Genomic DNA, 57,671 nt, shown 5'->3' with positions numbered 1-57,671 from the left:
TGTTGCGTATGACGGTCGATGAACGACCCCGGCGAGCGGTGAGCTGGCAACAGGATGCACCTGTGTCCGTGTCTACCGCCGCCGCTGCTGTTGCTGTTGCTGCATCCGATGATGGAGCGGCGCAGGTTTATGGCTGAGCCTTCAGGACGCGGGGTGGTGGCTGAACATGAAGCAACGACGTAGTGAAGCAGTGAATTACCGCTGCAGTATCGATGGCCTGCTCATCGACGGCCTGCTAACGGGACGTGCTTCGAATGACCCGCGCCTCGTCCTCGCTTGGCCGCTTTTATCTCGCGCCTCCCTCGTCTTTTTTTAGCCTCTCTTTGATAAGGCCAGAGGGTTTATCGCTGGTCTGCTGTCTCTCGACGTCGTGTCCGACCTCCTCGGAACACACGACGTTTTTTGCCGGGCGGCTTTCACAGCGCCCGCTTTTTCACGTTTCCCCCGAATCATCTGGTTCGTCCGTTTTGCTTTGAATCGGGAGCACCTTTTGCGGAATAGGAGATTGGTGTGTTGGTGTCTTGGTGTTTTGATGTTTAACTGTGTGCATGAGAACGCTATGAGCCGCTTGACCATAACCCTGACAGACGCCCGCTACCTCGCGCTTAAAGAAGCCGCCGCGCAGCGCGACAAGACCATTGGCCAATTGATTGAAGAAAGCCTGGAGTTTTATGGCATCAAGTCGCGCGAAAGCGCCGCCGATCTGGTACAGCGCGCGCGCCAGAACGCGGACATGACTCCCGAAGCGGCGATGGCCGCTGGGCTGGATGCGGTTCGCGCGGTACGCAAGAAAAAGGCATGAGCCGGGTGCAGTTCCCCATCATTGATACCAACGTGGTGGTGGCTGGCCTGCTGACCAGCCATACGTCGTCGCCAGTCGCCCGCATTCTGGAGGGCATGCTGGCCGCGACGTTTCCGTTTGTGCTTTCTGAGGCGTTACTGGGCGAGTACCACGAAGTGCTGATGCGCCCGAAGCTGAAAAAGCTGCACCGGCTGTCCGTATCCGAGGTCGAAGCCATCCTGACTGACTTGGCGCAACTGGCTATTCTGCTCGCGCCGGTTCCCGCTCCGCGCGCACCTGATCCGGGTGACCAACTGCGGTGGGATCTGCTGGCGGCACGCCCAGATGTGATTCTCGTGACCGGCGACAAGCTGCTACTGCAACATGGCGTTCATCATGAACACCGCAGCATGGCAGGCCGGATCGTGACGCCGCAAGCCTTTAGCGATGAGCGGCTCGACTGAAGCCTGGCGGCCACGTTAAACGTGGCTTTCTGCGTGGGTAGTGCCCGAGAGTGGTTGTGCTTGAGCGTGTCTGGCAAGGCGGCTATCGCTCGCCGGATACCGCCTCTGCGCAGGGCCCGTTGCGGAGCCTTCACGGGCCATCAAAAAATCGTATGCCAGCCGTTTTTGATTGATATTTTTTGCATTTAACTGCGCTGTCATAGCCATACCCCGGGACTCATTGCGGTACCGGGTCCATACGAGACACGCTAGCTCAACCCGGCAAGCGTAGCTTGTGGCTGATGTGGCTGATGTGACCAATACGGCCAATACGGCCAATACGGCCAATACGGCCAAACTCCCGGCGAGTTCTCCGCATCACCCGTACCGGTGTTTTATCCCTCCAGTAGCGCCACCACTTCATCCAGCGAAGGGGCATGCGCTCCCGCCTTGCGGCATGCTGCCGCGCCCGCTGCCAGTGCAAATGCCAGGTGCTCCTGCCACTGCCGTTGTGGCGCACTCATCAGGCTGAACAGCAAGCCGCCAATTGACGCGTCTCCCGCCCCTACCGTATCGACTACCTCCACGCGTGGTGGAGTGGCTTCAATGATCCGGTCGCCGTCAAACAACGTAGCGGACCCCGCTCCCCGGGTGACTAGCACCGTTGCCTGTGGGTTCAGTGCGCGCAGTTGAGCCAGCGCGGCGGCTTCGTCAGCGGTACCGAAGAGATGGCGTAAATCTTCATCCGAGACCTTGATGAGATCAGCGAGCTTTGCCATGCGTTGCAAAACTGGCGCATAACCGTGTTCCATCAGGTTGCGATAGTTCGGGTCAAAGCTGATCTTTACCCCGCGTGCGCGTAGCGTTTCAGCCAGCGTGGCGAGCGTCGTGCCGAGCGGCTGACGCACGAGGCTGATGCAGCCGAAATGCGCCCATTGCACCTGCTCGATCCAGCCTGCGGGAAGCAGCGCGGGATCGAACGCGAGATCGGCACTGTTTTCGCCCATGAAAAAGTACGCAGGCGGATGCGTTTGATGCACCACTGCCAGCAACGGTGGGCGCGCCACGCGTTGCATGAAGCGCAGGTCTAGCTTCGCGGCGAGACTGGCTTGCCATAGTTCATCGGAAAAACAGTCGAGCCCCAGCGAGCCCGCGCAAGCGCTTGGCACACCGAGCCGGGCCACGGCGCGAGCGACGTTCCAGCCCGCGCCGCCTGGCCGGGATAGCCATTGCGCGGTGCCGTCACGCACCAGGTCAGTCAGGATGTCGCCCGCCGAAACGAACGAGGGCAATGCAGTGTGTGCAGTCATAGGCTCAGATCAGAAGGCGGTTCAGGAAGCTGAATGGGATGGCGTGGCGGGCGGCAGCGCGTGGGCGAGCACTTCATAACACGCGCCCATCGTGTGGTAATCGGTTTTGCCCGCTGGGCTTTTTTCATCGCTGTACTTGCGGTTGTCGCAGGTCAGGATGCGATACCACGCGCCATAACGGTGATCGACAAAATGCGCCCAGCTATAACGCCAGAGGTCGTCGTACCAGAGCCAAAAGCGCTCGTCGCCAGTGCGCTGGCCGAGTAGCGCCGCAGTAGCGAAAGTTTCGGCCTGTACCCAGAAATATTTGTCGTGATCGCACACCGTGCCGTCTGGGCCGAAGCCGTAATACAGGCCGCCGTGGTGGGCGTCCCAGGCGTGTTCCAGTGCGGCATCGAACAGCTCAATGGCACGGGGTAGCAGCCATGGCTGCGGACGGTGCCGCTCCAGAATAAGCAGCAGCTTGGCCCATTCGGTTTGATGCCCAGGTTGAAAACCCCACGGGCGAAAGATGTTCGAACTGTCGTTCTCGTTGTAATGCCAGTCCACCGACCAGTCGGGATGAAAGTGCTCCCACACCAGGTTCTGGGAGAGCCTGGCCTGACGCTGCGTGATGTTCGTGGCCACGCGTTCCGCTCGGTCCAGATACACCAGATGGCCGGTGGCCTCGTAAGCGGCGAGCAGCGCTTCGGTGGTGTGCATGTTCGCGTTTTGTCCGCGATATGAGCTGATGCGCCAGTCGGGCGTGGCTTCGTCGGCGTAAAGACCCGCTGCGGCATCCCAGAAGCGGTGTTCCATGAGTTCGAAGGTGGCCGCGATCATCGGCGTGGCTTCTTCGATACCGGCCATGGCCGCGTGAGCGTAGGCCAGCAGTACGAACGCCAGGCCGTAACAATGGCGCGTGCCGTCGAGCGTGCGTTTGCGGCCGTCGCGCCATTCCAGTTCCCAGTCGTAGCCGCTGTGCTGCGCATCCCAGTGCGCGTCTTGCAGAAAGCGCAAACCGTGGCGAGCGTAGTCGAGATGCTGCGGCTCGCCGAACTGACGATATGCCATCGCATAGTTAAAGACATAACGGCAACTGCTGACGAGGTGGCGCGTGGTGGCGTCATAAACCGAGCCGTCGTCGCGCAGAAAGTGATGAAAGCCACCGCTTGGATCGAACACATTGGGTGCGTAGAACCCAAGCGTGTGCTGCACGTGCTCCAGCAAAAAGTTGCGCTCGCGGAAGCTGGCAACCGGCGGCACGGGCAAGGCGGCAGCGGGCTCAGAAGGAGTTGTGGCAGAGGCGGTCATAGCTGTTTCACCGGAATGTGGGCACGGGAGCATGGGTTGAATGGGTTTCGCCCGGGGGCTTCGACGGGGCGCGGCGGTGATGATGCGTGCCGGATGAATGCCTGGCCGGGCGCGGGCAATTTGCTGGCGCTTATCTGACCGGACCCGCCACGGCAGAAGATTCATCGAGGCCGATGATGGCGATATCCGGTGCCGCACGCAAGCCATGGGCCTGCGCGTCGAGGTTCGTCAGCGTGCAGCGTTGATCGAGTTCTAGGGCCGTCTGGCAAGGCTTCGACGGATGTGATGCATGGCTTTGGCGTAGCAAAAAGACAGACGTCTTAGGCCATCAGGCCAGGGCGACAACGGCGGCATTTGAGCGTGAAATAGAAAAAAGCCGCACGAGGCGGCTTGATTCTTCTTTTTTCGTTCAGGCCTAAGGAGCGTGCCAATGACCTTTTCTTTTCATGCCAGTGGGCATCTAGCGTTGCGCGCCCGTGGCTGGGGGCGACGCCAGCGTGCCGGGTGCATCTTCGTTGAGATCGCGGGCACCCCAGCGCTGGGCGAGTGCCGCGCACACCATCAACTGGATCTGATGAAACAGCATCAGCGGCAGCACCACTGCACCAACCGAAGACGCGGCAAAAATCACCTTGGCCATTGGCACGCCCGCCGCGAGGCTTTTTTTCGAACCGCAAAAGATGATCGTGATCTGGTCGGCGCGGCTAAAGCCCAACTTTCGGCTGACCAGAATGGTCAAGCCCAGCGCGATGGCCAGCAGCACCGAGCACACCACCACCAGTCCCATCAGCGCCGAGAGCGGAATGGTGTGCCACAGGCCTTCGTTGACCGCCTCGCTGAATGCGCCATACACCACCAGCAGGATCGAGCCTTGATCGACGAACTTCAGCACACCGCGATTGCGCTCGATCCATGCGCCGATAACCGGCCGCAGCAGCTGCCCGGCAATAAACGGCACCAGCAGTTGCAACACGATGCTGCCCACCGTGTGCCAGCCCGAACCGCTGCTACCCGCCTGGCTGGTTACGACCAGGCTGACCAGCGCCGGAGTAATGAAGATCCCCAGCAGGCTGGATGCCGAAGCACTGCACACCGCGGCAGGCACATTGCCTTTCGCAATCGAGGTGAACGCGATGGACGACTGGACCGTCGAGGGCAGCGTGCAGAGAAAGAGGATGCCAGCGTAGAGCGCGGGCGTGACCAGCGGCGACAGCAACGGCTTGAGCGCGAGGCCGAGAAGCGGAAACAGCGCGAACGTGCTGAGGAGCACGACGAGATGGAGCCGCCAGTGAGTCGCGCCCGCAATCACGGCTTCGCGCGATAGCTTGGCGCCATGCATGAAAAACAGCAGCCCGACCGCGAGATTCGTCAGCCAGTTAAAGGCCACCGCTGGTTGGCCGTGAACCGGCAGCAAGCTGGCCAAGGCCACTGTGCCGATCAGGCACAGCGTGAAATTATCGGGAAGCAGTTTCGGGCGGGTCATGCGGGAGTCTCTGAAGGGATGCGGGCGGAGCCTGGTAGCCATGACACCGTGCCAGGCTGCAAAGCCGGGGGTGGCTTCGCGGAAAGCGCCTATTGTCGAAGTGCATCAATAAAAAGACAAATTCATTTAACTGTGAGTTGAATGAGTTTTTCTCATGACGCTTTGTCTTTTCGATTTTCCGTCTTTTCATCCGCATGCCCTGTTCGCCTAAATGAAGTCTGGAGGCAGCTCTTATTCATCCAGCACTTCATGGACGCCTTCCGCGCCGCGCCGCCAGTAAGCTGCGGCCCGGATGCGGGATTTGTCGATGCCACGTTCGTCGCGCAGATATTGCCGCACCGCGCGCATCGCAGCCGCTTCGCCAGCGGCCCAGACGTAGCCCTCGCCAGAAGGCTGGGGCAGTTGCCGTAGCGCTGCGACCAGCGGGCTGGCGGCGTCAGCCGCGTTGCGCGGCAGCCAGGTGGCATGCAATCGCGCCTGAGTAGTAAAGCTGACCTGGCAAGACGGATCGGCGATTTCGATGACGGTGTAAACCTGCGCGCTGGCGGGCAGCTCTTCCAGGCGGCGGGCGATGGCAGGCAAGGCGGTTTCGTCACCAATCAGCCAGTGCCAGTCGAATTCCGTCGGAATAATCATCGAGCCGCGCGGGCCGCCGATGCCCAGATATTGCCCAACCGTGGCTTGCGCGGCCCAGCGGGTGGCGGGCCCCGCATCGTGCAACGCGAACTCGAGGTCGAGCTCGCACGCGGCCTGGTCATATCGGCGTGGCGTGAAATCGCGCATCGCTGGCCGCGGCTGGCTGTCGTCAAACACCAGCCCGTCCGGGCCGGCGTGAGGCAGCGCGAAGGGGGCTGCACCCTCAGGCGGAAAGAACACTTTGAGGTGATCGTCGAATGAAGCGGATTCGAAGTCGTGCAGTGCTTCGCCGCCGAAGGTGACACGCACGAGCTTCGGTGTGACGTGCGATACGCGTTTGACTTGCAGCAAACGCGTCTTGAGCGTGTGCCTGACACGCGTAACCGCTAGATGGCTCAATTCAGTCATGTTTTGTACCTCACCAGTTAGTTTCAACGTGCTGCGGGGTCTGGACGCTGCGCAATTTCCATCGCAGCCCGTTCGAGAATGCTGGCAATGCGGCGCTGTTCGGCCTCAGGCGCGCCATCGGCGGCGTGCAGTGCGCGTTTCAGATTGCGCCGGGCTTCGATCAGCTCCGGTAGCCAGACAGGTTCAACCATGTTTTCGGCGCTAGCGGGGTCGCCTGCAAATGCCTGGCGGACGCGATCCATGCGTTCGGCAATGGCCGTGAGTTTGGCCAGCATGAAATCGACGCGGGCCCGGTTTTGCTCGAGATACTGCTGGCCCAGGCTGGCCAGCGCGTACTGCTTGCGGTTGCCATCCAGCGTGACGGTCACAAAATCACGTTCTTCCAGATAGGTCAGTGCCGGGTACACCATGCCGGGGCTTGGCACGTAAAAACCGTTGGAGCGTTGTTCCAGTTGCCGGATCAGTTCGTAGCCGTGGCCAGGGCGGGCTTCCAGTAGCGCTAGCAGCAGTAGCTGCAAATCGTCGGAGCTGAATTTGCGTCCGCGTGGCAGGCCGTCTTCACGATCGCCGAAGCCTTCGGGGCCGCCAAAGCCACGGCCACCACCACGGTGGCCGAAGCCATGGCCATGGCGGCCAATGGTCCAGCGCAGCATGGCAAATGGAGTATGGGCGGCCCATTCTGGCCGGTGATGGGAGGAGAAATCTCTGGATCTCATGGTTATCTGCCTTTAAGTAACAAACGCGATACATCTTAAGATATATATCTTAAGATGTATCGTCAAGCAGATTATTGGGATGAAGCCAGAGGAAAAGCGCCGTTTTGCCAGAGCGGCATGCTCTCCATAGTGCGAGAGCGTGCCGTCGGTAGAGGGGCAGCGTGGTGGTTTAAGCGAGCATTCAGCTAGCTCGATGTCAGCCACGCGCGCTGGCTAATAGTTAATGGGGTTAATTGCCTGTTCTGCGCGCGGGTTCAGACAGTGTGTTGAGTGCTGGCAGCGAGAGCGTCCGGGTGAAGATCAGGTCGCTAGCGGCTTCGGTGATGGCGGGATAGCCAGTCCGGGCGTGATAGAGCTGAACCTGGGTTGGCTGGCGGTTGAACTCGAGATTGAGCGAGAAGCGGTCGAGCTGGGTCAGGTCAGTGATCTCTTTTTCGGGGATCAGGGCGTAATCGACACTGCCATCGGCATACATCACCCGGATGAAATACCGGGCGTCGGTATAGATCGGGGGCAAATCTTTACTGAAGGGGTTAGGCAGGTTGAAAACGTTGCCGCTCTTCGCGTAAATGGGCGGATAGATTTGCGAGGTGCCGTCTGTCGTGCTGGCGGTCAGCGTGCCGAGCAGCGTCACGACGGGCACGTCCAGTTTGGCTGGCGTCAATGCACCGACCACAGTTGGGATAGCAAGCTCTTCGTAGGCGTGTGTCGTTTTATTCCACGCGTAGAGGCCAGGCGTGCCGTTCTGCGTCATTAGCGTGGGCGTGGCGTCCAGCCAGTTCTGCATGTTCTTCGCTTGATAGGCGACGAATTGCGGGTAGCAGGTAATCGCATTGGATTGTTCTACGCCGTTCATCGGATCACTTTTGCCGACAGGTAATGTTTGATCCGCTGGTGGAGCGGGATAGACAGGGCCTTTGGCATCGACCCGATACCAGGTTCTGAACAGGTTCCGGGTGGTGTCGAAGCCCCAGGGGTTGTTAGGCCCATTCACGCCATCGTTGGGGTATTCGCTGGTAATTCCCAGCGTGGCGGAGCTTCCGGGATAGGAGTGAGCCAGGCTCAGTGAATGTCCGATTTCGTGCGCAAAAATGTAACCGCACTGGCTGCTAGGGCCGTTCCATGTGGCAGCCCAGCCGCTCCAGCCGCCTGAGACACCCTTGACGTTGGCATCGGCATAGGCACCTTTCGCGGCATCGTAATACCAGCCAATGCCGACGTAGGTGCCAAAGCTGTACGGCGAGCTATCGCCATAAATAGGCTTGCCGCCCCTATCCCTGACGAGCAGGCCCAAGCCTGTATTGGCCATGCTGACGCGGATCGCCGCGGGCTTGAGCGCCGCGTTATATAAATCCTCGGCGCCATCGGCCGTCGCATCGGCAAACTGGAGATATTTTTTCGGTGGGTTCGTCCCAGCCTGAGCCACGAGGTAATCGAGCTTGAGCGGGGTGTAGTCGAAGTAATTCAGATTGGCGACGGTAATCGAGCCGTAATAGTCTTGCGCCAGCTTGGCTACTGGCACATTGCCAGTGGTCGGATCAACTGAGGTTGGCCACAGCAGCACCGATACCCGGCCGATCGTGAAACTGGCGGGGCTGGCCCAGCTCAGTGGCGTGACGTCTTGCGCTTTGCCGGTGCCGTAGCGGATCGCCAGTGTGTGCGCGGGCGTCATGTATTGCGCGGGAACGACCACGCTCCATGCTGCCGTGCTGTAGGGCTGGAGTTTGACGCTGGTCAGTTTGTCTTCGAGATTCGCCGGCAACGAGGCGGGGGGATTGAGCGCAGTGCTGCTGACGACCTTGCCGCTGAGCTTGATATCAAGCGTCGGCTGCATGCCTGCTGGCATTGAGGTGCCGGGGGTAAACAGAAGCAGTGTCTGGCGGCCGATGGTCTGTACGGGTGCGAGTTTTGTGCCGCCGCTTCGTGCCACGACATGGGTTTGGGCAAATTCGACTTTCCATGAATCGTTGACGAAGTCGGCACCGGTAATGGTTGTCGTGCCGCCGTCGTCTGGGGTGGGTTTGCTGCCACCATCGTCCGGGGTGGGTTTGCTGCCGCCGTCGTCTGGGGTGGGTTTGCTGCCACCATCGTCCGGGACGGGTTTGCTGCCGCCGTCGTCTGGAGCCGGTTTGTTACCACCGCCGCCCGGAGCGGGTTTGTTACCGCTATCGGTCGTAGGTTTGCCATCGGGCTGAACGGACGGCGAGACAGGTTTGCCTTTCCATGCCCCGTCATCTTGCTCTGGGCCACCGCCGCCGCATGCAGAAAGTGCAACGCAGGCGGCGAGCGCAGTCAGGGAAAATGATTGACAGAGGCTTTTCATGAATAACCGTATTGAGATAAGAACGACGGGTGGAGGCTGGCAGGAAATAAGCGAATAAGCGAAAAATACAAATGGCTTATCAAACAGGCTTTATTTTTGTCCGGCGCGGATTTATTGATACAGGGGCATTGGTCAAATTTGCGCGACTCAAGGATTTCTCATTAAAAAAATAAATGCATTTTTTAATGCCTTATCGCTTTATAAAGCCATGCTAAATGACAGAAAAATAACGATACGCATGGTGCCAGAGGTATTTACTCGGGAAAAATAAGAATTGTCCTAAATGACCGTAAGGATCTTGTAGGTGAGTGCATTTAGGCTCACGCGTTTAGCTTGGGGCGGCAGCCTAGGTGATCCAGATGATTTAGCGGGTTTTGATATTGGTGCCGGCATGAACCTGCTAGCAGCGCTGCTGGTGTGCCCGGGTTATGCCAGCTCAGGCTGGGGCGCATTGTTGCCCGTATGACAATCCGTCTAGCAACCCGTTTTCACTATCGCGGAGGCTTTCGGGAGTCCCTGGATCGCCAAAGCCACGGCCACCTCCCACGGTGGCTGAAGTCATAAAAAGCGCCGTTTTGCCAGAGCGGCATGCTCTCCATAGTACGAGAGCGTGCCGTCGGTAGAGGGGCAGCGTGGTGGTTTAAGCGAGCATTCAGCTAGCTCAATGTCAGCCACGCGCGCTGGCTAATAGTTAATGGGGTTAATTGCCTGTTCTGCGCGCGGGTTCAGGCAGTGTGTTGAGTGCTGGCAGCGAGAGCGTCCGGGTGAAGATCAGGTCGCTAGCGGCTTCGGTGATGGCGGGATAGCCAGTCCGGGCGTGATAGAGCTGAACCTGGGTTGGCTGGCGGTTGAACTCGAGATTGAGCGAGAAGCGGTCGAGCTGGGTCAGGTCAGTGATCTCTTTTTCGGGGATCAGGGCGTAATCGACACTGCCATCGGCATACATCACCCGGATGAAATACCGGGCGTCGGTATAGATCGGGGGCAAATCTTTACTGAAGGGGTTAGGCAGGTTGAAAACGTTGCCGCTCTTCGCGTAAATGGGCGGATAGATTTGCGAGGTGCCGTCTGTCGTGCTGGCGGTCAGTGTGCCGAGCAGCGTCACGACGGGCACGTCCAGTTTGACCGGTGCCAAGGCATCGGTGTCTGGCTTGGCTGCATCATAGGCGAGTGTTGCGCTATTCCACTTATAGATGCCAGGCGTGCCGTTTTGCGTCATTAGCGTGGGCGTGGCGTCCAGCCAGTTCTGCATTTTCATCGCTTGATAAGCGGTGAACTGCGGGTAGCACGTAATCTCGTTGCCATATTCGCCGCCATTCATCGGGTCACCCTTGCCGATAGGCAACTTCTGATCCGTTGGTGGAGCGGGATAGGCTGGCCCCTTGGCATCGACCCGATACCAGGTTCTAAACAGGTTCCGGGTGGTGTCGAAGCCCCACGGGTTGTTTGGCCCATTCACGCCATCGTTAGGATATTCGCTGCTAATTCCCCATGCTTTGGCGGTTCCGCTAGTGAAGTGAGCCAGGCTCAGCGAGTGCCCGAGCTCGTGCGCAAAGAGGTTGCCGCACTGGCCATCTTTGCCGTTCCATGTTGCGGCCCAGCCGGTCCAGCCGCCTGAGGCACCTATGTCGTTAGCATCGGCATAGGCACCTTTCGCGGCATCGTAATACCAGCCAATGCCGATGTAGGTACCAAAGCTGTATGGCGAGTTATCGCCATAGATGACTTTGCCCGCTTTATCCCTGACGAGCAGACCCCGGCCCGTATTGGCCATGCTGACGCGGATCGCCGAGGTTTTGAGCGCTGCGTTATATAAATCGGCGACGCCATCGGCTTTCATATCAGCCAACTGGAGATATTTTTTCGGTGGATGCGTCCCAGCCTGAGCCACGAGGTAATCGAGCTTGAGCGGGGTGTAGTCGAAGTAATTCAGATTGGCGACGGTAATCGAGCCGTAATAGTCTTGAGCCAGTTTGGCCACGGGCAATTCGCTGGTGGTCGGATCAACCGAGGAGGGCCACAGCACTAGCGATACCCGTCCGATCGTGAAGTTGGCAGGGCGAGCCCAGCTTAGTGGCGTGACGTCTTGCGCTTTGCCGGTGCCGTAGCGGATCGCTAGTGTGTGTTCGGGCGACATGTATTGCGCGGGAACGACCACGCTCCATGCTGCCGTGCTGTAGGGCTGGAGCTTGACGCTGGTCAGTTTGTCTTCGAGATTTGCCGGCAACGAGGCAGGTGGATTGAGCGCGGTGCTGCTGACGACTTTGCCGCTGAGCTTGATATCTAGTGTCGGCTGCATGCCTGCTGGCATTGAGGTGCCGGGGGTAAACAGAAGCAGTGTCTGGCGGCCGATGATCTGTACTGGCGCGAGTTTTGTGCCGCCGCTTCGTGACAGGACATGGGTTTGGGCAAATTCGACTTTCCATGAATCGTTGACGAAGTCGGCACCGGTGATGGTTGCCGTGCCGCCGTCGTCTGGAGCCGGTTTGTTACCACCGCCGCCCGGAGCGGGTTTGTTACCGCTATCGGTTGTGGGTTTGTTGCCGGGCTGAACGGAAGGCGAGACAGGTTTGCCTTTCCATGCCCCGTCATCTTGCTCTGGGCCACCGCCGCCGCACGCAGAAAGCGCAACGCAGGTGGCGAGCGCAGTCAGGGAAAATGATTTACAGAGGATTTTCATGAATAACCGTATTGAGATAATAAGATATCCATTTCATCTTGGAGTCGAGATGATGGGGATGGGTGGGCGTTAGTCGCAAATAAATGCAGGATATAAATGAGTTTTTAAATGTCTTTGATTTTTTGTCTTAAGGGTTGTTGAATAATTTATGCCAGTTTAAAGAACGCGATTGCAAAATTTATAAGTTAAAAGAGGCGTAATTTTTAATGTCCGGTCTTTTATAAAGTCATGCTAATCAAATTAAAAAAGATGCTGCGCATGGTGCCAGAGGTATTTGGTCAGTAAAAATAAGAATTTTCTTAAATTGGCGTAAGAACCTCTGAATCTGGTCGCACATAGATCCCATGTGCCCAGCTCAAACAAGCGATCCCGGTGATCCGGCGTAACCAGCGGCATCCCTTGCACGGGCTACCTCTTTACGCGTGAGTGCCCCGAGATGCGGTACTCTGCGCCCGCTGTCTCGCAATCTGCTCCATCGGAACCCTGAATCTCATGAATCTCCCTGCCACGATTACCTGGCCCGAAGCCGATGGCCCACGCGTTGCCCGTTGGCGTTCGGAGTCGTTCGTGCCGCCGCCCAGAAAAGTCGTTCTGGCTGATGACCAGATCACGGCCGACGTCGCCTACCGCCTCGCCTGCGAAGGAACCGCACTGCTGTGGCGCGGCGACTTCCAGAACGCGCGCCAACTGCTTCTGGCGGTTACCCGGCGGCTCGAACGCAAGCCACGCAAGCCGGGCGTGACGCCGCTCGATGCATTCAATTTGCATCGTCAGACGCAGTCGCAACGTGCCCGCACGCTGGGCATGCTGCTGATTCCGCTGGATGGCGATTACACGATTCCGCTGCGTCGCGCGCCCGAGGTCGGGCAGGCTTGCATCGAAACCTATGGTCCATCTGATGGCGAGCCATCGGTGACGACTTTGCGTGAAGTCCTGGGTTTGATCGGCGCGCACGAATGGCGCAAAAAGGGCGTTGAAATTCCGCTGCTGGCGGCGCGGATACATCCGCATTACGGGGTGTTTTCGCCGGTGCGCGGTGAATATGTCGATCTGGTCGCGCGCACGGCGCTGCCTTTGGCGTCACTCGATCTGGCTTTTGATATAGGCACTGGCACGGGCGTGCTGGCAGCGCTGCTGGCGCAACGGGGCGTGAAGAAAATCATCGCCACCGATCAGGACCCGCGTGCATTGGCCTGTGCACGGGAGAATCTGACGCGCCTGGGCTATGCCGCTCAGGTTGAGGTGCTGCAAGCCAATTTGTTTCCACCGGGCCGCGCGCCGCTGGTGGTATGCAATCCGCCTTGGGTGCCAGCGCGGCCAGCCTCGGCGCTGGAGCACGCGGTGTATGACCCCGATAGCCGCATGCTGCTGGGATTTTTAAATGGGCTAGCGGCGCATTTGACGCCGGGCGGAGAAGGCTGGTTGATCCTGTCTGATTTTGCTGAGCATCTGGGTTTGCGCACCCGCTCGATGCTGCTCGCGGCCATCGAGCAGGCGGGCCTCGTGGTGGCGGGCCGGGAAGATATCCGGCCACGGCATCCGAAGGCGGCCGACGCCTCTGATCCGTTGTATCTCGCGCGGGCGGCGGAAGTGACTTCGTTGTGGCGTTTGAGGGTGCGCTAGGGCGTGAACGTGAGGCCCGGTGGCCGGGGGCGCGATGGCGAGGTGACAAACGCCAGGGCCCCGTTACCCGCCACCCGTCCGCTGGCGAAGCAGGCGCTTAGCAGATAGCCACCGGTCGGCGCTTCCCAGTCCAGCATTTCTCCAGCGCAAAACGCGCCTGGAACAGATTCCAGCATTAACTGTTCATTCAGCGCTTCGAACGGCACGCCCCCCGCGCTGCTGATCGCTTCGGCAATCGGCCTCGGGCGCAACAGCCGCAGCGGCAGCGCTTTGAGCGCATGCGCGAGCTGAACCGGATCAGCCATGGTCTCTGGCGGCAGACACTCGCGCAGCAACGCCAGCTTCACGCCTGCGATGCCCACACGGCTTTGCAGATGGCTTGACAGCGAGCGCGAGCCGCGTGGTCTCGTGACTTCCTCAAGCACGCGCTCCAGCGTGCGTCCAGGGACGAGATCAAGCTGGATCAGCGCCTCGCCATTGGCGCTAATCCGTTCCCGGATCAACGATGAAAGGGCATACACCAGGCTGCCTTCAATCCCGTTTTCGCTCACGACAAACTCGCCGGGACGGGCATGCGAGACGCCGTCGATACCGCCCAGCGCAATGGCCACCGATTTGACTGGCTGCCCCGCGAAGCGCTCGCGGAAGTAGTCGCTCCACCGTGCATCAAAGCCGCAATTCGCCGGAAGCAGTGGCGCTATGGCAATGCCGCGCGCCTGCAGCAGCGGCACCCAGGCCGCGTCCGATCCCAGGCGTGGCCAGCTAGCGCCGCCAAGCGCGAATACCACGGCATCGACGGCGATCTCGCGTTCGCCATCCGGGCTGGCAAAGCGCAAAACGTGCTGCGCTGCTTGCGCCTCAGGTCCTTCATGCGCCTCATGTGTTTGAAGCGGCTGCCATCCCAGCCACCGATGCCGCATATGAAACGCCACCCCGGCCGTCTTTAACCGGTGCAGCCACGCGCGCAACATGGGCGCGGCTTTCATGTCGGTGGGAAAAACCCGTCCTGAGCTGCCGACGAAGGTTTCCACGCCCAGCGTGTGCAGCCAGCCGCGCAGCGTATCCGGGCTGAACGCCTCAAGCATTGGCGCGAGCTGCGCCTGACGCGTGCCATAACGCCCCAGAAACTGCGCGAACGGCTCCGAATGCGTGATGTTCATCCCGCCCTTGCCCGCCATCAGGAATTTGCGTCCCACCGAAGGCATCGCGTCATACACCTCAACGCGCACGCCTGGCCGGGCGGCGAGTACCTCAGCGGCCATCAGGCCAGCCGGGCCGCCACCGATGACAGCGACACGGGCAAATTCATTCGGGGCAGGCATGCGTGGAAGGGGTATCCAAAGGTTGGAGCAGGCCAGCGCCGTGAAGGATGCGCTGGTGCAATGGCTGGTGAGATGGGTTGAGCTTGGGATGAAGCTGGCGCGAGATGAATCTGCAATCTGGCTCAGGCAACGCTAAAAAGCCCGTCATTCTCACATACGGAGGCGGACAGCTTTCGCTAAACTGGCGGCCACTTTGTTCTTTGCTGCGGCCCGCCGCATGGCGCTGCGCCATGTGACCAGGCGTTGCTCTCTTCCGATGTCCACCCAGCCCCACGAAATCCGCCCTGGCCAGTCGCTCGAACTGCTCAAGGAGCTGCATATCCTCACGCGCGACGGCAAACTCAATCAGGACAGCCGCCGCAAGCTCAAGCAGGTGTATCACCTGTTCCAGTTCATCGAGCCGCTGCTGCAGACGCTCAAGGCAGAGCAAGGCGAGCTGACACTCGTCGATCATGGCGCGGGCAAATCGTATCTTGGCTTCATCCTGTATGACCTGTTTTTCAAGGCGCAGCACGATCAGTCGCATATCTACGGCATCGAAACACGTGCAGAACTCGTAGAGAAATCTGAAGTGCTGGCGGCGCGGCTGGGGTTCACCGGGATGTCGTTTTTAAATTTGTCCGTGGCGGATTCGATCACGTCGGCGGCCCTGCCTGCCACGATCGACATCGTGACCGCACTGCACGCGTGCAATACCGCCACCGATGACGCGATCCGCTTTGCTTTGCATAAGCAGGCGCGCTATATCGTCGTCGTGCCGTGCTGCCAGGCGGAAGTGGCGGGCGTGCTGCGCCGCACGAAAAGCCAGTCGCTGGGCCACGCGCTGACTGAGATCTGGCGTCACCCGCTGCATACGCGTGAATTCGGCAGCCAGATCACGAATGTGCTGCGCTGCCTGCAACTGGAGGCGCATGGTTATCAGGTCAGCGTGACGGAACTGGTGGGCTGGGAGCATTCGATGAAAAACGAACTCATCATCGCCCAGTACAAGGATTTGCCGCGCCGCCGCCCGGCGGAAAGGCTCAGCGAGATCATGGAGACGCTCGGTTTGAACGACTTGCGCGAGCGTTTTTTTGTTGCGGCTTGAAGGTTGGGGTTTGTGGTTTGTGGCTTGTGATTTGAGTTGTCCAAACGCTCATTCAGCCGTTGACGGCTTCATCCACGCTTGCCAGCCGTGCAAGCCGAGCTTGCGCAAGGTTTCCTGATTGCGCTCGTAAATTTCAGCGGCATCGGGGAAGGCAGCCACGGCGCGTTCGATGCTCGCCTCACGCAACAGATGCAGGATTGGATAGGGCGCACGGTTGGTGTAGTTCTCGATATCGTCGGGTGCGCTGCCCTCGAACTGATACTGCGGATGGAAGCTCGCAATCTGTAACTCACCCTCGATACGCATCTGCCGTAGCAGCCGCTGCGCGAAAAACAGGCAGTCGTTGTATTCCGTGAAATCAGCCAGTGCGTGAGGCGCGATTAGCAGCGTGGTGTCTATGGTGGCCGGGTCGGCGTTGAGCAGGCTTTGGAGTTCCGCTTCGAGATCAAGCAGCACGCCTTCCATGGTGCTGGCTTCCGTAATGGCATAGCGAATCTGCTGCTTCACCTGCACGGCTTTGGCGAACGGACACAGGTTGAGCCCGATGACCGCACGCGTTAGCCAGTGCTGAGTGGCGGCGAGAATGGCGGCGTGAGAAGCAGAGGGCAACGGCATAGCGGCTTGATCGGGATGGCCTGAAGAGCGGTGAGGCGGCATTCTACTGGCTACTGATGTGGCTGATGCGTGTGATGGCACGGATGCGTTAATCCGTGCGTGTTGTGCTTGCGGTGATGGCACTGGCGGTGCTCAACGCGGTTGCTGCCGCGATCAATTGGGCCGCCACACGCGGTGCTGCACGGATCGGCCCGCAACCGGGGCCATACGTCTGGCTCGCCGCGTAGATTCCCTCAATCAACAAGGCCAGCGCTTCAGCCAGCGCGAGCGGGTCATCCGCACCTGCATCAGTGGTCAATCTGGTTAGACGCTCCATCAACCGCGTTTTGTTGTGCGTCACGCAGACTCGTGCCGGATGCGACGCCTCTGGAAATTCCGCTGCGACATTCACAAAGGGACAGCCCCGGTAATCTGCCGCCGAAGCCCGCTGCGCGAGATCGGCGAAATACTGTTCGAGCTGTTTGGCGGGCTCGCCCGGATGCTGCGCCAAACTGGCATCGAAACGCGCGAAAAAACGCGCATCCGCGCGTTGCAAATAAGCGATCACCAGATCATCTTTTGAGGCGAAACGCCGGTACAGGCTCATCTTGTTGACCCCCGCGCGCCCAACCACCGCATCGACACCCACGGCCCTCACCCCTTCCCGGTAAAACAGCTCGTCGGCGGCGCGCAGCAGATGTTCCTGCGCTTGCGCCCCACGCATCTGAGTGCGCGGCGACACTTCGGCCGCGGGTTTGATGCTTTTGTTTTCCGGCTTTTCTGACATGACGGCTCCGTCAACAGTGATTCATTCGATTTCGGCGCAACAGCGCCTTGACATGTTACCGAGCGGTAACTAGTATCGCAACACGATTTGTGACAGAGCGGTCACAATTTGTTGGTATCGAGCGGATGGCGTGGATGGTGCGTTAGAGCGGCATTGTCACGCGGCATCCGGACGCGATTCGCAGCGGCGCAAGTTAACTGGATAAATGGACAGAAGAAGGGAGAGCCCATGAACTGGGTGGCGAGAAGAATTGGCGGGCGCTTTCACTATGGCTGGGTCACGGTGGCGGTGGTGTTTCTGGTGCTGTTGGCGGCGGCGGGCACGAGGGCCACGCCCAGCGTGATGATGCTGCCGCTGGAGCAGCAGTTTGGCTGGGGGCGCGCGACGATCTCGCTCGCTATCTCGGTGAATATCGCGCTGTATGGCCTGATGGGGCCGTTTGCGGCGGCGGCGATGCAACGCTTTGGCGTGCGCCCGACGGTGCTGGCCGCGTTGGGCACGATGGCCGTTGGTGTCGCGCTTTCGTCGTTGATGACTCAGCCATGGCAGATGGTGCTGATCTGGGGCGTGATGGTGGGCGGTGCCACGGGCGTAGCGGCGCTGTCGCTATCGGCGACGATCGTGAACCGCTGGTTCACGACGCATCGCGGGCTGGTGATGGGCATTCTCACCGCCAGTTCCGCGACTGGGCAGTTGGTGTTTTTGCCGCTGCTGGCGGCGATCGCGCAGCATCATGGCTGGCGTCCGGTGGTGTGGGTCGTGGCTGCTGCTGCCGCTGTGGTGTTGCCACTCGTGGCGTTCTTGCTGCCGGAACGGCCTGCTAGCGTAGCTCAGCGCCCCTATGGCGAACCAGTTGATGCACCGGCGCCACCCCAAGTGAAAAAGCAGAATCCACTGGCGCTGGCTTTTGGCACGCTGGCCATGGCAAGCCGCACCCGCGACTTCTGGCTGCTGTTTTTCAGTTTTTTCATATGCGGCGCGAGCACTAACGGCTATGTCGGCACGCACCTGATTGCGATGTGCGGCGATTACGGCATGACCGAGGTGCAAGGCGCATCGCTGCTGGCGGCGATGGGGATTTTCGATCTCTTTGGCACCACGCTTTCTGGCTGGCTCTCGGACCGGTTTAACAGTCGCGTGCTGCTGTTTTGGTACTACGGTTTGCGCGGGTTGTCGCTGATGTATCTGCCACATGCATTTGGCATTGATTTCTTTGGACTGCCGCTGTTCGCGGTGTTCTACGGCCTCGACTGGATTGCAACGGTGCCACCAACCGTACGGCTGGCGACTGATGTTTACGGCAAGGAAGCGGCACCGGTGGTGTTTGGCTGGATTGTTGCCGGGCACCAGCTTGGCGCGGCGTTTGCGGCACTAGGGGCGGGTTTGTTGCGCGCCAGCCTTGGAACTTACACGATGGCCTCGATGATCTCGGGCGGTTTGTGCCTGGTAGCGGCGGTGATTGTGCTGCGCATCAACAAGGGTGAGCGAGCGGTGACGGCGGCGGCTTAGCTTGTGCTGGGTTGGCTTCCGTTTGACGTGGTGCGAGATGGGGTTGCGGGCTGCCTGGTGGATAACTTCACCTCACACGTCACACCTCACAAGAGCAGCCGGTGGCCTTGCTGGCTGCTGCTTCTTGTTTTCAGTCCGGTACGAATACGCCAGCCCCTACGGCATCTGCGATGCGAACCGGGCGGTTGTTGGCCAGGATGCCGCTGAATTCCATGCTCAACTGGTCCGGAGTTTTTACTGAATCGTTAATGCAATAGTATTTCCCGGTACGGTAGCGTTCTAATCCTCTAAAACTGAGAAGCTGGTTTAATTTGTTGCGCCAGCTTGAATTGAGCAGGTCGTTATAAAGCGTTAGATTCATCGCCCGCATGGCACCGTCAAATAAATTTAAAATTCTTAAAAATCGCTCAATGCTATCCAGAAAATTAGAGGATTCAGGCATTTTCATAATTGCTGGTTTGATGCTCATATCCATAATCCGGCCGAACTTCCAGAGTGGCTCGTGATGCGCGAGGCGGTTACGAAATTGATTGATCTCGTAGATAAATGAAATGGCATTTTTGCGTGTTGTGGCATCGCGCCATTGATTGGTGTTTTCGTTCAGATGATGGTGCGGAAAAATGACTGGAAATATCGCTGTGGCGTGTGCTGCATTAATGTGCCCCAGTACCGATGACCAAAAGCCGAACGACACACGCGAGACAATCTCATCCGCGCTTGGCACAGGTTTGAGCGGCACACTGTTTTTAAGTCGAATTTTATTCACGCTCTCCATCGTCTTGCGACCAAGTTCAGATTCGATGCGATCCCACCAATATTTACCTTCAAAAACTGAATGGGGATCGCTGTAGTGCAACGACATGCCGCGGTGGATATTGTTGCGCAGCGTAATCTCAAAATAGGACAGCAACGTGCTGAAGCAACTGGATATCTCGCAGTTCCACATATAGAGAGCGATAGCTTCTTCTGTGGTGGCCACCTTAAAGTAGGAGCGGTAACTATCGAGGCGGGGCTTCGCTATTACGTATTCGAAATTATCGGGATCGGTAGGATGCATCGGTTGGCAGTAAAACAGTGGACGTGCTTGAGTGGTGGAATGTCGCTAACCTAACTAGTCGGGCGCATTTTTGCGGTTGACAATGGTGGTCTGCAAACGTAAAGTTGTGGGTGACACGCTGATCTGCATCACCCTCTGCTTCACGGCGAGGACGCTCCAGCGTAAAGAGTGAGAGGCCTCCTTTTTGGAGGCTTTTCGCTTTCTGGTTTCCGTTTTGCGTGCTTTCCCGGCAATCCCAGAGCAGCTCATGAGGAGCGCGGGTGCCGCGAACCATCAGGCGGTTAGCAGCTCAGAACACGCGGAAAGCAGATGACTCGGCATTGCAACGACGAGGCTTGAAACTCGACACGCAAGCGTGCCACATCCCAATCAGCTAGCCCATCCCCCAAACCGGTTAGCCGAGCAAAAACACTCCTGTAACGTCTCAGTCAGTGACCGGTTATGCTATGTGCCCCCGGGCACCAGCCCGTCGATGACGAATTCCGACCGTGAGAAGCGCATGACTACAAAACCTGCTCCGACTACCGTTCCTGTCCATGAACTGATTGCTGGGCGCTGGAGCCCTCGTGCCTATTCAAGTGCCTCTATTAGCCGTGATCATTTGCACGCTGTGCTCGAAGCTGCCCGTTGGGCACCGTCGTCGTATAACGCTCAGCCGTGGCGCTTCATGGTGTTTGACCGCAGCACCGACGAAGTAGCGTTCAAGCAGGCCTTTGCCACGCTGGTGCCATTCAACCAGGACTGGAATGCCCCGGCCCCAGTGCTGATTGCCGTGACCACACAAACCTTGACGAGCAAAGGCGAAGTGAACCGCATGGCGGCCTACGATGCGGGTGCCGCGGCCATGTCGCTGGTGTTGCAGGCCCATGCGCTGGGTCTCGCAGCCCATCAGATGGGTGGCTTTGATGGAGCAGCATTTCGCACGGCATTCTCGATTCCGGACGATGTCGACGTGCTGTCGATCATCTCGCTAGGGCATTACGGGGACGTCGAAAAACTGGATCCGGTCTTGCGTGAGCGCGAAAAATCAGTGCGGACCCGTTTCCCGTTGGGTGAAATCGCTTACAGCGGGGCGTGGAAGAAAGCCTTTTGATTGCCGCTGGCTAGTTGGCCAACTGGCTAGCTAGTCATAAGGCCGCTGCAGAAAAAGTGCAAAACGCGCGATGCCTGGCACCGCGCGGGTTTATCTCAGAAACATCCCGCCTGCATTACCACTGCCTGTTTGCCGGACGCCCGGCGCTCATTACTTCAGCCGGGCTTGTTCTGGCTGACGCTGCGCATGAATTGATTCATCCGGTGCTTTTATGTTAAAAAACCGCTCCCATTTCTGTCCGCGTCAGTCGCACGCGGCTTCCTTTCCTCTGCCATGACTTATTGCGCGATCGACTTCGGCACTTCAAATTCGGCTGTCGCAGTTCCTATCGGCGAGGCTTTGCAGCTAGCGCCGGTTGAGAACGCCTATACGACGTTGCCCACCGCGGTATTTTTCAACACGGATGAACATAGCCAGACATTCGGTCGTGCAGCGCTGGAAGCTTATATAGATGGCTTTGACGGCCGCCTGATGCGTTCCATGAAAAGTATTCTGGGCTCGGCGCTGGCAGAGAACATGACGGATCTGGGTGATGGTTCGGCGATCAAATACACGGACGTCATTGCGTTGTTCATCGCGCATCTGAAGCGTCAGGCCGAAGCCTGCTCGGGGGCGTCGATTGAGCGCGCGGTGTTGGGTCGCCCGGTGTTTTTTGTCGATGACGATCCGCGTGCCGATCATCTCGCGCAACAACAGCTTGAGGCGGCGGCCCATTCGGTGGGCTTGCGTGAGATTCACTTTCAGTACGAGCCGATCGCGGCGGCATTCGATTACGAAGCAAAACTGACGCAAGAAGGGTTGGTGCTGGTCGCGGATATCGGCGGCGGCACCTCTGACTTCTCGCTGGTGCGAGTGGGGCCGGACCGGATGAAGCGTGTGGAACGCAAAGATGATGTGCTGGCGCATTACGGCGTTCACGTCGCCGGAACGGATTTCGACCGCCGCGTGGAACTGAGCACGATCTTGCGTGAGGTGGGTTATCAGGCGCTGGATCCAGAAGGCCGCGAGGTGCCTAACCGGATCTACTTCGATCTGGCGACATGGCATCTGATCAACACGGTCTACGCTCCTAAACGCGCTAGCGAGCTGATGTTGATGCGTCATTTATTCACCGATATTCGCCATTACGACCGGCTCACGCGGGTGGTTGAGCGGCGTCTGGGCCATGCGCTGGCAGCTCGGGCAGAAGAGGCGAAGATTGGCATCGCGGCGGGCGGCGAAACCACGATTGATCTCGATCTGATTGAAGACGACCTGGGTTTGCCATTTGACGAAGCCCAACTGATTCAGGCGGGTCAGGACGAAACCCGGCGCATCGTGCTGGCGGCACATCACACGGTGCTGGTGGCAGGGGTTAAGCCAGAGGATGTCAGCGCGATCTATTTCACGGGGGGCTCAACCGGGCTCGCGTTTTTATCTGGCGCGCTGGCGGCAGCCTTTGCGCAGGCGCAACCGGTATTTGGCGATCGTCTGGCAAGCGTGGCAACCGGGCTTGGCATTCACGCGCGACGCATTTTTCAGTAATGACGGGCGTTTTAGCCGCGCTGAAATTGTTAAAAAGAGTAATAACTGCCGCTGGCAAACAAAGTGCTTGAGCATAAAATCGGCAATAAATAGCGCAACGTTATTTATTTGTAATTAATTAAAACGGTAAACATAAAAAAAGCCGCGCCACAAAATGTGGAGCGGCTTTTCTATAACTGGAGCCTGTTAGCTCACCGAAGCGGGCTTTCAGGCATCCAGAAAAGGAAGCGCTTGCTTACACCGGCTTGATGTTTGCAGCTTGCTTGCCTTTCGGGCCCGTTTTGACTTCAAACGTAACCTTTTGATTTTCTTGCAGTGTTTTGAAGCCTTCCGAGCGAATTTCAGAGAAATGCGCGAACAGATCTTCGCCACCGCCGTCAGGCGTGATAAAGCCAAAGCCCTTTGCGTCATTGAACCACTTGACGGTACCGGTTTCCATGTTACTTGTTCCTAAAGATGGTAAATAAGGCCGAAGCCCGTGGGTGCATGAAGATCAAGGAAGGGGTAATAGGACCAACCGGAGTACCGTTGATGGGCGAACTACGAAAGACCAATTCACTCGCCGCTTGAAATCCTGCCGGGACTTTATACGGGGATTTCGAGAGAAGGTCAACAGCCTCCTCAAATCTTTACAAATTTTTGCAAAATCGGGCAAATTTCCCTTACGAAGCTTTCTGTGAGATGTTTTTTTTACCAGGGAGAACCCGTATTTTGAATGTATTTACTCCATGCAGTCGTTAAACTACGCGCCGCGTGGCGGTTGTGCCCTGTCTGGATTTCTCCCGTCCCCCCTCAACTCCCGTCCATGCTACCCGTCACCTGTGTCCCGGCGCCCTCAAGCGGCGCTGTGCAGTGTCGACATGTTTTTGATACAGGAGAAGAAGTGAAAAGTTCTATTCAACGGAACATCGGGCCGTTTGCGCTGATGTTGACCGGGCTTGGCTCGATCATTGGATCGGGCTGGCTGTTTGGCGCATGGAAAGCGGCGAAGATCGCCGGGCCTGCGGCCATTTGCGCTTGGGTGATCGGCGCAGTAGTGATTTTGTCGATTGCGCTGGCCTATGCCGAGCTGGGTGCGATGTTCCCCGAATCGGGCGGAATGGTGCGTTACGCACGCTATTCGCACGGCGCGCTGGTGGGTTTCATCAGCGCCTGGGCGAACTGGATCGCTATCGTTTCAGTGATTCCTATTGAGGCGGAAGCGTCGATCCAGTACATGAGCACCTGGCCCTACGACTGGGCCCGAGAGCTTTTTGTGGACGGGTCGCTAACCACGCCCGGGTTACTGCTGTCGGCGGCGCTGGTGGTGATCTATTTCATGCTGAATTACTGGGGCGTGAAGCTTTTTGCGCGTGCCAATAGCGTCATCACGATTTTCAAGTTTCTGATTCCCGGTGCGACGATCCTCGGTTTGATGCTGACGGGCTTTCATAAAGAAAATTTCGGTGAAGCCAGTACGTTCGCGCCCTATGGCTGGGCGTCGGTGCTGACGGCGGTGGCGACCAGCGGCATCGTGTTTGCGTTCAATGGTTTCCAGAGCCCGATCAACCTCGCCGGTGAGGCGCGCAATCCGGCCAAAAGCGTGCCGTTTGCGGTCATCGGCTCGATTTTGATCGCGCTGGTGATTTACGTGCTGCTGCAAGTGGCTTATATCGGCGCGGTGAGCCCGGCTGATGTGATGAATGGCTGGAGCCACTTCAATTTCGCCTCGCCGTTCGCCGAACTGGCGATTGCGCTGAACCTGAACTGGCTGGCGATCCTGCTGTATGTCGATGCGTTTGTCAGCCCGAGCGGTACTGGCACGACTTACATGGCTACTACGACCCGCATGATTTACGCCATGGAGCGCAACAATACGATGCCGAAGATGTTCGGCAACGTGCATCCGTTCTACGGTGTGCCGCGTCAGGCGATGTGGTTCAACTTGCTGGTGTCGTTCATCTTCCTGTTCTTCTTCCGTGGCTGGAGCTCGCTGGCGGCGGTGATCTCGGTAGCAACCGTGATTTCGTACCTGACTGGCCCGATTAGCCTGATGGCGCTGCGGCGCACGGCGACAGACATCGAGCGGCCGTTGCAGATCGCTGGCATGCGAGTGATCGCACCATTTGCTTTTGTCTGTGCTTCGCTGGTGCTGTACTGGGCACGCTGGCCGCTGACGGGCGAAATCATCCTGCTGATGGTCGTCGCGTTGCCGGTGTATTTCTACTTTCAGGCGAAATCAGGCTTTAGCGGCTGGGGCCGTGATCTGAAAGCCGCGTGGTGGCTCGTTGCCTATCTGCCGACGATGGCGCTGTTGTCGTTCATTGGCAGCAAGGAGTTTGGCGGTCATGGTGTGTTGCCGTATGGCTGGGACATGCTGCTCGTGATTGCTTTTGCCCTGCTGTTTTATTACTGGGGTGTGCACACGGGTTACCGTACCGAGTATCTCGACGAGCGCGAGTCGCAGGCGGATATCCTCGAAGGGCAAGGTGTGTAAGCTTCGGTTCGGCCTGCAGTGCGCTTGTTGCTGCGGTTAACGTAAGTAACTCGCAAGCAACCAGTCACAACCAGTGCAAAACAAAACCCGGCTGAATGAATCGTTCATTCAGCCGGGTTTTTGTTTTTTGCCGCGTGGCTGCATAAGGGCAGGCCGCGATTTCAGGCGGGATCGAACACGTAATTCGTCATCGCCAGTGAGCGCTGGTAAGTGCCGAGTGACTGGATTGCCAGCGTGTAGTGGTCGCTAGCGGCACCCAGCGCGGTGAATACCGGTAGCAAGTGCTCGTCGGTCGGGTGCATGAACGTGGCGTGAGGGGCCCGGTGGCGATAGTCCAGCAATGCGTCGATATCGCGCACGGCGAGACGCGCTTCGAACCAGTCGGTGAACTCCACGACACGCGGATCAGCATTTTCCCGATGCGCGGAAAAATCAGCCGCGCGCAAGTTGTGCGTGATCTGGCCCGAGCCAATCACCATCACGCCATCGTTTCTCAGCGAGCGCAACGCGCGGCCCATGCGGAAATGGTGCTCGGCCCCCAGATGCGGCTGGATCGAAAGCTGGGCAATCGGGACATCGGCGTTGGGGAACATCAGCAGCATGGGCACCCATGCGCCATGGTCGAGGCCATGCGGCTGGGTGTGAGCAAGGATGCCGTTATCGCTGAGCAGCACTGCCGCCCGGCGTGCGACATCGGGTGCGCCGGGGGCTGGGTATTGAATTTCGTGCAACTGGCGTGGAAAGCCATTGAAGTCGTGGATGGTTTTCGGTTGCGCCGAGATGCTGGCGACGGGCTCTGTCGTGCCCCAATGCGCTGACAGCATCAGGACGGCCTCGGGACGCGGCAGGCTGGAGGCCAGCGTGGCGAACTCTGCGGAAGGCAAGGAGGGATCGATAGGCAGCGTGGGTGCGCCATGGGACAGGAACAGCGACGGGAGGGGGAGCATGGCAGCCAGGTCGCGTGCAGCGACAGGTGGGTTGGAATCTAGCGAATATAGAGATGCGCAGGCCAGAGATAAATAGCAAGCGGCAATAAAACGCGAAATTCACGCCATCGGGTGGGTATGGTTCAAGGACGGTTGCCTGTGACCACCCGCGCGGGGCTTAGTCCGGTGTGTCTGGCTGCTCGTGCTCGTGGCTGAGGCTGGCGGCCGCAGCGTCAGGTGTGGCCGCCGTGTTGTGACGCAATCCGGGCCATGCAGGGGAGAGCGCGGGGCCGAGCGCAAACAGGTCTAGCACCCTGGCGACGCTGTGGTCGACCATTTCGTCGATGGATGAGGGGTGGTGGTAAAAGGCCGGCAGTGGCGGAAAGATGATGCCGCCCATTTCGGTGACGGCGGTCATATTGCGCAGATGCGCGAGGTTGAACGGTGTTTCGCGCACCAGCAGCACAAGGCGGCGGCGCTCTTTGAGCGTGACATCGGCTGCGCGCGTGACCAGGTTGTCCGACAGACCGTGCGCGATGCTGGCGAGTGTTTTCATGGAACAGGGCGCGACGATCATGCCGTCAGTAGCAAATGATCCCGACGCGATACTGGCACCCACATCACGCACTGAATGAACGACGTCCGCGAGCGCGTGGACCTCGTTTCTGGACAGCGTGAGTTCGTGCTGAATATTCAGCCAGCCTGCGCCAGAGACGAGCAGATGGGTTTCGATGCCCCCCAGGCGGCGGAGGGTTTCAAGCAGGCGGATGGCGTAGATCGCACCGGTAGCGCCCGTGATGGCGACAATTAGCCGGCGTTTGGGAGTGGCGGCTAATGACATGGGCGAGATTGCGCGGTGCGGTGCAACAGGAAAAAACTACGAAGGAGTGAACAGCTGCTGGAGTTCGCCCGACTGGTACATCTCGGTCATGATGTCCGAGCCGCCGACGAATTCGCCATTGACGTAAAGCTGGGGAATGGTTGGCCAGTTGGAGAAGGTCTTGATGCCGGAGCGGATTTCTTCGTCTTCGAGCACGTTGACGGTTTTGATCTGATCGACGCCACAGGCTTTCAGAATCTGGATGGCACGGCCTGAAAAGCCGCACATCGGAAATTGGGCGCTGCCCTTCATGAAGAGGACGACGGCGTTTTCGTCGACGATTTGCTTGATGCGTTGTTGCGTGTCCATGACTGACCTTGCGTTTCCGGAGTGGGGAAAAGAGTGCGAAATGATAGCGGATTTCGTTGCTGCTGATGTGGCGGTGGTTAACTGGTTTGACTGGGGTTTGACCGCGGAGTGGCCGTGTTGCTAGCGCTCTTGCGAGTATCGCGGGCCAAATTCAGCGCGTGAAGCGTGAAGTGTCAAGCGTGTTTAGTTTTGTGCTTGCCGCCGCTGATGCGTTCGATGCCTGCCAGATCGCGCTGTGAGTGGACGTTGGTAAAACCCCGGGCGGTGAGCAGGGTCCGCACGGCTTCGGCCTGGTCATAACCGTGTTCGATCCAGAGCGCGCCATGCGGCGCAAGCCACGCGGGCGCGCCAGCGATGATCTGGCGGATGGCGCTCAGGCCGTCGGCGTGATCTGTTAGCGCGTTGGACGGCTCGAAGCGCAAATCACCGGTCACCAGATGCGGGTCGTCCGCGGCAATGTAAGGCGGATTGCTGACGATCATGTCAAAGCGCCATCCGGCGTCGTCAAGCGCGTTGTACCAGTCGCCCTGGCGCAGGTGCACAGGCCCGCCAGGGCGGGCTCGGTTGAGTAGCCGGGCGGCATTGCGTGCGGCCACGGCAAATGCCTCGGGCGAATATTCGACGGCCCATATCTGCGCGTCGGGCCGCGTCGCAGCGAGCGCCACGGCGATGGCACCTGTTCCCGTGCCGAGATCCAGAATGCGTGGCCGGGGCACGTTGCTGAGCGCGCCGAGCGCGGTTTCGACCAGCAGTTCGGTTTCAGGACGCGGAATCAGAACCGCTGGTGTCACCTCGAATTCCAGCCCGAAAAACTCCCGCTGCCCCACCAGTTGCGCCACCGGCTCACCCGCGAGGCGGCGTGCTTCCAGCGCGTGAAAACGCATGACCGCAGCGGGTTCGAGCGCTTCGGTGTCGCGCGTGATGAGTTCGGTGCGCCGCCAGCCCAGTGCCGCACCCAGCAGCACGCGGGCTTCGAGCAGCGGCAGCGCGGAGGCGCGGAGCAGGACCGCGATGGTGTCCATGGGGGGCGTCGGCGGCAGCGGCAGCACGTTAATCCGTGTCGCCGAGAGAGGCGAGCAATTCCGCTTGATGTTCGCTAACGAGCGCTGCGATGAGTTCGTTCAGGTCGCCATCCATGATGGCTTCGAGGCGATACAGCGTCAGGTTGATGCGGTGATCCGTCAAACGGCCTTGCGGGAAGTTATATGTGCGGATGCGCTCAGAGCGGTCACCCGAGCCAATCAGGCTTTTGCGCGTGGCGGCTTCCTTGGCGTGCTGCGCCTGGGTTTGCCTGTCCATGATGCGTGCCGCGAGCACCTTCAACGCGCGGTCTTTGTTTTTGTGCTGCGAGCGGTCGTCCTGGCATTCGACGACGATGCCGGTCGGCAAGTGCGTGACACGCACCGCCGAATCGGTCTTGTTGATGTGCTGGCCACCCGCACCGGAGGCGCGAAAGGTGTCGATACGAAGATCTGCCGGATTGATTTCGACTTCGCCGATTTCATCCGCTTCCGGCATCACGGCGACCGTGCAGGCGGATGTATGAATCCGGCCTTGGGTTTCGGTGGCGGGCACCCGTTGCACGCGATGGCCGCCGGATTCGAACTTGAGTTTCGAATAAGCCGCCTCACCCGCGATGCGCACGATCACTTCTTTATAGCCGCCGAGATCCGATTCGCTCGCGGACATCATTTCGACCTGCCAGCGGTTGCGTTCCGCATAGCGCAGGTACATCCGCAGCAAATCGCCGGCGAAGAGCGCAGATTCGTCGCCACCGGTGCCCGCGCGGATTTCGACGAAGATGTTGCGCTGGTCGTTGGGATCTTTGGGCAGCAACATGGTTTGCAGCTCGCTGGAGATGCGCTCCATTTGCTCGCGGGCGGTGCGTAATTCTTCTTCGGCGAATTCGCGCATGGAGAGGTCGGAGGCCAGTTCCTGTGCGGTCGCCGCATCGCCAGCCGCCTGACGCCAGAGCGCGTAATGTGCGACGACCGGACCCAGTTCGGCATGCTCGCGGGTGAGCTTGCGGTATTGATCGAGATTCGCCGTAATGTCTTCGCGGCTCAACAGGTCGTTCAGTTCGGCCAGCCGCGTAGTGAGCTGGTCGAGCTTGTTTTGCATGCTCGTTTTCATCGGGAGGCGGAGCGAGCTCCGGAAAGGACAGCAGATCAGAGGGGCCAGAGAGGCGGCATTCAAGCGCAAAAGGCTGTGTGCTGCGTTTGAGTTTGGAACAGATTGAGCCGCCTGACTCGTGCGGATGAGGGCCTGGTTGCCGATGCCCAGCGCGCGACGCGCAGCTAATGCCCGGAAGATCCCGAGTGGCTGTAGAGCCCGCTCACCAGTTCGATCAGCGTGTCGCGGTTGGCATGGCTGGCGCGGTTGAGCGCATGCGTTGGACCATGAATCAGCTTGTTGGTCAGCGCTTGGGACATGGCTTCGAGCACGGCGGCGGGGTCGTCGCCTCGCGCGAGCATTTTTTGGGCGCGCTCGAGTTCGGCGCGGCGCAGCATATCGGCCTGGGTATGCATGTGACGGATGACGGGAACGATGCTGCGGGCATCGAGCCACTGCATGAAATGCTGTACACGGGTTTCGATGATGGCTTCGGCCTGAGCGACGGCGGCCTGGCGGGACGCGCTGCCTTCGCGGACGATCGCACCGAGGTCGTCGACGGTATATAAAAACACGTCTTCAAGCTGACCTGCTTCGGGCTCGATATCCCGTGGCACGGCCAGATCGACCATGAAAATTGGCCGATGGCGGCGCGCCTTGATTGCTCGCTCAATTGCGCCCAGGCCGATGATGGGCAGCGTGGAGGCGGTGCAGGAAACCACGATGTCGAATTCGTGCAGGCGGGTGGGCAGCTCGGCGAGCGGAATGGCCTGGCCATTAAACCGTCCGGCCAGCCGTGAGCCGCGTTCTGCGGTGCGGTTGGCGACGACTAGTTCGCGTGGTTGCTGGGCGGCGAAGTGAGTGGCGCACAGCTCGATCATTTCGCCCGCGCCGATAAACAACACACGCTGGCTCGAAATATCTTCGAAGATGCGCTGGGCGAGGCGTACTGCGGCGGCGGCCATTGAAACTGATTGCGCGCCGATTTCGGTGGTGCTGCGAACTTCTTTGGCCACCGCGAACGTGCGCTGAAATAGCTGATTCAGATAAGTGCCAAGCGCACCGGCTTCTGAGGCTGTGCGCACCGCGTCTTTCATCTGGCCGACGATCTGGGTTTCGCCCAGCACCATCGAATCCAGCCCCGACGCGACCCGAAACGCATGCCGCACCGCTTCAGATTGCGGCAGCGAATAGACATGGGGGGCGAGTTCGCTAACGGGCAGATTGTGATACTTCGACAGCCAGTGGATCGCGCCTTCGCGGGCGGCCTGGTCGTCAGTGGCGCAGTAGAGTTCGGTGCGGTTGCAGGTGGAGAGAATCGCGGCTTCGGGAGCGGCTTTGGTGGTGCGGCCCAGCCAGACATCCTTGAAGGTGGCGAGGGCCGGTTTGATCTGTTCGAGCGGAAACGCCACGCGCTCGCGCAAAGCGACAGGCGCGGTGTGGTGATTGATTCCGATCGTTAGAAGCTGCATGGTGGGGGGGGTGTTTTTAACCGGAGTTTTTAGCCGGATTTAGCGCGGCATTATAGCGTTTCTGCGATTCTTTCATCCGGTTCACTAATTGATGAGCCGTCGGCATCAGCCGGAAAAACCTCATTCAACTGGTAGCCATAGCCATACAGCGGAATCAGGCTATAGCCATTTTCTGGCCGTAGCTGCAGCTTGGTTCGCAGCCGCGAGGCATGAGTATCAATGGTGCGCGACCTTACGTCACGGCGGCGCGCCCACACGGTTTCAAGAATATGCGCGCGTGAGACGGGCCGTGACAGGTTGACGAACAGCAACAGCCCCAAATGGAATTCTTTGGGCGTGAGCATCGCGTTATGGCCCTGGAACCGCACTTCGCCATGAGCCGTATCGAACACATAGTCGCCAAAGCTGTCGTGGCTCCGGTTAGGTGGGCGGCAGACGCCTGCCCGGCGCAGCAGCGCATCGACTCGCGCCAGCATTTCCGGGCCGCGGACGGGCTTGGCGAGGCAGTCATCGGCACCTGCGTGCAGCAAGCTGACAATTTCGCTTTCGCGTGGCATAGCAAGCAGAACAATGACGGGCAAGCCAGGCAAGATACTGCGGGTATGCGCGATGACATCTTCGGCGGGGAGGTCGCCAGCCCATGCGGCGGTAATCAGAAGATCGAAGGATTCGTTGCTAGTGACCGTGATAAATGGCGTGCTGGCAACAAAATGCCGACACGCATGCCCGCCAGCAAACAGCAGTCGCCCGACAAGTTCTGCGTGGCGCAGGTCAGGCTCGATAAGGGCGATTCGCATGGCCAGTGTGTCAGCACCACGGGCAGGAGGGGCGCTTGCCTTCGCTGATTCAGCCCCCTACACTCGGCCGCTAGGCAGAGTTGCGTCGCGCTGCTTTTTTTAATTTAGAGGCCAAAATGCTAGCCACTTTATTCATCGCTGAATATGAGACAACTCTGAATCTTGCAGAGGTTTGTCGCTGATGGGCTGGATTGGTATCAGTTCGCTGGGGCTGGCGATTGGCCTGGTTGGCTGGTGGTTGCATCCGCTGCGGCGCGCGAGCCGCGCCCGGCTCTGGATGGCATTGCTGGCAGGTGTGCTGGGTGCGGTGCTGGCCAGCATGGCCGGGAATGTCATCGGTCTTTTCCATGACGGCGATACGCTTGAATGGCCGGTTTGCACTGCCGCTGCGCTTATCGCTGTCGCTGTCACGGTTGCTGTGTTATCTCGTCGCTGAACCTGAGCAGGTAAATCCCATGAATGCCCGACTCCCCGAAGCCTCGTCCATTCCTGAGCGTCTGGCGCAGTTGCGCCGCGCGATGGAGCAAGCTGGACTCGACGCTTATCTCGTTCCCTCCGCTGATCCTCATTTATCTGAATATCTGCCCGGTCGCTGGCAAGGGCGTGAATGGCTCTCCGGTTTTACCGGCTCGGCCGGGACGCTAGTCGTCACGCGCACGTCCGCTGGATTGTGGGCCGACAGCCGTTACTGGGAGCAGGCCGCGGCGCAACTGGCGGGGACGGGCATCGATTTGATGAAAATGACGGCCGGACAGCAGTCCCAGCCGCATTTCGACTGGCTGGCGCACAACGTGGCGGCGGGTGGCACGGTAGGGGTGGACGGCGCGGTGCTGGGAGTGGCGGCGGCTCGCGCGCTAGAGGCAGCGCTGGCGGCGCAAGGCGTCAAGCTGCAAACCGGGGTGGATCTGTTTGATGCGGTCTGGCCGCAACGGCCCGCGTTGCCAGCCGATGCGGTGTATGAGCACGTGGCCCCATATGCCAGCGTCACCCGGGCCGACAAGCTCGCCCAAGTGCGGCGCGCGATGCAGGATCTGGGCGCGCAATGGCACTTCATCTCGACCCTGGATGACCTCGCGTGGCTGCTGAACCTGCGCGGTGCGGACGTCACGTACAACCCGGTATTTGTCGCTCACGCCTTGATCGGCCCAGATCATGCCTCGCTTTTTGTGGCACCAGGCAAAGTGCCACCCGCACTGGTTGATGCGCTGGCGCGCGATGGCGTGCGGGTGGAGCCCTACGCTGAGGCCGCCGCAGCATTGGCCGCGCTACCCGCAGGGGCAACGCTGCTAATTGACCCACGCCGGGTCACGTTTGGTTTGCTGCAGGCGGTGCCTGCCGGGGTGCGCCAGATCGAATCGGTTAATCCATCTACTTTTTTCAAGTCGCGCAAAAGCGCCGCGGATGCGGAGCATATCCGGGCGACGATGGAGCAGGACGGTGCGGCGCTGGCGGAGTTTTTTGCCTGGTTTGAAGCGGCGCTGGGGCGCGAAACCATCACCGAACTCACCATCGACGAGCGCCTCAGCGCTGCGCGGGCCCGTCGTCCAGGTTTTGTGACGCTGAGCTTCGCCACGATCGCGGGCTTCAACGCGAATGGCGCGATGCCGCACTATCGCGCGACTCCTGAGTCGCACGCGACCATCGAAGGCAATGGCTTGCTGCTGATTGATTCAGGCGGCCAGTATGTGAGCGGCACCACCGATATCACGCGGGTCGTGCCGATTGGCACGATTACCGATGCGCACCGGCGCGACTTCACCACGGTGCTGAAGGGCACGATTGCGCTGTCGCGGGCACAGTTTCCGCGCGGGATTCGTTCGCCGATGCTCGATGCCATTGCCCGTGCGCCGATCTGGGAAGCCGGAGCGGATTACGGCCATGGCACGGGGCATGGCGTGGGTTATTTCCTGAACGTTCACGAAGGGCCGCAGGTTATTTCGCATTACGCGCCACCTGAAACGTGGACAGCGATGGAAGAAGGCATGATTACGTCGATTGAACCGGGCTTGTATCGGCCAGGTAAATGGGGCGTGCGGATTGAAAATCTGGTGCTCAATCGTGCGGCGGGCAAAACAGAATTCGGTGATTTTCTGGCGTTCGAAACGCTGACGCTATGCCCCATCGACACACGCTGTCTCACGTTGTCACTGCTGCGCGAGGACGAGCGCGCCTGGCTCAATGCGTATCACGCCACGGTGCGCAGGCGTATCAGCCCGCATGTTGCGGGGGAGGCCAAAGCCTGGCTTGAGGCCCGCACGCAACCGGTTTAATACCCGGCTGCGGCGGCTTGGTAGCGCGTTGCAACGGATAGCCGATAACGGATATGTGATGCGTGATGCGCAATAAAAAGCCTGGCAGCGAGTTTGCTCGCTGCCAGGCTTTTTGACCACCCGGTTCCGTGTTTAACGGCTGATGGGTTTGTAGCGCAGACGCGTTGGCCGCGCGGCTTCTTCGCCCAGGCGATTGCGTTTGTCCGCTTCGTATTCCTGGTAGTTACCGTCGAAGAACGTTACTTGAGAATCGCCCTCGAACGCCAGAATATGCGTGGCGATCCGGTCAAGGAACCAGCGGTCATGGGAAATCACCATCACCGATCCAGCAAATTCAAGCAGAGCGTCTTCCAGCGCGCGCAGGGTTTCGACATCAAGATCGTTCGATGGCTCGTCCAGCAGCAGCACGTTGCCGCCCGAGATCAGTGTTTTCGCCAGATGCAGCCGGCCGCGCTCTCCGCCCGACAAACTGCCGACGTTCTTTTGCTGGTCTCCACCCTTGAAGTTGAAGCGGCCAATGTAAGCGCGTGACGACGTTTCGTATTTGCCCACCGTCAGCATGTCAGCGCCACCGGAAATTTCTTCGAACACGGTTTTCGTGCCATCTAATGCATCACGGCTCTGGTCCACATAGGCCAGTTTGACGGTTGGCCCCTGGATGATCTCGCCCGAATCCGGTTGCTCCTGGCCCGTCAGCATACGAAACAACGTTGATTTACCCGCACCGTTCGGACCGATGATGCCGACGATGGCACCTGCCGGAATCTTGAAGCTCAGATCATCAATCAGCAAACGGTCGCCGTATGACTTGCTGACGTTTTTAAACTCGATCACCTCATTGCCCAAACGCTCGCCAGCCGGGATGAAAATCTCGGAGGTTTCATTGCGTTTTTGATAATCCTGGCTGCTGAGTTCTTCGAAGCGCGCGATCCGCGCCTTTGATTTCGCCTGACGCCCTTTGGGGTTTTGCCGTACCCATTCGAGCTCTTTCTTGATTGCTTTCTGGCGTGCCGATTCGGTTGCTTCTTCCTGCTTCAGGCGCTCTTCTTTCTGATCGAGCCAACTGCTGTAGTTGCCCTTCCACGGAATGCCGTGGCCGCGGTCGAGTTCAAGAATCCATTCGGCGGCGTTATCGAGAAAGTAGCGATCGTGGGTGACTGCCACCACGGTGCCCGGGAAGCGTGTCAGAAACTGTTCGAGCCAGTCGACGGATTCAGCGTCCAAGTGGTTGGTTGGCTCGTCGAGCAACAGCATGTCGGGTTTTTCCAGCAGCAGCTTGCAGAGCGCCACACGACGCTTTTCGCCGCCTGACAGATGCTCGATTTTGGCGTCCCATGGCGGCAGGCGCAGTGCGTCGGCTGCCACTTCAAGCTGCTGCTCGGGGCTGCCGCCATCGGCGGTGGCGAGGATGGCTTCGTATTTGGCCTGCGCGGCGGCGAGCGCATCGAAATCAGCATCGGGCTCAGCGTAGGCGGCGTAAATCTCGTCGAGTTTTTTCTGGGCGGAGAACACGTCGCCCAGACCTTCCTCTACCGCTTCGCGCACGGTTTTTTGCGGATCGAGTTGAGGCTCCTGTGGCAGATAGCCGATATTCAGATTGGGCATAGGCGTTGCCTCGCCCTCGATATCTTTGTCAACGCCCGCCATGATGCGGATCAAGGTTGATTTGCCCGAACCGTTCAGACCGAGGACGCCGATCTTTGCGCCGGGGAAAAAAGACAGCGAAATATCTTTCAGGATTTGACGCTTGGGCGGCACGATTTTGCCGACCCGGTTCATGGTGAAGACGTATTGGGCCATTTATCTGTGGTCAGGATGTTGACGCCGCTAGCCATGCGGCCAGGTGGCAGTCGTAGGTGGACGAGGGGTACAGTGTGCAGCGGGCTTGCCTGTGAATGCGTGACAGGACACCGGTTGGCAAGAGGCGCCATTGTACTGCGGGGTGCGAGGGCCGCAGCCGATGAAGGGCGTGACGCTGTGCTTCTGGACGGTATGCAGTAGAAGAAGTCAAGCCTGGCCGCGATGTTCGCTGGGTGGGCCACAAGGTCATCTGACGTTATCTGCTCGAAGGACGGGCAATGGTAAGGAGCGCAGATATAAATACAACGATAACGCCAGTAATAATCCGGTGAGGATTAATTCGGATAAGGTCTACCCCGTTTGATTAATGGTGCTGCCGAAGCCGGGTTGATTTCTGGTGCGGCTGCGGGCGTTTTATCCCGTATCCGGTCACGTTAAATAATCTTGCTCGCCAGTCGTCTATCCAGTTGATTATTTTCAAATTACCAATCAGGAGCTGAGATGCTGCGTTCGTTGTCCATTATTTTTCTGCTGTCCGTAAGTGCATTAACACTTTCTGGCTGTGCGGTGTCCAAGGGCGGACCATCGGCATCGCTGCCACTGATCGTCGCGCATCGGGGCGGCACGGGGGATGCGCCAGAGAACACGCTCGAAGCGATTCGCCAGGCCGTGGCCAACCGTGCTGATGCGTTGTGGCTCACGGTTCAGCTATCCCGCGATGGTGTGCCCGTGTTGTACCGGCCCGCGAGCCTGTCGGATTTGACCAATGTGAGTGGCCCCGTCTCCGCGCGGACCGTCGCCGAGCTTGCGACGGTCAATGCTGGATGGCAATTCAAACAAGTGGATGCGCAGGGCGCGATCACGTATCCGTATCGTCAGACCCCGGTTGGGATTCCGACATTACGCGAAGCCTTGCTGGCGATTCCGGCGAATATGCCGGTCATTCTCGACATGAAAGCGCTACCCGCATTGCCACAAACGCAAGCGGTGGCCGGGGTGCTGGATGAACTGAAAGCGTGGCCGCGGGTGAAGGTGTATTCGACGGAAGCGGATTATCAGCAGAGCTTCGCCGTATATCCCCAGGCGCAGATGTTTGAGCCACGCGATGCGACCCGCACCCGTCTGGTCAAGGTGCTGCTCAATGAAGGCTGCATTGATGCACCTGCTGCGGGAAGCGCCGCAGCGTTTGAGTTACATCGTCCGCTGGCCGTGACCGAGAAATTCACGCTGGGCGAGGGGCGCTCAGAAGTGCGCGCGACGCTTTGGAATCCGGCCACGATGGCCTGCTTCCGGAAAAATCCTGACGTTCAGGTGATGGCGATTGGCGTGAACAATGCCGAGGACTATCGCATGGCGGCGTGCCTGGGAGTGAATTCGGTCTTGGCGGATTCGCCTAAAAATATGGTGCTGGTGCGGCAGCAAATGCCATTGATGCTGCGCTGTGACAAGTAACGCTGAAAGGCGATGCTGATTAGTTGATTAATTAGTTGCTTGAGGGTCGGGTGCAGCGCGCCCGACCCGGAATTCATCGAGTAATAGATGAATTAGATGAAGCTTTAACGTTTAACTTTGCAGCCTTTGTGCTCGTATCGTTTGCCATCATCTATAGCCGTAATGATGGCGCTGTTTCCTTTCGACTCAAGTTCGAAGGTGTCGCTTTTATAGAGTTCTCCAGAGCCTGTTTCTGCGCTTAGCAAAACCGCGCTGTTTCCAGCGCCATCAATAAGAGCGACGTGGTAATCATCGAGTGGGTAAACTTGCGCAGAATAAGAGCCGCCTGAACATGAATAAATCGTTGGCTTAATTCCGGCTGTGGCCGCGCCTGACAAAGTCAAACCAAAAATAAATGAGGCAGATAAAGCAAGGCTAAGTTTTTTCATGAAATTCCTCTTGATCGGAATACATCTTTCAATAAAACCGGATATTTCGGCATGACGTGGTGGAATATTCCATGACACATCCAGATGAAAATCCGGGTTTTTGCGCAGCAGCCTCTTGACCTATAAGTACGGCTGAAGATTCGATTGTCCGCGTTGAAATGCGACCTTCGGTGCTGCGAGCGCAAGCGAAAATTGTCATGAGGATGGTGCCCGGTCTATGAGAGGTTTCTTAATTTTTGGGCGAGTTTTAGGCGGTATTAGCGTATGGCGGCATGCTTCGCGCAAGGCCGTTCATTCCTGGCTGAAATGAGCCGATGAGTTGGGGCGCTGGGCGTGACGTGATTGCTAATGTTCCCGGGAGCTCATGTCATAGGGAAGCCCGCTCAACCGTTTTCCTTCTTCATCTTCCTCAACTCAAGCACGTTATCCCGCACTTCGATTCTGACGGGGCTGGTTTTCTTCCACTGCTGTTTCGGCACGACTAGTTTCCAGACTGCGTTGTCGTCCGTGTTGCGGAAGAAGGCGACCACGCCGACGTATTGCGCATCGGGTTTCATCGGCTCGGTGATGCTGGCTTGGGCATCGGGTTGCAGCACGACGTCATGCGTGGCCAGCAGGTCATCTTTCAGCAGGTTCAGGTCGTGCTGCTGGAGTTGCGTGTAGCTGAGCAGCTCGAATGTGTCCGGGGTTTTGAGCTGGTACAGGCGCACCACGGTTGAGAGCGATTGCCCAGCGTCGCTGGCATTGAGCGCGGCGCGGCTGGCGAGGTCCACCTTCATGGTTTTGACCTGGGTCGTAAAGAGCCATTTCGTTGCGCTCACGGTGCTGTCTTTCACTGCCTGTCCCACGCCGCAGCCGCTCAGCATCGTCATCGTCAGGAGGGCGCACAGCACGGCTGTGCGGTGTCGAACCGGTGGTCTCATGGCGAAGTTCTCTCTATGTTTTGTGTGGCGTTCAGTGGGCCGTTGCCGCCGGGCCAGGCACCCAGATGCACTCGTGTGGATGGGGCGGGTGTGATGCCGGGCGGTGTGGGTTTGAGCTGCGTGGTGTAACCCAGGCGAACCTGCTGTGAACCGAGTTGCTGGGCGGGCATCAGTGCTGCGCTGACGGACATATCCAATTGCGCCTGTGCTTCATAGCCGAGATAAAAGCGCAGCAGCGCCATCACCTCGCTGTGCGAGGTGCCATGCCCGGGGATCAGCCTCAGCATGGCGTCGCGCGTATGTGGCGCGAACACGATGCGCACGGTGTTGCTGCTGTCGTAAAAGCCTCGCCCCAGCAGACAGTTTTCGCCCAGCGGCATCGGCGTGCCTGGCGCGACGGCGATCCATACGGGGTGGAATTCTTCGATGGTGATGCTGGTATCGGGCACGGCGTGCCGCAGCACGCCTGCCAGGCCTTCGGCGGTGCGGGTTTTCTGACTGGCGAGGCCGAGCATCGAGAGCAGCTTGCGTGGGTCCAGTGCCTGAGCTGTTGGTGTTGTGCCAAAGCCGAGGCCGATCAGGCTTAGCAGGCAGCGCGACACGTGATCGCTGCCGTCATGACGGAAGCCCGCTGGATAGCGGTATTTGCGCCAGACGCGGTAGTACTGCGTCAGCACCCGGTGATGGAACAGGTCGAGAAAGCCTGCCAGCGGTTCCGCGCCATCGTGGTTCTGCGCGATTTCATCGACGAAGTACGACGGCATGCGGGCATCGACGCCATACAGCCCGAGAAACGTGGTGCGCACGGTGGGGGTGCGCAGCGGATGCCTGAAATCATACGTAATGCCATCTATCTCCCGACCCGGAAAGCCTAACCGTGCGCGTGAGCGAAAACGCACGGCCTCGTTCGCGGGCGAATCCGTGCTGCCTAGCGCGGGCTGGTCTGGTGCGGCGCGTTCGAGCAGTTCGCAAAAGCGGAAAAAATTCATCTGCGTGGCGTGATGCAGCAACGCGGGCAGGAGCGGGGGCGGTTGGTGCACGGAGGGAGATTCAGCGCTTAGCGCGCTGCGTTCGGGGGCATTCAAAACGGCGCTCCTTCGCCTTTGGTGCTGGGCCACTCGATGCGTCGTCCGGTGGGTTGCGACACGATCACGAGCTGGGTGAACAGGTTGAGCGTGGCGTACAGCGCGAGAAAGCGGTTCAGCATCGCGCCGAACAGTTCGAGATCGCCCTCGCCCGCAAATGCGTGGCTGTTGAGCGTGACTTCGATTTCAACACCACGCTGCAGCGCACCCCTGACGAATTTTTGCAGCAGGCGGTGGCTCACCTGAGTGATGGCTTCGATGCGTCGCCGGTTCAGTTCGCCGTCGCTCCAGTCGTACAGCGCAAGCGCGCCGCGCAGCATTTCCGCATCGAGCAGTGACAGATAGTTCGGGGCGAGATGCGATAGCACGCGCCAGTGGAAACGGTCGGTGGTGGGCGGGTAGACCGGTAGCGTCGGCGCGCTCAGGTTGCGCACGGCGCGGATCTGGCTAAAGCCGCTGCGCATCTGGGTGATGCGGGCGTGGCGCAGGCCGTTGCGCGGCAGCATCCCGTGGGTGCCGGTGACGGATAGCGATAGCGTTTCCTGGGGGAGGGTGGTGGCGTGTTCCCACGCGTGGCCACCGAGCATCACCCAGGTATCGCAGCGCCCCGATGGGCCGCGCCGCATCCGTGTGTGGAAATACCGTTCGGGCATCTGATGGCGCAGCATGCCGCCGCGATGGCGAAACGCGGCGAAGGGCGTGTACTCAAAGCGCGTGGCAGAGGCTGCATCGAGGCCTTCGACCGCATCGACCGAATACACCTCGACTGGGTGGCCGTGGTGGCCGCTGGCCTGCACGCGGTATTCGGTCTCGTGCTGGGTGACGGTTACCGGATCAGCTTCGAGCGGGAACAGGTTGATGACCGGGGTGCAGAACAGGCGCAGGTTGTCGGCAGAAAATTTCATGTCGCTGGGGTAGGGGTGGGCCAGCGTTAGTTCGATATCGAGGTGCGGCACGTTGCCGGGCAGCGTTTGCAGATCAAGCCCGAGCAGGTCGACGAACATGAATTTCTCGGGGAAGGTGAAGTATTCGAGCAGGAGCTGGTAGCCGCCAAACGCGTTGTCGGCCTTGGGCCAGAGGCGTTCGTCGGCAGCGAACCCGGCAGCGGCGAAACGCAGGCCGGGCATCGCCTGGGGCGTGCCAGGGTGGTCGGCGGGATAGCCTGGCACGCGCACCTGAAGCGCATGCGGGGGCGCGGTGAGCGCGGCGTACAGCGCCAGCGCAACCGGGCGCTCGGCGTGCAGATAGAAGCGCAGACGCGGCACACGCAGCGCGTCGCGCCGTGCCTGCGGCAGGATGCCGAGCCGCAGGCGCAGCACAGAGCGGCCATCGTCGCGGGTGACGGCGCTGGCTTCGCTGAGCGTGAGCGGATAAAGATCGACGGCTTGCGTGGTGCGATAGCGGCATTCAACGGGTGGGGCCGCGAGGCCCGATGCCGAGGGCGGCAGCGTGACGGGTTCCGTGGCGGCTTCGAGCCCGGCGGGTAGCACGTCATGCGCCTGTACCGCATCGACGATGGGGCTCAGTTCGAGTATCGCCAGCGAGGGAATCATCCGCAGGTAATGCGGCCAGAGCATGTTGACCAGGCCCTCGGTGAGCTCGGGCAACTCGTCATCGAGCTTGTGGCGCAGGCGGCCCATCAGAAAGGCGAAGCCTTCGAACAGCCGCTCAACGTGCGGGTCACGCTCGCCGGTGCGCTCCAGGTTGAGCATTCCGGCGCGCTCGGGAAACGCTTGGGCGAACTCGGTACCGGCTTCGCGCAGATAGCGCATTTCGGCTTCGTAATAGCGCAGAAGCTCGTTGTCCTGGGTCGGGCTGTGCATAGGTTAGGTGCGGGCTCTCAGGTTGAGATTGTTGGGCTGGTTTTATCCGGCTGGTTTTATCCAGTCAGCGTGACTGCGCGGGCGGCGTCGAGGGCGGTCAGGTCGCTGAGCAGCGTGTCGATCTGCCGGGCCAGCGTGGCGCTGTCGGCATCGCGGCGCTGGGCGCGGGCCTGTAGCAGCCGCAGCCGGTGCTGCTTGGTGTCGAAGGCCAGCGCGGGCTCCCAGGCGCTGAGGTTGAAACGCGCCAGCGTGGTATCGAGCAGCGTGAGCAGATGCAGCGCGGTATCCGGCCGCCCAGCTTGTTCGGCTACCCGCGCCATCACTCGGTGCCAGATGAAACGTTCGCGCTCACCGGCGTTGGCTGACGCGCAGACAGGCAAGCGTTGTAGCCAGGCGAAGGCGGCGTCGAGCCCCTGTTGCGTGGCGATCTCGCTGGCCTGGATTTCGGTTTCGGCCCAGTCGGTACTCGTGCTTGATGTATCAGTAGGGATGCTGATGATTGCCTCGCCCCGTTCGAGGTCGCGCACGCTGGCGTGGCTGGCGATCCAGTCCAGCGTGGCATCGCTGGCGAAGGGGGTGCCGTCAGAGAACGCGAGGCGTTCGAGGCCGGGCAGGCGTTCCAGCATCAGCGCGCAGTCGGTGACAGCGCGCTCGCGTGCATCGGCGTAAACGCCCCCGGCCTTGTGCTGGGCGATGAATGCCTCGTGTTGCAGGTCGAGCCAAAAATGGTTGGCCGCTTCGGCAAACGCCGCTTCGATGTCTTCGAGCAGATCGCCCCACTGCTGCTGCAACAGCAACCGCTTGAGATGCGCGCGCAGTTCGGGGCGCGGGGCAGCTAGCCGGGTTCGGCCGGTTGCGTCATGCGGCGGAAGCTCGGTGAGAAGGTCCCAGCGCGCGCAGCGGATTAGGCGGCAGGCGGGGGCATAACCCTGCGGCTGCGCGCGCAGAAACTGCGCCATCTGGCGTGCCTGGTCGAGCAGATCGCGGCTGGAAGTGAGCGTGCTGAGTGTGCTGATGCCTGCGGACGCGGTGGGCGTGGAGGACGGGCTGGTGTCGGTCTGCTGGTGAGGCTGGCCTGTGCCTGTGGTCGCTGCGGCAGACGTTATCTGGTTGAGGTGGTGCAGCAGCGGGCCTAGCTCGGGTCGTGCGGGGTCGGGCCATGAGGCGAGGCATTCACTGGCCAGCGCCAACGCTGACAGCGTGCGTTCGAGCGGCACGCCGTCGAGGCCGCGCACCCGTTCGAGGCGCTCGGTAAAGGTCGCGCTGGCGAGCCATTCGAGCGCCGCCTTGCGGGCTTCCGTACGCTGTGGCAGCAAGGTTTCGCCAAAGCGCTCAAGCAGCGCCGCGAGTAGCTCGAACCCCTCCGCCACACCCTGTGCGCCGTCGCGGCGCATGCGGCCATAGAGGTAATACACGGCCACGCGTGCGTCTTTCGCGGTGTGCCGCAGCAAGCCTTCGGCCAGTTCGATCACGCGGGTGTCGTCGATCCCCGAGAGCTTGGCGAGCTCCTCTTTGAGCGCGAGAAAGTCGTCGTCGTAGCTGGGGTCGGTGCCTGCCGCTGCGGTGTCGCTGAGCGGTTGCAGCCAGTCGCGCCAGTTCGTCTGTGCCGAGCGGGCCAGCGCGGTGGGAGGATGGGTGCCGGAGAGGGTGCGCAGCAGGTTTGTCAGCATGGCAGGGGTAGAGCACCAGGGGGTGGGTGAGCAGATCGCATTGCGTGCTAGAGGTTTTCAAAGATCGTCAAAGGTCTTCAAAGGTCTTCAGGCAGCGGCACCACCGCATGGCGGGCCGCTTCCAGTGCGGCTTGTGGCAACGGTGGCAACGGTGGCCGCGTATTACTGCGAGCGGTTTGCCGCGTGCCCGCCGGAGCCTTCCCGCCCGGCTCTATAAAAATCCGCTGCGGCAACACGAAGCCCCTTAGCGCCAGCAGTTCAAGCGGGCCCTGACCTGCCTCAGTACGCATCTGGTAACGGACCGGATACGTCAGCACTTCCGGTGCAGCCGCGCGCGGGCCATGCGCGGTCAGGCTCTGTGGATCAGGTTCATTCGCCTGCTCCGCCTGCTGTTGCGTTGCGCTGGTTTCAACACCAGACGATGCCGATTTGGTATCCCAGGTATCAGGCCGAGCCTGCCAGGTCAGTTGCGTGAGCGCGCCGTCGAGCGGCTCCACCTCCGCCTGCTCCAGCATCCTTATCAATCCCCAGCGTCCGCTGAACTCGAAGTGTTTGTTCGTGCCCGCCTGCGCTGTCTGCCATTGCAGCCGGGTGCCGGTAGCCTGCGGGTCGTTTGACGGCCACGCCATCGTCTGCCAGGTCTCGCGCTGGTTGTAGTAATGCAGCTTCTGGCCATCAAGCGTCAGCACGGTATCGGTAATGCCCGGCGTCGGCACCGGCTTGAGTTCGAAACGGTAATGCGCCTCGCCACTGGCCAGCAGCGGGCCCGCGAGGCGTTGCAGCGTGTTCACTGCGCGCAGGAACGCCGGGTCGAACGCCAGCGCCTGGCTGTCGCGCGCGACTGGCATCCAGCGGTCGCCCTGCAGTTCCAGCACACCTGCGAGCTGCGTGCCGAGGAACGCTGGAATCAGCCCGCCATCACGCCGCAGAAAGCGCGTGAGTTCGGCCACTGACGCATCATTCCGGGTGCCAGCGAATGGATAGCGCCCGGCGAACGCGCGCTGCCACGTGATGCCGATGGTTTGCTGCCACGCATCGTTCAGGCTGGCCTGCGCTGGTTGCAGCACGGTGCGCGTAGCCTGGGAAACCGGCCGCACGAACAGCGTGTCGCCCAGGCCCGCCCACTGCGCGCCGAGGCTCGCGGCCACGAGTTGCGCGTAGGCCTGGGTGTCGGCCAGCGTCGAGCCCTTGCCCTGAAACAGCGCCTGCGCCATCTGCCGGGCCTGGGTATCGGCGTCGGGGCTGTCGCTGATTTGCTGCAGTTTCAGGCGCAGCGTGGTCACGCGTTCCATGAAGCGCTGCAGGCTCAGGTCGCTTTGCATCGTTGTCGCGGGATCCGCGGCCACCAGTTGCCGCACCGGGCCAAAGGAGGCCGCGAGCGGGCCTGCCGCCATCGGCTTGAACGTATCCGGGGCGGCCGTTTTTTTAGCGAAGACGGTTTGCGCCTTGCTCACCAGTGTGTCGGAGAGCGAATCCTGCAATATCCCCGCCCGGCCCTGCCAGTCGAGCGATTTCATCAACGCGAGCACCGGCGACTGGCGGGCGTCGGCCATTTGCGTGAGCTGCTCGATGGCACTGGGCAGGGTCGGCGCGGGCGCCCATTGCAGCGTGTTCATGAAACGCTGCCAGTGGCTGGCGTAGTCGCTGAAATAGCGCTGTGTCAGCGCGGTTTTAAGAGCATCGGCAGTGGGTGCGGAGGGTGCGTGGGTCTGCGGCGTAGTGCCCGTTAGCACCCAGTCGTGGGCGATGTCGTTGCGTTGCGCGGCTTCGTCAATGGCTGAGGATAACGTTCCTTCGTAAGCCTGACGCGTGAACGCACCCGGCACACTCGCCGTGCTGCGCAGCAATCCACGGGTATCGGTGCCTGCGCTCAGCGAGGCCAGCGTCTGGTCCGGGTACTTGTTGCCGAGGCTCTGCAGCAAGCGCTGGTAGATCGTGTCTTCGCTGTTCTTCACACCAGTGACCGCGAGCAACGTTTGCCGCGCTGCGTTGACGATCTCGGGGCGCGGAGTAATACGCCACGGTTCATGCGCAGGCAGACGTTGTGCGTAAAAGCGCAACAGGCGCTCGGACAGATCGAATTTTTCGCCGGAGCTCAGGCTGGCCGAAGTGCTCCAGTGCTGAACCAGTTGCGGGGTGAGGAAGGCGGCGTCAGCACGTTGTGGTTCGGCCAGCATCAGGTAGGTTTTAAGCGTGGCGTGGCCGTTGAGGGCGAGGCGGTTCGCCGGCTCATCGACTTGCGTGTCGACTTGCGTGGCCGGCATCTGGCCGAGATCGGCCAGCGTGGCTTCAAGGTTCTGCTGCACTGGCTGCACGAGCAGACGCTGGCTGGCCTGCTGGTAACGCGGCCATAGCGCGGCGAGAATCTCGCGGTCGCGGTTCAGGCCGAAGCGACGCAATAGGGGCGTGTGCTGCTGCGTGCGGGCTTCGAGATCGCTGATCTGCTGTTGCAAGGTGAGCAACGCGCGAAGTTGTGCGGCGGTATCGGGGGCAGTGGCTAGCGTTTGCGCGGCCTGACTAGCCTGATGCAGCTCGCGCGCGTTTGACAGGCCGGAGACCAGCATGCCGGTGGTCCACAGGCTGATGACGCTGCATGCGGTGATGGCGCACACCGTCACCGGATGCCAGCCGGTGCGCTGGCCACGTGTACGGCGCGCGATATCGGCCAGGTGGGACCAGAGTGGGAGGTCGAGGCTGGTGGTTTCTGCCCCTGCTGTGGGGTACGGCGCGAAGAATGCACCGCCCGGGCGGGTGGTGCGGCGCTGATGCAGCGTGAGCGAGGTGAGCCATTGCGCCAGCGGGTGACTGCGGCTGTCGAGCTGCTTCGACAGCGTGGCTTGATAAAGGTCGCTGCGATTAAGGCCGATCTGTTTGACGCTGCGGCTGCCGAGGCGGGTGCGCAGGTCGAGTAGTTGCGCTTCGATCGTGGCGGCGTCGGCGTGGCGCGGGAAGGTGCAGCCAATCACCGGGGTGTGGCCATGGGCCGGTGCGTCGGTGTGCGCGACGTCGAGCAGGTAGACCGGGGCGGACCAGCGTAGCGTTTGCGCGATGCGGGCGAGGGTTAGGTGGTGTGGGTTTGGGTTGTATCTGTTGTGTGAGGTGGTGGGTAGTTCGGCTTCTCCGTTAATAGTTAGGATGACTGCGTCTATTGGGCGACGGCGGCGTAGCTTGTAGAGCTGCCTGAGCCAGGCTTCGTCGGGCTGACCGTTGGCGTGGCTGGGATGCCAGAGCAACACGGCGTCAGCGGTGATGAGCCAGTTTTGTGCGGCGAGATCGGGGAGCAGGCGGGTGATGGCTGTAACGTCGCCAGTGAGCAAAAGCCAGGGGCGACGGTAGCGCCAGAAGAAGCCGTGCTGGGTGTGCAAGGCGAGGCGGAGGCTGGCATAGCGCTGCGAGGCGAGATTAATCTCTGGTGTCTGGATCATGCCCACACGCGCGGATGGATCGCGCCGGTAGCGCCCGCTTTCGGTTTTTGGAGCCCGCCGCGCGACGAACCGCCATGCAGCGGTGACGGGACCGCGCAACAGCATCAGCAAGGCACCCGCCAGCAGCACAACAGTGACCCGGTGCCACGGCGACTGGTCCAGGCTTGTACCCTTGAACCAGGCGATGACTGCTACGCCAACGGTCGCTGCACTTACGACCAGCCAGTATCCGGGAATGGCACGTTGCTTCATGTCTTGAGGTCCTTGTGGCTGGCTGGTGTCGCGGGTTGGGCGATGGCCAGCCGGAGCGTTCCTTCCCGGCATGCGATGAGTTGCGGCGTGCTGCTTTGTGCAGCATGTTCCAGCGCCAGGGCGCAGGCCAGCCAGCCTGACGCAACGCCGGGATGGCCCAGCGCCGCGTCAATGTCGTGAATGCCTGACAGGGCTTCGGTTTGGGATACGCCGAAGGCAAGGTTCGATGCACCTTGCACGAGTGCGGACTTGTCGTGCGGTTCCAGACCGGCTTGCCATAGGTGATTGACTTCGGGTGCGGTGACATCGCCCCAGAGCAGCGTGGTGGCCAGCGCATCGTCAAGGGCGTTGGTTGTTGCTTCAACCGGGCGGTGCAAGCGTGCGAGCGGTTGCAGGCCGTGACGCTCCGCGAGCGGTGCCCAGTTGAGTAGCAAGGCCACGGCGGCTTCGGTGCTATTTTGAGGTGGGGTGTCGTGCAGTTGTACCGAGACGATGAGGGTGAATTTCTCCAGAGCCGGGCCTCCCTGGATGTCCAGCCAAGTGTCGACGGACATCAGGCCGGTAGTAGGAGACAGGAGGGTAGCGGGGGCGGGGCGATAACCGAATGTCTGCCAGCAGATTTGCCATAGGGCCAGCAGAGTGCTTTGATGTTTATCGGCGGAGATCTGTAGCTGGACATCCAGTGGCACATGCTGGGGTATCGTTTCAAGCGACGCATGCATCTGGCTCAACAGCTTGATAAAGCAATCGCTATAACGCTCCCGCACGTCAGCACCTAAAAATGCCAATGCGGTATGGCGGATGGAATGACCGCCTGACAAAGGCTTTTGCGTATTCAGGGTCATCGCTTGCTGTGTCATGCCATAGGCCGCGCCCGGGCCCAGGGCGCAAAGATAGACGCTGCTTAACACAGCGAGCGGTTCACTCGCAAAGCGGATGGTTTCTGCACGATCCTGTTCTCGTGTCTCGGCTTCCGCTTGAAGTCGTGCTGTTTCATCGTCGTAGTAATGCAGGCGTAAGCCAAATGCGACGCACCATGCGAGCCCTGGAAAAACCAGCAGGCAAATCCAGAACCAGGCGGAGCCTGTTGGTGTTGTTTTTGGCCAGATGAGTAATGTGCTTATGACACCCGTCAGCATAAAAACGACAAGCAGGGCAAGCCATATGATCATGTGTGGCGGTGAGGGTGCCGCATCGCTCGACGTAATAACAGGCAGTTTTACCGGCATGACGTGTTACGCCGCAAACAGCATGAACAGGCGGCTGCGCATGGCAAGACACCGGTGAGCGGCCACAGGCATATCAACTGGTGCTTTCGCTGGCTTTGCCAATAAAGCGATGATGGCCTTGCCGACGTAGCAGGTTGTATGGCCGGGTCGTCTCAGGTGGATCACGACGGCGTCCTCAATGTGAGAAGAAAGGGTCGTCGCCGAAGGCATGGTCTGAGGCGCGATGCAGCAGTTCCTTGTTGAGTGCCGGGCTTGCATCCTGGATCAACTGCAGGTTGTCCTGGCTACGGGCGTTTGCTTTGGCAACCCGTCTGGCTGCGGCCTGTGCCAGATCATTCACTTTCTTGATGGTTTGTGTCGCGGATTGCGTGGCGCGATCTAGTAACCCAGTGGGCCGGTGAAACACGGTCCGAAAGCGGAAATAGCCGTCGGTAAGACGGCGGGGTTCCATCGCACCAGCCACCTGAAACGCGCAACGCGAATCGTGAATATAGTCATCCATCAATCTGCGTACTGCTGGTGGCGGATCGGCTTGCTGGTCGAGCGCTGCCAGCAAATGCCGTGTCACATGTTTAACAGGCTGGCTGAAATCATCCAGAAAGACCCGGGAGGCGAGCGTGCCGGCAGGATTTAGCCGAAGGCCCCAATCGGCCTGCCGCTCATGGTTGGTTGACAGGCGCAGGCGCAATGCCCGCTCGTGATCGGCAAAATCCTGCACGCCTTCGGCCAGCTCTTTCTGGTCTTTGGCGAGGGTGGCTTCCTTGTAAAACCGGCGAGTGGCCAGTTGTTGTCCTGCTTGAAGCAGGCCACGTCGCCATTTCAGGTATTGCAGCGTGTGCGCTTGTAATACAGCCTGCACGGCTGTTTCGCCCGAGGTAGTGCTGCTGATGCCGCAGGTGCGGTAGAAGTCATTGACTGCCGTAGCCAGCGCAGGTGGGCAGTCAAAGTCTGTGGCAAGGTCAGAACGTTGTTTGATTTCTTCGGAACTACGCAATGGCACACCCGCTTTGATCGCTTCGTAGTGCATGTCGATCAATGGCACCTGCGATAACTGCGGCGAGTGACCCCAGCCTGGCATCGCCTTGCCCTGTTCGCCAGGCTGATAGCCACCGCCAACATCCGAATGCATACCCGGATAGGCGACATGTTTGATCTGCGGTGCCATTTCCAGCGGAAAACTGGCGCGCTGCTCATGCAGTGCAATGAAATGCACACATTGCTCCACCGCAGGGCTGATGCCCATATTGCCGTCGGCCCAGTCCATATGCCCGTCGAAGCCCGGCACGATGTCAGGCACGCCGACGGAAGCCACGGTATCGAACAGACCCATGAAATAGAGCCGCACTGGCACACCGGCTAGCGTGTAGCCGCCATCGTGCGGCTGGAGCAAGGCGAACAGCCAGTTGGCAAAGGCACGTGCGATAGCCGCGCCGCGAGAAAAACCGAACACGGCCAGATTGATCTGCGTCACCTTGCGCTGGTGGCTTTTGATGACAGCTTCCAGTTTTTCTGTCCACGCGCGGAGCACCATGTTCCGGTAGGGCGTTTCAAACCCCAGGCTGCCGAGACGCTGGCTGGCATGGTTGACAATGGTTTGGGCGTGTTCACCTTCGAGCAACATGGTGCCGGTGAGATAGGCATGCACTGAATTCAGCACCTGGACAATGCCCCAGTTGATACGGTCGGCTCCCATGTAACCATTACCAAGGCTCAATTTTGTGCTTATCCAATTGCCGCTATCACCGATTTTGTCAAAGGGCGTTCCGATTCCCGGGATGTAATGAGAAAAGAAACCATGCCTGGAAACCCCGTTCTGGGAATCGTCAATTCTGGCGTTATACAGTCGGGCCACATTACTGTGCTTGTTAGCAATCCTTTGGGTGATGCCGCCGAGTTCCGGATCAATCCAGTCCTGGCTATTCCCCGTGCCGTCAAAGAACAGGCTCACATGTACTTGTCCCTGACATTGGGCGCTGTTCCTGTCCTGAATACAGGTCATGGCACGGGCACGCTGGAATATTTCGCGTGGTGTGAGGCGGCGCATGCCATCAGTGGGTATCGGTGCGGGTGAGGTTACGTGGTATGTCATCTTGCCTTCCTATTACATTTTTGCTTCATCGCCCTTCAACGGATAGTCCGGATGCCATGACATGAGCATGGTCACAAACACCTTGACCTGCCCATTGCGCAGAAAATGTACGGCCAGCATGCCGCCGTCATGGGGCCCATACCGGGGGACTACCACCGTGCGCTGCTGAGGCTCACCAACCTCCAGGCCGCTCCAGCCTACTTTCACCGTCATGCCGGGCTTGTACTGTTTGGGCAAGGCAATGCAGCAGGTGAAATTGCCGCCGCCTTCATGCTTACCGAGATAGGGGCCGCCCGAATCATTGACATAAAACGCACCGATGTCGCGGTTGGTATGGTTGTACCCAACGACACTCAGCGGCATCGTGTCATTGCCTGAACAAGCGGCGATGGATGGGCATAGCGCGACAAGCACAAACCACAGGAAATACCGCTGCAAGCGGTGGAGATATGCCAAGGGACCCGGCGAATGATGAGCAGTGGGGTTGTGGTTCATGTTCAGGTTTCTTCCTTGCCTTCCTATTACATTTTTGCTTCATCGCCCTTCAACGGATAGTCCGGATGCCATGACATGAGCATGGTCACAAACACCTTGACCTGCCCATTGCGCAGAAAATGTACGGCCAGCATGCCGCCGTCATGGGGCCCATATGGGGGGACTACCACCGTGCGCTGCTGAGGCTCACCAATCTCCAGGCCACTCCAGCCTACTTTCACCGTCATGCCGGGCTTGTACTGTTTGGGCAAGGCAATGCAGCAGGTGAATTTACCGCCGCCTTCATGCTTACCGAGATAGGGGCCGCCCGAATCATTGACATAAAACGCACCGATGTCGCGGTTGGTATGGTTGTACCCAACGACACTCAGCGGCATCGTGTCATTGCCTGAACAAGCGGCGATGGATGGGCATAGCGCGACAAGCACAAACCACAGGAAATACCGCTGCAAGCGGCGGAGATATGCCAAGGGACCCGGCGAATGATGCGCAGTGGGGTTGTGGTTCATGTGCAGGTTTCTTCCTGGTGAGTAGCATTAGCCCATAGAGGCTGGCCTATTTCCCACACGTTATCGGGCAAGCTGTCTAGCCATGGCGAGAATGGTTGTGGATGTTGGTCTGCGGGCTTGGCCAGACGATGCTTGACATCGGGATGTTCGATAAAGCGCCCGGATGTCTGCAATGCCAGTAGCACGTACAGCAGATGATCGTCGGATGCACTTAACCCATGCTGGTAGGCGGCTTGCCACTGCTCACTGACAAAGGGGTGGAGCGTGGTGTACGGAATGCGTTTGATGTCATCGGGCATGAGTTTTCGCAGCTGTGCAATCAATGCGTCAGGCTCGTTGGCAGCGAATAGTGCCGAACTCTGCGTGTGGTCTAGCTCAAGTGGCAGCTCCATAGACGCTGGTGTGCTATGACTGGTGACGGGAATATCGAGCTGCTGGTATTCGCCATAACGGTCGAAATATCCCCATGCCGTTACCGGCTCCATGAAGCCATGTCGTTGATCGTCATGTAGCACGTCAAGCCAGGTTGGCAGGATGCGCGTGTCGTACCAGCGCATCACCATCATGCGGCCATGCGGCATGGTGACCAGATGAAATTGACTGAAATGTTCTGCCAGCTGCTTTAAAGATGACGATGCCTCAAGACGATGCACGCACGGTTTGAGTTTGCCCAGACGCGTTGCTTCGGTCATCACGCGCTGACTTGCCTCATGGTCTTCGCTTACGTCGATCAGTAATGGTGCGATATCCATCAAGGAGGCTTCGGCGTGCCCATGAAAAAGTGATTGATACCGCATACCCCACCGGTCCAGTTTCTGGTGGAAACGCATGTGATGACTGGAGTCAACCAGTACATAGTGGAAAGTCATAGCGGGCCTATTTAACATAGACACCTGGAGCACCGTTTCGCATGGCGTCGATCAGGCAACTTTTGCACGTGGTCCGGGGAAACTGGAGCAGCGGAATGCTCATCGAAGCCGCCCCCTGCTTGCCCCACGCCGCGCACTTCTCAACGATATCGCCCGATGTGCCGTTCTCAATCCTGTTGCCATTGATCTTGATGTACGACCCATCCGCGCCAATCCACACTTCCTTTTTCGCCGACAGAACCAGTTTTCCATCGGTACTGGTAATCGTGATGTCCTTGAGCGCGGCCAGTGCCATTTCATCGCTCTGCGCTTGAATTTCCACCTTGCCTGTCGCCGCAAACAGTTTCATCCCCAGCCGGTGCGCGAACAGCGACACGGCTTCGCCCGCCGCGACCGTAAAGCGTTTCACCACGCTGATATCCGCACTACTGCCAGCGGTGGCGATCAGGTTTTCTGCTGCGCTCAGTTGCAGGTGCTGGCCCGAGGTCAGCGCAATGCCCGCTGGGGCGCTGGCCAGTATTCCGGCTTGTTTGAGTGCGGTGAGCGTGTCATCAAACAACGCTTTTTGTTTGCCGTAATCGGCTGCAATCGCCTGCGCGGCTTGAGCGGCTTTGGCTAATGCTTCACTCTGCTGCAAGGCTTGCTGGAGCAGGCTGTGCGCTTCCTGCATATCCAGTTGCGGCCCCTGCGCCCTCACCTGCGCATCGGCTGAAATAAACAACCCTTTCCCCGCCCGAATCGCGCCATGCGCATCGGTACGCAGTTCAAACCCCTCACCGCGTTTCTCGCACCGTCCTTCTACCCGCTTGCCACTGACGATATGTCCGAGCGTGAGTTGACTCTTGCCCGAATGCTCCGTCGACAGCTTGACGTGCTCCTCGTCCTTCCAGTCTTCGAGCTGGATTTTGTTATCGCTGCGCGTGCGGATCACGTTGCGTGAGAACCAGCGCTCCTGGCTGGTCACCAAATCACCCTGAATACTGTTGTGATGAAACTGCGCGATGTACGGCTTGTTTGGATCACCGTCACGAAATGCCAGCACGGCTTCCGTGCCATCAATTACCGGGAAATGCATACCCGTCTGCAACGCACCTGCAAACGGTTTGGCCAGCCGCAGCGGCACGCTTTCGCCACCTGGGTTCCATGCATCGAAGTCGCAATCAAAGCGCACCACATAGCGCCCCTGCTGTGTCAGGTGCGCATATTTGTATTCGTTGGGTGAGGTCACACGGCCGCTGAGCGTGCCGCTGATTTTTGGCCAGACGTCATCCCTGATCTGCAGACGGAAACGCCGGTTAGAAGGAATCGCACGCCAGGTGTTGCGATAAGCGCGGTCGCGCGCGCCGCTATGCGTGACTTCGATGATGAGTTGTCCAGGCGGCGCAGGCCGCACCGGTTCTGGTTTGTTGCCATACACGTCAAACGGAGCTTCTGGCGTCTCGTCACGCAGCCACATCACCCGTCCAGGCCGCAGATCCAGCACGTTGCCTGCGCCCTCATGAAGCACCTGCCACGCTACCGCCGCTTCATGCCGCAGTTGCGCCTGCCACTTCGCACCAGGCTCGTCCAGGTGATGCGTGCCGTAGATATAGGGCTGGCCGTAAGTGGTGCTGTCGTCACGAGCCACGCTGGCTTCAGCGCTGAAACGTTCCCACGCGTTGTCAGGGTTGTAGTCCGCGACGCGAAACGATGACGGAACGATTTGCGTGTGCGTCTGCAACGCATGCACCGCTTCGATGCCAGCTTCGAGCCCGGCTGTTTCGCGGTATGGCACTTCCAGCCGGGGCTGATACACGTAGTGGTCGATGTCATCGCCAAACACCACGACATCGCCAAACTCGCCAGGCAGGATGTAGCAATAGATGCCCTCCTGCTCCATCAGCAAATGGATATACGCCCAGTCAGCGGTTTGATACTGAAAGCGGAACAGATGCTGCGGATACTTGCGCCGCAGCCGGAACTGAAACTGATGTCCTTTAAAACCATGCCTGCGCAGGATCGCTTCGATGATCTGTGGCGCGCTTTGATGCTGATAGATGCGGCTAGTGCGGGTCAGCCGAAGCCGCGCGATATGTGCTTCGACGACGATGCGGTAGGTGTGAATATCAGCGCTGCTGCTGAGCGCGGAGAAGCGGGTAATGCAGCCGGAGAACACGCGCGGTGAGCTGCCATCCTGCGGCGTGATGGAGAAAATGGCATCACGTCCAAGGTAATCGCTAACCGTCAGTGCATCGGGATGCGTGACGTTAATGTCAATGCGATAAGGGTCACCGATACGCTCTATGGCGTCGAATGACACGATGGAAAGGCCAGTGCCATTTCGAGTATTGGCCGGCCCCTTCACCTCCATAAAATACCGTTGCTGCCCCGTACGCACACTGGCCAGTGGCACATCGCGGCTTTGCTGCCATCGTTCCATCGGGCATCTCCTCCCTGTCATACATGCAACATGCATAACCATTGTCGTCATGACATTCGGACAGCGAAGATAACTGCATAAGGCAATAAAGTGAAAGTGTTTTTTGCCAAATAGTTAGCAAAACATAATTAAAACGAAAAATCCGATTTTTCTCATAGATTCTTATTGGTAAAAGATGATATTCAGTAGCACTTGGCAGATAAAGGCGGGCTAGCCAACAAGCAATTAACCTGTTTAAGGGAGACTAGGGGAATGAGCGAAAGCTTCCAGAATGAAGTGCCAAAAAGCCGGGTCAACATCAAGTTGGACCTGCATACCGGCGGTGCGCAAAAGAAGGTCGAATTACCTCTCAGGCTGCTAGCGCTAGGCGATTACAGCCACGGTCAGGATGACCGCCCGCTGGCTGCGCGGGCCAAGGTCGATATCAACAAGAACAACTTTGATGCGGTGCTGGCGGAGTTTCATCCGAAGGCGCGCATTGCCGTGGAAAACACGCTAACGGGCGATGGTTCCGAGTTGCCTGTCACGCTCGAATTCCAGTCGATAAGAGATTTCAACCCCGAGGTGGTGGCCAGCCGTGTGCCTGAATTGCGCGCCTTGATGGCCGCGCGCAATTTGCTGCGTGACCTCAAGTCGAATCTGCTCGATAACGCCACGTTTCGCCGTGAGCTAGAAAAAATTCTCCGTGATCCGGCGCTGTCCGGGCGGCTGCATGCCGACCTGAAAAGCATCGGCGGCAGCACTCCGTTACTGCGCTAACGGCTCTACCACTAGGAGAAAAATCATGGCAGAACACAAGACGAGCCCCGGTGAGGCTATCGAAGATACGGTCGTGCTGGAACAGGAGCGCCCTACGCACGATCTTCCGGCCGACAGCGTGTACGCATCGCTATGCGAAAAAATCAGCCTGACGCCGGTTACGCTCAGCCGTCCTTTTGAATCGTTCCAGCAGCCCGAGGCGCTGTCGGAGTCGTCGCCGGATGAGCGGCTGGGGCAGGCGCTGAATGTCTTCATGGACATGGTGCGTGCTTCATCGCAGCAGGTGGAGCGGCTGGATCGTAGCCTGCTCGATAGCCACATCGAACACCTCGACCAGCAGATCAGCCGTCAACTCGACGCGATCATGCATCACGAAACGTTTCAGCAGATCGAGTCCACCTGGCGCGGGCTGAAGTTTCTGGTGGATCGCACGGACTTCCGCAAGAACGTCAAAATCGACGTGCTCAATGTATCGAAAGATGCGCTGCGGCAGGACTTTGAAGACACGCCCGAAATCATCCAGAGCGGCCTGTATCGTCACACTTATATTCAGGAATACGACACGCCAGGTGGGGAGCCCATTGGTGCAGTTATTTCCGACTATGCGTTTGACCGCAGTGCGCAGGACGTTGCACTACTGCGTAACATCGCCAAGGTTTCCGCGTCGGCGCACATGCCGTTCATTGGTTCGGTCTCGCCGCAGTTTTTCGGCAAGGAGACGATGGAGGAGGTTGCCAGCATCCGCGATATCGGCAATTACTTCGACCGCGCTGAATACTTGAAGTGGAAGAGCTTCCGCGATTCAGACGATGCGCGCTATATCGGCCTGACATTGCCGCGCTTTCTCGCGCGCTTGCCGTATGGCTCCGACACGGTGCCTGTGCGTGCATTCAACTACGCCGAGCAGGTGAAAGGCCCGGATCACCAGCGCTACTTGTGGGCCAATGCGTCTTTCGCGTTTGCCGCGAACATGGTGAAGAGCTTTGTTAAAAACGGCTGGTGCGTGCAGATTCGTGGGCCGCAGGCGGGTGGCCTAGTGGAGGATTTGCCGATTCATCTATACGACCTTGGCACCGGTAATCAGGCGAAGATTCCCAGCGAGGTGTTGATTCCCGAGACGCGTGAGTTTGAATTCGCCAGTCTCGGCTTTATTCCGCTGTCGTATTACAAGAACCACGATTTCGCCTGTTTCTTCTCGGCCCATTCGGCGCAAAAGCCGGTGCTATACGACACCGCGCAGGCGAGTGCGAACAGCAGGGTCAATGCGCGGCTGCCGTATATCTTTTTGCTGTCGCGGATCGCGCATTACCTGAAGCTGATCCAGCGCGAGAACATCGGCGCGACGAAAGACCGCCGCCTGCTGGAGCTGGAACTGAACACCTGGATCAGGACGCTGGTCACTGAAATGACCGATCCGGGCGATGACTTGCAGGCCTCGCATCCACTGCGCGAAGCGCGGGTGACGGTGGAGGACATCGAGGACAACCCGGGCTTCTTCCGTATCCGCCTGTTCATCGTGCCGCACTTCCAGATTGAGGGGATGGATATTAATCTGTCTCTCGTCTCGCAGATGCCGAAGGCCAAAAACTAAACGCGACGCAGCGCATCTTCGTCTCACTGCCGCATGGCGTGCCCTGTCGCGCCGTGCGGTACGTATTCCCTGAGAAGGCGCAGCCTTCGAGCATTGAGTCAGACCATCATGAAAATAACCCGACCGTTGTGGGCCCAGGGGGTCTTCATGACGCCCCAGCATTTCCAGCAGCAGGCGCTATGGGAGCGTTTTACCGATGAACGTATCGCACGTATCGCTAGCCCCGATCCGTGGGGGATCTGTGCCGTCGCGTTCGATGTGCAGGCGCTGACGGTCCATCGCCTGCAACTCAATGCGCTTGATTTGCGCCTGCCAGATGGCACCCTGATCGACAGTAATAGCGCTGACCTGCTGCCTGCCGCGCGCGATTTGCACGACGTACCAGCGCAAACCGATACGGTGGTGGCACTGGTGGGACTGGCGCTGGCCGATGCGCAGGGCGGTAACTGTATCGAGGCGGGGCAGTTGTCTGCGCGGCCGCGCCGCTTTGTTCGTGAGTATTGCCAGGTGAGTGACCTGCACGGCGAAGGCCGTGAGGAGATCAGCGTGGAGCGTCATGCGCTTGCGCTGCTATTCGACTTTGAACCGTGTGGCGATTACGTGACCTGCCCGGTCGGGCGTTTTGTGCGTAACGCGCAGGGACGCTTCGAGCTTGATCCGGTCTTCGTGCCGCCATGCCTGATGCTGTCGGCCAGCCCGCGTCTGGTTGAGCGGATGAACCGTCTGTCGGCAATTTTGAACGCGAAGAGCGCCAGTCTTGCCGCGCGCCGCAGTGAACGCTCTGACCAGATCGCGGACTACGCGGTGGCCGATGTGGCGCTGTTCTGGCTGCTGCACAGCGTGAACAGCATCTGGCCCGAACTGGCGCGGCTGTGCCAGGCCCCGGCACAGCATCCCGAGCGTTTGTATGCGCTGCTGTCGCGTCTGGCGGGTTCGCTGCTG

The 57,671-nt window shown here is 59.5% G+C and carries 48 protein-coding genes (2 of these 48 only partly in view); 15 read left to right on the top strand and 33 right to left on the bottom strand.

Annotation, left to right across the window (positions count from 1 at the left end; translation table 11 throughout):
- The 3 genes from GH656_RS00770 to GH656_RS00760 form a co-directional block, all read left to right on the top strand.
- A protein-coding gene (locus GH656_RS00770) for a nitrilase-related carbon-nitrogen hydrolase (RefSeq protein WP_153074141.1) crosses the window boundary here: on the top strand, positions 1–137 show its final stretch. 904 nt of this gene lie to the left of the window's left edge; 137 of the gene's 1,041 nt are visible here — the last part of the coding sequence; its start codon lies off the left edge, out of view; it ends in the stop codon at positions 135–137.
- A gap of 422 nt (positions 138–559) precedes the next feature.
- Positions 560–802: a CopG family transcriptional regulator gene (locus GH656_RS00765; protein ID WP_153074140.1), complete on the top strand. Its 243-nt coding sequence runs from the start codon at positions 560–562 to the stop codon at positions 800–802.
- A complete protein-coding gene (locus GH656_RS00760; protein ID WP_153074139.1) occupies positions 799–1,245 on the top strand; it encodes a putative toxin-antitoxin system toxin component, PIN family in 447 nt (148 codons plus the stop codon). Before GH656_RS00765 ends, GH656_RS00760 begins: the two co-directional genes overlap by 4 nt.
- Before the next feature lie 374 nt (positions 1,246–1,619).
- On the opposite strand, the gene GH656_RS00755 is transcribed toward GH656_RS00760, so the two are convergent.
- From GH656_RS00755 to GH656_RS00720, 8 genes are all read right to left on the bottom strand, one after another.
- Positions 1,620–2,534, bottom strand: coding sequence for a carbohydrate kinase family protein (locus tag GH656_RS00755; protein ID WP_153074138.1), 915 nt, complete (start codon positions 2,532–2,534; stop codon positions 1,620–1,622).
- 21 nt (positions 2,535–2,555) lie between these two features.
- A complete protein-coding gene (locus GH656_RS00750; protein WP_153074137.1) occupies positions 2,556–3,827 on the bottom strand; it encodes an AGE family epimerase/isomerase in 1,272 nt (423 codons plus the stop codon).
- Positions 3,828–3,957: 130 nt separating this feature from the next.
- A complete protein-coding gene (locus tag GH656_RS00745; protein WP_153074136.1) occupies positions 3,958–4,134 on the bottom strand; it encodes a hypothetical protein in 177 nt (58 codons plus the stop codon).
- A gap of 153 nt (positions 4,135–4,287) precedes the next feature.
- Positions 4,288–5,310 carry a bile acid:sodium symporter family protein gene (locus tag GH656_RS00740; protein WP_153074135.1) on the bottom strand — a complete coding sequence of 341 codons (1,023 nt, stop codon included), beginning with the start codon at positions 5,308–5,310 and terminating at the stop codon, positions 4,288–4,290.
- Between the two features lie 231 nt (positions 5,311–5,541).
- Positions 5,542–6,354 carry a siderophore-interacting protein gene (locus tag GH656_RS00735; RefSeq protein ID WP_153074134.1) on the bottom strand — a complete coding sequence of 271 codons (813 nt, stop codon included), beginning with the start codon at positions 6,352–6,354 and terminating at the stop codon, positions 5,542–5,544.
- A 23-nt stretch (positions 6,355–6,377) separates the two neighbouring features.
- Positions 6,378–7,070: a PadR family transcriptional regulator gene (locus tag GH656_RS00730; RefSeq protein WP_153074133.1), complete on the bottom strand. Its 693-nt coding sequence runs from the start codon at positions 7,068–7,070 to the stop codon at positions 6,378–6,380.
- 229 nt (positions 7,071–7,299) lie between these two features.
- Positions 7,300–9,393, bottom strand: a complete 2,094-nt coding sequence (locus tag GH656_RS00725; RefSeq protein WP_281349630.1) for a M66 family metalloprotease — start codon at positions 9,391–9,393, stop codon at positions 7,300–7,302.
- Positions 9,394–10,093: 700 nt separating this feature from the next.
- Complete coding sequence (locus tag GH656_RS00720; protein WP_153074132.1) at positions 10,094–12,073, bottom strand: M66 family metalloprotease; 1,980 nt, start codon at positions 12,071–12,073, stop codon at positions 10,094–10,096.
- A 492-nt stretch (positions 12,074–12,565) separates the two neighbouring features.
- Here GH656_RS00720 and GH656_RS00715 point away from each other — a divergent pair, with 492 nt between their 5' ends.
- Complete coding sequence (locus GH656_RS00715) at positions 12,566–13,696, top strand: methyltransferase (protein ID WP_153074131.1); 1,131 nt, start codon at positions 12,566–12,568, stop codon at positions 13,694–13,696.
- Here GH656_RS00715 and GH656_RS00710 read toward each other — a convergent pair.
- The gene (locus tag GH656_RS00710) at positions 13,693–15,018 is read right to left on the bottom strand and encodes a TIGR03862 family flavoprotein (protein WP_153074130.1); all 1,326 of its coding nucleotides are present in this window, start codon (positions 15,016–15,018) and stop codon (positions 13,693–13,695) included. The two genes, GH656_RS00715 and GH656_RS00710, sit on opposite strands and share 4 nt — an antisense overlap.
- A gap of 256 nt (positions 15,019–15,274) precedes the next feature.
- Here GH656_RS00710 and GH656_RS00705 point away from each other — a divergent pair, with 256 nt between their 5' ends.
- A complete protein-coding gene (locus GH656_RS00705) occupies positions 15,275–16,105 on the top strand; it encodes a class I SAM-dependent methyltransferase (RefSeq protein ID WP_153074129.1) in 831 nt (276 codons plus the stop codon).
- A 48-nt stretch (positions 16,106–16,153) separates the two neighbouring features.
- On the opposite strand, the gene GH656_RS00700 is transcribed toward GH656_RS00705, so the two are convergent.
- Positions 16,154–16,720, bottom strand: a complete 567-nt coding sequence (locus GH656_RS00700) for a DUF1415 domain-containing protein (RefSeq protein ID WP_153076500.1) — start codon at positions 16,718–16,720, stop codon at positions 16,154–16,156.
- An 88-nt stretch (positions 16,721–16,808) separates the two neighbouring features.
- On the bottom strand, positions 16,809–17,486 hold the full coding sequence (locus GH656_RS00695) for a TetR/AcrR family transcriptional regulator (RefSeq protein WP_153074128.1): 678 nt from the start codon (positions 17,484–17,486) through the stop codon (positions 16,809–16,811).
- Between the two features lie 228 nt (positions 17,487–17,714).
- On the opposite strand from GH656_RS00695, the gene GH656_RS00690 reads away from it, so the two are divergent.
- Positions 17,715–18,995 (top strand): MFS transporter, encoded by a 1,281-nt coding sequence (locus GH656_RS00690; protein ID WP_153074127.1) that lies wholly within the window; start codon positions 17,715–17,717, stop codon positions 18,993–18,995.
- 130 nt (positions 18,996–19,125) lie between these two features.
- Here the strand turns inward: GH656_RS00690 and GH656_RS00685 are convergent, their stop codons facing one another.
- Positions 19,126–20,052, bottom strand: coding sequence for an Abi family protein (locus tag GH656_RS00685; RefSeq protein WP_153074126.1), 927 nt, complete (start codon positions 20,050–20,052; stop codon positions 19,126–19,128).
- Between the two features lie 499 nt (positions 20,053–20,551).
- On the opposite strand from GH656_RS00685, the gene GH656_RS00680 reads away from it, so the two are divergent.
- A complete protein-coding gene (locus GH656_RS00680) occupies positions 20,552–21,145 on the top strand; it encodes a nitroreductase family protein (RefSeq protein WP_153074125.1) in 594 nt (197 codons plus the stop codon).
- Positions 21,146–21,418: 273 nt separating this feature from the next.
- Positions 21,419–22,669, top strand: a complete 1,251-nt coding sequence (locus GH656_RS00675) for an Hsp70 family protein (protein ID WP_153074124.1) — start codon at positions 21,419–21,421, stop codon at positions 22,667–22,669.
- A 235-nt stretch (positions 22,670–22,904) separates the two neighbouring features.
- Here GH656_RS00675 and GH656_RS00670 read toward each other — a convergent pair whose 3' ends face one another.
- Positions 22,905–23,108 carry a cold-shock protein gene (locus tag GH656_RS00670; protein WP_153074123.1) on the bottom strand — a complete coding sequence of 68 codons (204 nt, stop codon included), beginning with the start codon at positions 23,106–23,108 and terminating at the stop codon, positions 22,905–22,907.
- 444 nt (positions 23,109–23,552) lie between these two features.
- On the opposite strand from GH656_RS00670, the gene GH656_RS00665 reads away from it, so the two are divergent.
- The gene (locus tag GH656_RS00665) at positions 23,553–25,145 is read left to right on the top strand and encodes an APC family permease (RefSeq protein ID WP_153074122.1); all 1,593 of its coding nucleotides are present in this window, start codon (positions 23,553–23,555) and stop codon (positions 25,143–25,145) included.
- 161 nt (positions 25,146–25,306) lie between these two features.
- Here the strand turns inward: GH656_RS00665 and GH656_RS00660 are convergent, their stop codons facing one another.
- The 7 genes from GH656_RS00660 to GH656_RS00630 all read right to left on the bottom strand — a co-directional run bounded on the left by GH656_RS00660 (position 25,307) and on the right by GH656_RS00630 (position 31,641).
- Positions 25,307–26,092: a DODA-type extradiol aromatic ring-opening family dioxygenase gene (locus GH656_RS00660; RefSeq protein WP_153074121.1), complete on the bottom strand. Its 786-nt coding sequence runs from the start codon at positions 26,090–26,092 to the stop codon at positions 25,307–25,309.
- A 157-nt stretch (positions 26,093–26,249) separates the two neighbouring features.
- Positions 26,250–26,912, bottom strand: coding sequence for a UbiX family flavin prenyltransferase (locus GH656_RS00655; RefSeq protein WP_153074120.1), 663 nt, complete (start codon positions 26,910–26,912; stop codon positions 26,250–26,252).
- A 36-nt stretch (positions 26,913–26,948) separates the two neighbouring features.
- Positions 26,949–27,260, bottom strand: a complete 312-nt coding sequence (grxD, locus tag GH656_RS00650; RefSeq protein WP_153074119.1) for a Grx4 family monothiol glutaredoxin — start codon at positions 27,258–27,260, stop codon at positions 26,949–26,951.
- Positions 27,261–27,433: 173 nt separating this feature from the next.
- Positions 27,434–28,282 (bottom strand): peptide chain release factor N(5)-glutamine methyltransferase, encoded by an 849-nt coding sequence (gene prmC, locus GH656_RS00645; protein WP_153074118.1) that lies wholly within the window; start codon positions 28,280–28,282, stop codon positions 27,434–27,436.
- A gap of 28 nt (positions 28,283–28,310) precedes the next feature.
- The gene (gene prfA, locus GH656_RS00640; protein WP_153074117.1) at positions 28,311–29,393 is read right to left on the bottom strand and encodes a peptide chain release factor 1; all 1,083 of its coding nucleotides are present in this window, start codon (positions 29,391–29,393) and stop codon (positions 28,311–28,313) included.
- Between the two features lie 164 nt (positions 29,394–29,557).
- Positions 29,558–30,844: a glutamyl-tRNA reductase gene (hemA, locus tag GH656_RS00635; protein WP_153074116.1), complete on the bottom strand. Its 1,287-nt coding sequence runs from the start codon at positions 30,842–30,844 to the stop codon at positions 29,558–29,560.
- Between the two features lie 50 nt (positions 30,845–30,894).
- Positions 30,895–31,641 carry a response regulator transcription factor gene (locus tag GH656_RS00630; RefSeq protein ID WP_153074115.1) on the bottom strand — a complete coding sequence of 249 codons (747 nt, stop codon included), beginning with the start codon at positions 31,639–31,641 and terminating at the stop codon, positions 30,895–30,897.
- Positions 31,642–31,822: 181 nt separating this feature from the next.
- Here GH656_RS00630 and GH656_RS00625 point away from each other — a divergent pair, with 181 nt between their 5' ends.
- Together GH656_RS00625 and GH656_RS00620 are read left to right on the top strand one after the other, a co-directional pair.
- Positions 31,823–32,077 carry a hypothetical protein gene (locus GH656_RS00625; RefSeq protein WP_153076499.1) on the top strand — a complete coding sequence of 85 codons (255 nt, stop codon included), beginning with the start codon at positions 31,823–31,825 and terminating at the stop codon, positions 32,075–32,077.
- A gap of 19 nt (positions 32,078–32,096) precedes the next feature.
- Entirely contained in the window at positions 32,097–33,911 is a 1,815-nt protein-coding gene (locus tag GH656_RS00620; protein ID WP_153074114.1) for an aminopeptidase P family protein, read from the top strand.
- Between the two features lie 132 nt (positions 33,912–34,043).
- Here GH656_RS00620 and ettA read toward each other — a convergent pair whose 3' ends face one another.
- Entirely contained in the window at positions 34,044–35,711 is a 1,668-nt protein-coding gene (gene ettA, locus GH656_RS00615; protein ID WP_153074113.1) for an energy-dependent translational throttle protein EttA, read from the bottom strand.
- A gap of 501 nt (positions 35,712–36,212) precedes the next feature.
- Between ettA and GH656_RS00610 the strand changes: the two genes are divergently transcribed.
- Positions 36,213–37,163: a glycerophosphodiester phosphodiesterase family protein gene (locus tag GH656_RS00610; protein WP_153074112.1), complete on the top strand. Its 951-nt coding sequence runs from the start codon at positions 36,213–36,215 to the stop codon at positions 37,161–37,163.
- 104 nt (positions 37,164–37,267) lie between these two features.
- On the opposite strand, the gene GH656_RS00605 is transcribed toward GH656_RS00610, so the two are convergent.
- The 12 genes from GH656_RS00605 to GH656_RS00550 all read right to left on the bottom strand — a co-directional run bounded on the left by GH656_RS00605 (position 37,268) and on the right by GH656_RS00550 (position 54,379).
- Positions 37,268–37,591 carry a hypothetical protein gene (locus GH656_RS00605; RefSeq protein ID WP_153074111.1) on the bottom strand — a complete coding sequence of 108 codons (324 nt, stop codon included), beginning with the start codon at positions 37,589–37,591 and terminating at the stop codon, positions 37,268–37,270.
- 383 nt (positions 37,592–37,974) lie between these two features.
- On the bottom strand, positions 37,975–38,514 hold the full coding sequence (gene tssJ, locus GH656_RS00600) for a type VI secretion system lipoprotein TssJ (RefSeq protein WP_153074110.1): 540 nt from the start codon (positions 38,512–38,514) through the stop codon (positions 37,975–37,977).
- A complete protein-coding gene (gene tssG, locus GH656_RS00595; protein ID WP_246184169.1) occupies positions 38,511–39,599 on the bottom strand; it encodes a type VI secretion system baseplate subunit TssG in 1,089 nt (362 codons plus the stop codon). The genes tssJ and tssG overlap by 4 nt, the downstream gene beginning before the upstream one ends.
- Positions 39,596–41,422 (bottom strand): type VI secretion system baseplate subunit TssF, encoded by a 1,827-nt coding sequence (tssF, locus tag GH656_RS00590; protein WP_153074109.1) that lies wholly within the window; start codon positions 41,420–41,422, stop codon positions 39,596–39,598. Before tssF ends, tssG begins: the two co-directional genes overlap by 4 nt.
- Positions 41,423–41,478: 56 nt before the next feature.
- The gene (gene tssA, locus GH656_RS00585) at positions 41,479–43,092 is read right to left on the bottom strand and encodes a type VI secretion system protein TssA (RefSeq protein ID WP_153074108.1); all 1,614 of its coding nucleotides are present in this window, start codon (positions 43,090–43,092) and stop codon (positions 41,479–41,481) included.
- A 77-nt stretch (positions 43,093–43,169) separates the two neighbouring features.
- Positions 43,170–46,769, bottom strand: a complete 3,600-nt coding sequence (locus tag GH656_RS00580) for an ImcF-related family protein (protein WP_153074107.1) — start codon at positions 46,767–46,769, stop codon at positions 43,170–43,172.
- Positions 46,766–47,908, bottom strand: a complete 1,143-nt coding sequence (locus tag GH656_RS00575) for a hypothetical protein (protein WP_246184168.1) — start codon at positions 47,906–47,908, stop codon at positions 46,766–46,768. The genes GH656_RS00580 and GH656_RS00575 overlap by 4 nt, the downstream gene beginning before the upstream one ends.
- Before the next feature lie 265 nt (positions 47,909–48,173).
- Positions 48,174–49,691, bottom strand: a complete 1,518-nt coding sequence (locus tag GH656_RS00570; RefSeq protein WP_343039006.1) for a T6SS phospholipase effector Tle1-like catalytic domain-containing protein — start codon at positions 49,689–49,691, stop codon at positions 48,174–48,176.
- Between the two features lie 408 nt (positions 49,692–50,099).
- Positions 50,100–50,582, bottom strand: coding sequence for a DUF3304 domain-containing protein (locus tag GH656_RS00565; protein ID WP_153074104.1), 483 nt, complete (start codon positions 50,580–50,582; stop codon positions 50,100–50,102).
- 26 nt (positions 50,583–50,608) lie between these two features.
- Positions 50,609–51,091 carry a DUF3304 domain-containing protein gene (locus tag GH656_RS00560; protein WP_153074103.1) on the bottom strand — a complete coding sequence of 161 codons (483 nt, stop codon included), beginning with the start codon at positions 51,089–51,091 and terminating at the stop codon, positions 50,609–50,611.
- Positions 51,088–51,960 carry a DUF4123 domain-containing protein gene (locus GH656_RS00555; RefSeq protein ID WP_217352208.1) on the bottom strand — a complete coding sequence of 291 codons (873 nt, stop codon included), beginning with the start codon at positions 51,958–51,960 and terminating at the stop codon, positions 51,088–51,090. The genes GH656_RS00560 and GH656_RS00555 overlap by 4 nt, the downstream gene beginning before the upstream one ends.
- A 7-nt stretch (positions 51,961–51,967) precedes the next feature.
- Positions 51,968–54,379: a type VI secretion system Vgr family protein gene (locus tag GH656_RS00550; protein ID WP_153074101.1), complete on the bottom strand. Its 2,412-nt coding sequence runs from the start codon at positions 54,377–54,379 to the stop codon at positions 51,968–51,970.
- A 252-nt stretch (positions 54,380–54,631) separates the two neighbouring features.
- Here GH656_RS00550 and tssB point away from each other — a divergent pair, with 252 nt between their 5' ends.
- From tssB to tssK, 3 genes are all read left to right on the top strand, one after another.
- Positions 54,632–55,138, top strand: a complete 507-nt coding sequence (gene tssB, locus GH656_RS00545; RefSeq protein WP_153074100.1) for a type VI secretion system contractile sheath small subunit — start codon at positions 54,632–54,634, stop codon at positions 55,136–55,138.
- Positions 55,139–55,163: 25 nt separating this feature from the next.
- A complete protein-coding gene (tssC, locus tag GH656_RS00540) occupies positions 55,164–56,729 on the top strand; it encodes a type VI secretion system contractile sheath large subunit (protein ID WP_153074099.1) in 1,566 nt (521 codons plus the stop codon).
- 108 nt (positions 56,730–56,837) lie between these two features.
- Positions 56,838–57,671: the 5' portion of a type VI secretion system baseplate subunit TssK gene (gene tssK, locus GH656_RS00535; protein ID WP_153074098.1), read on the top strand. 513 nt of this gene lie beyond the right edge of the window; the window shows 834 of its 1,347 coding nt (coding positions 1–834); it begins with the start codon at positions 56,838–56,840; the stop codon falls past the right edge of the window.

The organism is Paraburkholderia bonniea (assembly GCF_009455625.1).
Taxonomy (GTDB): domain Bacteria; phylum Pseudomonadota; class Gammaproteobacteria; order Burkholderiales; family Burkholderiaceae; genus Paraburkholderia; species Paraburkholderia bonniea.
Note: the sequence above shows the minus strand (reverse complement) of the source record. Positions and strands in the feature narration are given on the sequence as shown.

Coding starts and splice junctions, on each gene's coding strand:
- hemA (WP_153074116.1), bottom strand. CDS start 30,844: ATGCAGCTTCTAACGATCGGAATCAATCACCACACCGCGCCTGTCGCT.
- ettA (WP_153074113.1), bottom strand. CDS start 35,711: ATGGCCCAATACGTCTTCACCATGAACCGGGTCGGCAAAATCGTGCCG.
- GH656_RS00625 (WP_153076499.1), top strand. CDS start 31,823: ATGGGCTGGATTGGTATCAGTTCGCTGGGGCTGGCGATTGGCCTGGTT.
- GH656_RS00660 (WP_153074121.1), bottom strand. CDS start 26,092: ATGCTCCCCCTCCCGTCGCTGTTCCTGTCCCATGGCGCACCCACGCTG.
- GH656_RS00580 (WP_153074107.1), bottom strand. CDS start 46,769: ATGAAGCAACGTGCCATTCCCGGATACTGGCTGGTCGTAAGTGCAGCG.
- prfA (WP_153074117.1), bottom strand. CDS start 29,393: ATGAAAACGAGCATGCAAAACAAGCTCGACCAGCTCACTACGCGGCTG.
- GH656_RS00705 (WP_153074129.1), top strand. CDS start 15,275: ATGTCCACCCAGCCCCACGAAATCCGCCCTGGCCAGTCGCTCGAACTG.
- GH656_RS00675 (WP_153074124.1), top strand. CDS start 21,419: ATGACTTATTGCGCGATCGACTTCGGCACTTCAAATTCGGCTGTCGCA.
- GH656_RS00605 (WP_153074111.1), bottom strand. CDS start 37,591: ATGAAAAAACTTAGCCTTGCTTTATCTGCCTCATTTATTTTTGGTTTG.
- GH656_RS00610 (WP_153074112.1), top strand. CDS start 36,213: ATGCTGCGTTCGTTGTCCATTATTTTTCTGCTGTCCGTAAGTGCATTA.
- GH656_RS00755 (WP_153074138.1), bottom strand. CDS start 2,534: ATGACTGCACACACTGCATTGCCCTCGTTCGTTTCGGCGGGCGACATC.
- prmC (WP_153074118.1), bottom strand. CDS start 28,282: ATGGACACCATCGCGGTCCTGCTCCGCGCCTCCGCGCTGCCGCTGCTC.
- GH656_RS00630 (WP_153074115.1), bottom strand. CDS start 31,641: ATGCGAATCGCCCTTATCGAGCCTGACCTGCGCCACGCAGAACTTGTC.
- tssB (WP_153074100.1), top strand. CDS start 54,632: ATGAGCGAAAGCTTCCAGAATGAAGTGCCAAAAAGCCGGGTCAACATC.
- GH656_RS00730 (WP_153074133.1), bottom strand. CDS start 7,070: ATGAGATCCAGAGATTTCTCCTCCCATCACCGGCCAGAATGGGCCGCC.
- GH656_RS00735 (WP_153074134.1), bottom strand. CDS start 6,354: ATGACTGAATTGAGCCATCTAGCGGTTACGCGTGTCAGGCACACGCTC.
- GH656_RS00750 (WP_153074137.1), bottom strand. CDS start 3,827: ATGACCGCCTCTGCCACAACTCCTTCTGAGCCCGCTGCCGCCTTGCCC.
- tssA (WP_153074108.1), bottom strand. CDS start 43,092: ATGCTGACAAACCTGCTGCGCACCCTCTCCGGCACCCATCCTCCCACC.
- GH656_RS00760 (WP_153074139.1), top strand. CDS start 799: ATGAGCCGGGTGCAGTTCCCCATCATTGATACCAACGTGGTGGTGGCT.
- GH656_RS00670 (WP_153074123.1), bottom strand. CDS start 23,108: ATGGAAACCGGTACCGTCAAGTGGTTCAATGACGCAAAGGGCTTTGGC.
- GH656_RS00740 (WP_153074135.1), bottom strand. CDS start 5,310: ATGACCCGCCCGAAACTGCTTCCCGATAATTTCACGCTGTGCCTGATC.
- GH656_RS00695 (WP_153074128.1), bottom strand. CDS start 17,486: ATGTCAGAAAAGCCGGAAAACAAAAGCATCAAACCCGCGGCCGAAGTG.
- GH656_RS00680 (WP_153074125.1), top strand. CDS start 20,552: ATGACTACAAAACCTGCTCCGACTACCGTTCCTGTCCATGAACTGATT.
- GH656_RS00685 (WP_153074126.1), bottom strand. CDS start 20,052: ATGCATCCTACCGATCCCGATAATTTCGAATACGTAATAGCGAAGCCC.
- GH656_RS00720 (WP_153074132.1), bottom strand. CDS start 12,073: ATGAAAATCCTCTGTAAATCATTTTCCCTGACTGCGCTCGCCACCTGC.
- GH656_RS00655 (WP_153074120.1), bottom strand. CDS start 26,912: ATGTCATTAGCCGCCACTCCCAAACGCCGGCTAATTGTCGCCATCACG.
- GH656_RS00620 (WP_153074114.1), top strand. CDS start 32,097: ATGAATGCCCGACTCCCCGAAGCCTCGTCCATTCCTGAGCGTCTGGCG.
- tssC (WP_153074099.1), top strand. CDS start 55,164: ATGGCAGAACACAAGACGAGCCCCGGTGAGGCTATCGAAGATACGGTC.
- GH656_RS00570 (WP_343039006.1), bottom strand. CDS start 49,691: ATGGGAGCCGACCGTATCAACTGGGGCATTGTCCAGGTGCTGAATTCA.
- GH656_RS00690 (WP_153074127.1), top strand. CDS start 17,715: ATGAACTGGGTGGCGAGAAGAATTGGCGGGCGCTTTCACTATGGCTGG.
- GH656_RS00765 (WP_153074140.1), top strand. CDS start 560: ATGAGCCGCTTGACCATAACCCTGACAGACGCCCGCTACCTCGCGCTT.
- GH656_RS00715 (WP_153074131.1), top strand. CDS start 12,566: ATGAATCTCCCTGCCACGATTACCTGGCCCGAAGCCGATGGCCCACGC.
- GH656_RS00725 (WP_281349630.1), bottom strand. CDS start 9,393: ATGAAAAGCCTCTGTCAATCATTTTCCCTGACTGCGCTCGCCGCCTGC.
- grxD (WP_153074119.1), bottom strand. CDS start 27,260: ATGGACACGCAACAACGCATCAAGCAAATCGTCGACGAAAACGCCGTC.
- tssJ (WP_153074110.1), bottom strand. CDS start 38,514: ATGAGACCACCGGTTCGACACCGCACAGCCGTGCTGTGCGCCCTCCTG.
- GH656_RS00555 (WP_217352208.1), bottom strand. CDS start 51,960: ATGACTTTCCACTATGTACTGGTTGACTCCAGTCATCACATGCGTTTC.
- GH656_RS00560 (WP_153074103.1), bottom strand. CDS start 51,091: ATGAACCACAACCCCACTGCGCATCATTCGCCGGGTCCCTTGGCATAT.
- GH656_RS00575 (WP_246184168.1), bottom strand. CDS start 47,908: ATGCTGACGGGTGTCATAAGCACATTACTCATCTGGCCAAAAACAACA.
- GH656_RS00710 (WP_153074130.1), bottom strand. CDS start 15,018: ATGCCTGCCCCGAATGAATTTGCCCGTGTCGCTGTCATCGGTGGCGGC.
- tssF (WP_153074109.1), bottom strand. CDS start 41,422: ATGCACAGCCCGACCCAGGACAACGAGCTTCTGCGCTATTACGAAGCC.
- GH656_RS00550 (WP_153074101.1), bottom strand. CDS start 54,379: ATGGAACGATGGCAGCAAAGCCGCGATGTGCCACTGGCCAGTGTGCGT.
- GH656_RS00565 (WP_153074104.1), bottom strand. CDS start 50,582: ATGAACCACAACCCCACTGCTCATCATTCGCCGGGTCCCTTGGCATAT.
- GH656_RS00700 (WP_153076500.1), bottom strand. CDS start 16,720: ATGCCGTTGCCCTCTGCTTCTCACGCCGCCATTCTCGCCGCCACTCAG.